Origin of the sequence: Kribbella aluminosa (assembly GCF_017876295.1) — a bacterium.
GTDB lineage: Bacteria > Actinomycetota > Actinomycetes > Propionibacteriales > Kribbellaceae > Kribbella > Kribbella aluminosa.
The window spans coordinates 3,989,000-4,045,969 of sequence record NZ_JAGINT010000002.1; the positions used below are offsets into that span (position 1 = coordinate 3,989,000).

Annotated in this window: 53 protein-coding genes (1 of these 53 running past the window's edge); 38 read left to right on the forward strand and 15 right to left on the reverse strand. The window is 69.9% G+C overall.

Going from position 1 to position 56,970, the window contains the following annotated elements; genetic code table 11:
• Window positions 1-413: the 3' portion of a DUF3352 domain-containing protein gene (locus tag JOF29_RS40075; RefSeq protein WP_209699515.1), read on the forward strand. The gene continues 1,360 nt to the left of window position 1, outside the view; the window shows 413 of its 1,773 coding nt (coding positions 1,361-1,773); its start codon lies beyond the left edge, outside the window; its stop codon occupies window positions 411-413.
• On the opposite strand, the gene JOF29_RS40080 is transcribed toward JOF29_RS40075, so the two are convergent.
• Both JOF29_RS40080 and JOF29_RS40085 read right to left on the reverse strand, forming a co-directional pair.
• Window positions 414-1,202, reverse strand: a complete 789-nt coding sequence (locus JOF29_RS40080) for an alpha/beta fold hydrolase (RefSeq protein WP_209699516.1) — start codon at window positions 1,200-1,202, stop codon at window positions 414-416. It abuts the gene before it with no gap.
• A complete protein-coding gene (locus JOF29_RS40085) occupies window positions 1,199-2,332 on the reverse strand; it encodes an MFS transporter (RefSeq protein ID WP_209699517.1) in 1,134 nt (377 codons plus the stop codon). The genes JOF29_RS40080 and JOF29_RS40085 overlap by 4 nt, the downstream gene beginning before the upstream one ends.
• 66 nt (window positions 2,333-2,398) lie before the next feature.
• Here JOF29_RS40085 and JOF29_RS40090 point away from each other — a divergent pair, with 66 nt between their 5' ends.
• Both JOF29_RS40090 and JOF29_RS40095 read left to right on the forward strand, forming a co-directional pair.
• Window positions 2,399-3,190: a helix-turn-helix transcriptional regulator gene (locus tag JOF29_RS40090; protein WP_209699518.1), complete on the forward strand. Its 792-nt coding sequence runs from the start codon at window positions 2,399-2,401 to the stop codon at window positions 3,188-3,190.
• 38 nt (window positions 3,191-3,228) lie between these two features.
• Entirely contained in the window at window positions 3,229-3,609 is a 381-nt protein-coding gene (locus tag JOF29_RS40095; RefSeq protein ID WP_209699519.1) for a VOC family protein, read from the forward strand.
• Here the strand turns inward: JOF29_RS40095 and JOF29_RS40100 are convergent.
• From JOF29_RS40100 to JOF29_RS40110, 3 genes are read right to left on the reverse strand one after another with little or no spacing between them, the layout of a single operon-like run.
• Window positions 3,591-4,010 carry a dihydrofolate reductase family protein gene (locus JOF29_RS40100; protein ID WP_209699520.1) on the reverse strand — a complete coding sequence of 140 codons (420 nt, stop codon included), beginning with the start codon at window positions 4,008-4,010 and terminating at the stop codon, window positions 3,591-3,593. The two genes, JOF29_RS40095 and JOF29_RS40100, sit on opposite strands and share 19 nt — an antisense overlap.
• 56 nt (window positions 4,011-4,066) lie before the next feature.
• On the reverse strand, window positions 4,067-5,899 hold the full coding sequence (gene recQ / locus JOF29_RS40105) for a DNA helicase RecQ (protein ID WP_209699521.1): 1,833 nt from the start codon (window positions 5,897-5,899) through the stop codon (window positions 4,067-4,069).
• 10 nt (window positions 5,900-5,909) lie between these two features.
• The gene (locus JOF29_RS40110) at window positions 5,910-6,794 is read right to left on the reverse strand and encodes a helix-turn-helix domain-containing protein (protein WP_209699522.1); all 885 of its coding nucleotides are present in this window, start codon (window positions 6,792-6,794) and stop codon (window positions 5,910-5,912) included.
• Window positions 6,795-6,938: 144 nt separating this feature from the next.
• On the opposite strand from JOF29_RS40110, the gene ilvD reads away from it, so the two are divergent.
• Complete coding sequence (ilvD, locus tag JOF29_RS40115; protein WP_209699523.1) at window positions 6,939-8,789, forward strand: dihydroxy-acid dehydratase; 1,851 nt, start codon at window positions 6,939-6,941, stop codon at window positions 8,787-8,789.
• Here ilvD and JOF29_RS40120 read toward each other — a convergent pair.
• Genes JOF29_RS40120 through JOF29_RS40130 form a run of 3 tightly spaced genes read right to left on the reverse strand, consistent with a single transcriptional unit; the run spans window position 8,786 to window position 10,045 of the window.
• Window positions 8,786-9,088 carry a type II toxin-antitoxin system PemK/MazF family toxin gene (locus JOF29_RS40120; RefSeq protein ID WP_209699524.1) on the reverse strand — a complete coding sequence of 101 codons (303 nt, stop codon included), beginning with the start codon at window positions 9,086-9,088 and terminating at the stop codon, window positions 8,786-8,788. The genes ilvD and JOF29_RS40120 overlap by 4 nt on opposite strands.
• The gene (locus JOF29_RS40125) at window positions 9,088-9,321 is read right to left on the reverse strand and encodes a ribbon-helix-helix domain-containing protein (RefSeq protein WP_209699525.1); all 234 of its coding nucleotides are present in this window, start codon (window positions 9,319-9,321) and stop codon (window positions 9,088-9,090) included. The genes JOF29_RS40120 and JOF29_RS40125 overlap by 1 nt, the downstream gene beginning before the upstream one ends.
• 52 nt (window positions 9,322-9,373) lie before the next feature.
• Window positions 9,374-10,045 carry an LON peptidase substrate-binding domain-containing protein gene (locus JOF29_RS40130; RefSeq protein WP_209699526.1) on the reverse strand — a complete coding sequence of 224 codons (672 nt, stop codon included), beginning with the start codon at window positions 10,043-10,045 and terminating at the stop codon, window positions 9,374-9,376.
• Between the two features lie 101 nt (window positions 10,046-10,146).
• Between JOF29_RS40130 and hisD the strand changes: the two genes are divergently transcribed.
• From hisD to hisH, 4 genes are read left to right on the forward strand one after another with little or no spacing between them, the layout of a single operon-like run.
• A complete protein-coding gene (hisD, locus tag JOF29_RS40135) occupies window positions 10,147-11,472 on the forward strand; it encodes a histidinol dehydrogenase (protein WP_209699527.1) in 1,326 nt (441 codons plus the stop codon).
• Window positions 11,472-12,590, forward strand: a complete 1,119-nt coding sequence (locus JOF29_RS40140) for a histidinol-phosphate transaminase (RefSeq protein WP_209699528.1) — start codon at window positions 11,472-11,474, stop codon at window positions 12,588-12,590. The genes hisD and JOF29_RS40140 overlap by 1 nt, the downstream gene beginning before the upstream one ends.
• Entirely contained in the window at window positions 12,587-13,186 is a 600-nt protein-coding gene (hisB, locus tag JOF29_RS40145; RefSeq protein WP_209699529.1) for an imidazoleglycerol-phosphate dehydratase HisB, read from the forward strand. Before JOF29_RS40140 ends, hisB begins: the two co-directional genes overlap by 4 nt.
• Entirely contained in the window at window positions 13,183-13,824 is a 642-nt protein-coding gene (gene hisH / locus JOF29_RS40150; protein WP_209699530.1) for an imidazole glycerol phosphate synthase subunit HisH, read from the forward strand. The genes hisB and hisH overlap by 4 nt, the downstream gene beginning before the upstream one ends.
• Here hisH and JOF29_RS40155 read toward each other — a convergent pair.
• Together JOF29_RS40155 and JOF29_RS40160 are read right to left on the reverse strand one after the other, a co-directional pair.
• The gene (locus JOF29_RS40155; protein WP_209699531.1) at window positions 13,821-14,231 is read right to left on the reverse strand and encodes a ferritin-like domain-containing protein; all 411 of its coding nucleotides are present in this window, start codon (window positions 14,229-14,231) and stop codon (window positions 13,821-13,823) included. The genes hisH and JOF29_RS40155 overlap by 4 nt on opposite strands.
• On the reverse strand, window positions 14,228-14,785 hold the full coding sequence (locus JOF29_RS40160; RefSeq protein WP_307863935.1) for a cell division protein FtsK: 558 nt from the start codon (window positions 14,783-14,785) through the stop codon (window positions 14,228-14,230). Before JOF29_RS40160 ends, JOF29_RS40155 begins: the two co-directional genes overlap by 4 nt.
• A 153-nt stretch (window positions 14,786-14,938) precedes the next feature.
• Here JOF29_RS40160 and rimP point away from each other — a divergent pair, with 153 nt between their 5' ends.
• The 7 genes from rimP (at window position 14,939) to JOF29_RS40195 (ending at window position 22,638) form a co-directional block, all read left to right on the forward strand.
• Window positions 14,939-15,469 carry a ribosome maturation factor RimP gene (gene rimP / locus JOF29_RS40165; protein ID WP_209699532.1) on the forward strand — a complete coding sequence of 177 codons (531 nt, stop codon included), beginning with the start codon at window positions 14,939-14,941 and terminating at the stop codon, window positions 15,467-15,469.
• A 1-nt stretch (window position 15,470) separates the two neighbouring features.
• Window positions 15,471-16,463 carry a transcription termination factor NusA gene (gene nusA / locus JOF29_RS40170; RefSeq protein ID WP_209699533.1) on the forward strand — a complete coding sequence of 331 codons (993 nt, stop codon included), beginning with the start codon at window positions 15,471-15,473 and terminating at the stop codon, window positions 16,461-16,463.
• Window positions 16,464-16,508: 45 nt separating this feature from the next.
• Window positions 16,509-16,793 carry a YlxR family protein gene (locus tag JOF29_RS40175; protein WP_209699534.1) on the forward strand — a complete coding sequence of 95 codons (285 nt, stop codon included), beginning with the start codon at window positions 16,509-16,511 and terminating at the stop codon, window positions 16,791-16,793.
• Window positions 16,794-16,972: 179 nt separating this feature from the next.
• Window positions 16,973-20,245, forward strand: coding sequence for a translation initiation factor IF-2 (gene infB, locus JOF29_RS40180; protein WP_209699535.1), 3,273 nt, complete (start codon window positions 16,973-16,975; stop codon window positions 20,243-20,245).
• 98 nt (window positions 20,246-20,343) lie between these two features.
• Entirely contained in the window at window positions 20,344-20,781 is a 438-nt protein-coding gene (gene rbfA, locus JOF29_RS40185) for a 30S ribosome-binding factor RbfA (RefSeq protein WP_209699536.1), read from the forward strand.
• Between the two features lie 14 nt (window positions 20,782-20,795).
• Window positions 20,796-21,692, forward strand: coding sequence for a tRNA pseudouridine(55) synthase TruB (gene truB, locus JOF29_RS40190; RefSeq protein WP_209699537.1), 897 nt, complete (start codon window positions 20,796-20,798; stop codon window positions 21,690-21,692).
• An 82-nt stretch (window positions 21,693-21,774) separates the two neighbouring features.
• The gene (locus JOF29_RS40195) at window positions 21,775-22,638 is read left to right on the forward strand and encodes an LLM class flavin-dependent oxidoreductase (RefSeq protein ID WP_209699538.1); all 864 of its coding nucleotides are present in this window, start codon (window positions 21,775-21,777) and stop codon (window positions 22,636-22,638) included.
• A gap of 49 nt (window positions 22,639-22,687) precedes the next feature.
• On the opposite strand, the gene JOF29_RS40200 is transcribed toward JOF29_RS40195, so the two are convergent.
• Entirely contained in the window at window positions 22,688-23,359 is a 672-nt protein-coding gene (locus JOF29_RS40200) for a TetR/AcrR family transcriptional regulator (RefSeq protein WP_209699539.1), read from the reverse strand.
• A gap of 62 nt (window positions 23,360-23,421) precedes the next feature.
• Here JOF29_RS40200 and JOF29_RS40205 point away from each other — a divergent pair, with 62 nt between their 5' ends.
• The 4 genes from JOF29_RS40205 (at window position 23,422) to JOF29_RS40220 (ending at window position 27,996) form a co-directional block, all read left to right on the forward strand.
• Window positions 23,422-24,753 (forward strand): MFS transporter, encoded by a 1,332-nt coding sequence (locus tag JOF29_RS40205; RefSeq protein ID WP_209699540.1) that lies wholly within the window; start codon window positions 23,422-23,424, stop codon window positions 24,751-24,753.
• Window positions 24,746-25,975, forward strand: a complete 1,230-nt coding sequence (locus JOF29_RS40210) for an ATP-grasp domain-containing protein (protein ID WP_209699541.1) — start codon at window positions 24,746-24,748, stop codon at window positions 25,973-25,975. Before JOF29_RS40205 ends, JOF29_RS40210 begins: the two co-directional genes overlap by 8 nt.
• 100 nt (window positions 25,976-26,075) lie before the next feature.
• On the forward strand, window positions 26,076-27,086 hold the full coding sequence (locus JOF29_RS40215) for an acyltransferase domain-containing protein (RefSeq protein ID WP_209699542.1): 1,011 nt from the start codon (window positions 26,076-26,078) through the stop codon (window positions 27,084-27,086).
• 13 nt (window positions 27,087-27,099) lie between these two features.
• Window positions 27,100-27,996: an NAD-dependent protein deacetylase gene (locus JOF29_RS40220; protein WP_209699543.1), complete on the forward strand. Its 897-nt coding sequence runs from the start codon at window positions 27,100-27,102 to the stop codon at window positions 27,994-27,996.
• 40 nt (window positions 27,997-28,036) lie between these two features.
• On the opposite strand, the gene JOF29_RS40225 is transcribed toward JOF29_RS40220, so the two are convergent.
• On the reverse strand, window positions 28,037-29,041 hold the full coding sequence (locus tag JOF29_RS40225) for an SGNH/GDSL hydrolase family protein (protein ID WP_209699544.1): 1,005 nt from the start codon (window positions 29,039-29,041) through the stop codon (window positions 28,037-28,039).
• Window positions 29,042-29,159: 118 nt separating this feature from the next.
• Here JOF29_RS40225 and JOF29_RS40230 point away from each other — a divergent pair, with 118 nt between their 5' ends.
• The 15 genes from JOF29_RS40230 (at window position 29,160) to JOF29_RS40300 (ending at window position 48,788) form a co-directional block, all read left to right on the forward strand.
• On the forward strand, window positions 29,160-30,122 hold the full coding sequence (locus JOF29_RS40230) for a bifunctional riboflavin kinase/FAD synthetase (protein ID WP_209699545.1): 963 nt from the start codon (window positions 29,160-29,162) through the stop codon (window positions 30,120-30,122).
• A 117-nt stretch (window positions 30,123-30,239) separates the two neighbouring features.
• A complete protein-coding gene (rpsO, locus tag JOF29_RS40235) occupies window positions 30,240-30,512 on the forward strand; it encodes a 30S ribosomal protein S15 (RefSeq protein WP_171670133.1) in 273 nt (90 codons plus the stop codon).
• A gap of 261 nt (window positions 30,513-30,773) precedes the next feature.
• Entirely contained in the window at window positions 30,774-32,987 is a 2,214-nt protein-coding gene (locus JOF29_RS40240) for a polyribonucleotide nucleotidyltransferase (RefSeq protein ID WP_209699547.1), read from the forward strand.
• A 47-nt stretch (window positions 32,988-33,034) separates the two neighbouring features.
• Entirely contained in the window at window positions 33,035-34,297 is a 1,263-nt protein-coding gene (locus JOF29_RS40245; RefSeq protein ID WP_307863936.1) for a M16 family metallopeptidase, read from the forward strand.
• Window positions 34,298-34,673: 376 nt separating this feature from the next.
• Window positions 34,674-36,434, forward strand: a complete 1,761-nt coding sequence (locus JOF29_RS40250) for an ATP-binding cassette domain-containing protein (protein WP_307863937.1) — start codon at window positions 34,674-34,676, stop codon at window positions 36,432-36,434.
• 92 nt (window positions 36,435-36,526) lie between these two features.
• Window positions 36,527-37,012 carry an ATP-binding cassette domain-containing protein gene (locus JOF29_RS40255; RefSeq protein ID WP_307863938.1) on the forward strand — a complete coding sequence of 162 codons (486 nt, stop codon included), beginning with the start codon at window positions 36,527-36,529 and terminating at the stop codon, window positions 37,010-37,012.
• Between the two features lie 294 nt (window positions 37,013-37,306).
• The gene (locus tag JOF29_RS40260) at window positions 37,307-38,887 is read left to right on the forward strand and encodes a peptide ABC transporter substrate-binding protein (RefSeq protein ID WP_307863939.1); all 1,581 of its coding nucleotides are present in this window, start codon (window positions 37,307-37,309) and stop codon (window positions 38,885-38,887) included.
• A complete protein-coding gene (locus JOF29_RS40265; protein WP_209699550.1) occupies window positions 38,884-39,810 on the forward strand; it encodes an ABC transporter permease in 927 nt (308 codons plus the stop codon). Before JOF29_RS40260 ends, JOF29_RS40265 begins: the two co-directional genes overlap by 4 nt.
• The gene (locus JOF29_RS40270) at window positions 39,803-40,702 is read left to right on the forward strand and encodes an ABC transporter permease (protein WP_209699551.1); all 900 of its coding nucleotides are present in this window, start codon (window positions 39,803-39,805) and stop codon (window positions 40,700-40,702) included. Before JOF29_RS40265 ends, JOF29_RS40270 begins: the two co-directional genes overlap by 8 nt.
• 234 nt (window positions 40,703-40,936) lie before the next feature.
• Window positions 40,937-41,938 (forward strand): ABC transporter ATP-binding protein, encoded by a 1,002-nt coding sequence (locus JOF29_RS40275; RefSeq protein WP_209699552.1) that lies wholly within the window; start codon window positions 40,937-40,939, stop codon window positions 41,936-41,938.
• The gene (locus JOF29_RS40280) at window positions 41,938-42,957 is read left to right on the forward strand and encodes an ABC transporter ATP-binding protein (RefSeq protein WP_209699553.1); all 1,020 of its coding nucleotides are present in this window, start codon (window positions 41,938-41,940) and stop codon (window positions 42,955-42,957) included. Before JOF29_RS40275 ends, JOF29_RS40280 begins: the two co-directional genes overlap by 1 nt.
• 40 nt (window positions 42,958-42,997) lie before the next feature.
• Window positions 42,998-44,812, forward strand: coding sequence for a hypothetical protein (locus JOF29_RS40285; RefSeq protein WP_209699554.1), 1,815 nt, complete (start codon window positions 42,998-43,000; stop codon window positions 44,810-44,812).
• Between the two features lie 222 nt (window positions 44,813-45,034).
• Window positions 45,035-45,781: a 4-hydroxy-tetrahydrodipicolinate reductase gene (gene dapB, locus JOF29_RS40290; protein ID WP_209699555.1), complete on the forward strand. Its 747-nt coding sequence runs from the start codon at window positions 45,035-45,037 to the stop codon at window positions 45,779-45,781.
• 1 nt (window position 45,782) lies between these two features.
• Window positions 45,783-46,226 (forward strand): tetratricopeptide repeat protein, encoded by a 444-nt coding sequence (locus JOF29_RS40295; protein ID WP_209699556.1) that lies wholly within the window; start codon window positions 45,783-45,785, stop codon window positions 46,224-46,226.
• A gap of 132 nt (window positions 46,227-46,358) precedes the next feature.
• Window positions 46,359-48,788, forward strand: coding sequence for an ATP-binding protein (locus JOF29_RS40300; protein ID WP_307863940.1), 2,430 nt, complete (start codon window positions 46,359-46,361; stop codon window positions 48,786-48,788).
• A gap of 374 nt (window positions 48,789-49,162) precedes the next feature.
• Here the strand turns inward: JOF29_RS40300 and JOF29_RS40305 are convergent, their stop codons facing one another.
• The 3 genes from JOF29_RS40305 to JOF29_RS40315 form a co-directional block, all read right to left on the reverse strand.
• Window positions 49,163-50,860, reverse strand: a complete 1,698-nt coding sequence (locus JOF29_RS40305) for an alpha/beta hydrolase (protein ID WP_209699558.1) — start codon at window positions 50,858-50,860, stop codon at window positions 49,163-49,165.
• 61 nt (window positions 50,861-50,921) lie between these two features.
• Window positions 50,922-51,521 carry a GNAT family N-acetyltransferase gene (locus tag JOF29_RS40310; RefSeq protein ID WP_209699559.1) on the reverse strand — a complete coding sequence of 200 codons (600 nt, stop codon included), beginning with the start codon at window positions 51,519-51,521 and terminating at the stop codon, window positions 50,922-50,924.
• A gap of 17 nt (window positions 51,522-51,538) precedes the next feature.
• Complete coding sequence (locus JOF29_RS40315) at window positions 51,539-52,732, reverse strand: DUF418 domain-containing protein (protein ID WP_307863941.1); 1,194 nt, start codon at window positions 52,730-52,732, stop codon at window positions 51,539-51,541.
• Window positions 52,733-52,893: 161 nt separating this feature from the next.
• Here JOF29_RS40315 and paaA point away from each other — a divergent pair, with 161 nt between their 5' ends.
• From paaA to paaE, 4 genes are read left to right on the forward strand one after another with little or no spacing between them, the layout of a single operon-like run.
• On the forward strand, window positions 52,894-53,811 hold the full coding sequence (paaA, locus tag JOF29_RS40320; RefSeq protein ID WP_209699560.1) for a 1,2-phenylacetyl-CoA epoxidase subunit PaaA: 918 nt from the start codon (window positions 52,894-52,896) through the stop codon (window positions 53,809-53,811).
• Window positions 53,808-54,119 (forward strand): 1,2-phenylacetyl-CoA epoxidase subunit PaaB, encoded by a 312-nt coding sequence (gene paaB, locus JOF29_RS40325; RefSeq protein WP_209699561.1) that lies wholly within the window; start codon window positions 53,808-53,810, stop codon window positions 54,117-54,119. Before paaA ends, paaB begins: the two co-directional genes overlap by 4 nt.
• The gene (paaC, locus tag JOF29_RS46245; RefSeq protein ID WP_372446422.1) at window positions 54,116-55,375 is read left to right on the forward strand and encodes a 1,2-phenylacetyl-CoA epoxidase subunit PaaC; all 1,260 of its coding nucleotides are present in this window, start codon (window positions 54,116-54,118) and stop codon (window positions 55,373-55,375) included. The genes paaB and paaC overlap by 4 nt, the downstream gene beginning before the upstream one ends.
• A gap of 1 nt (window position 55,376) precedes the next feature.
• Window positions 55,377-56,462 carry a 1,2-phenylacetyl-CoA epoxidase subunit PaaE gene (gene paaE, locus JOF29_RS40340; protein ID WP_209699563.1) on the forward strand — a complete coding sequence of 362 codons (1,086 nt, stop codon included), beginning with the start codon at window positions 55,377-55,379 and terminating at the stop codon, window positions 56,460-56,462.
• The last annotated feature ends 508 nt before the right edge of the window (window positions 56,463-56,970 follow it).

The following is a 56,970-nucleotide window of genomic DNA, read 5'->3' on the forward strand; positions in this document are numbered from 1 at the left end:
TGGACAAGGACACCTCGAACGGCCCCAAGGTCGCGATCCGGCTGGAGACCGACCCGTCGAAGGCCGAGCCGGTGGTGCAGAAGCTGACCACGCTGCTCCGCGAGCGTTCGTCGGCGAACATCCCGATCGAGACCGCGAAGAACAACGACACGCTGGTGGTGGCGACCAGCAAGGACTACGCGGACGAGGTGCTGAAGGGCGGCAACCTCGGCTCGACGGACGGGTTCAAGCAGGCGCTGCCGGACACCAGGGGCGCGGTGATGATCGGGTACGTCGACTTCGCCGCCGTCGGGTCGCTGAGCCCGCGGGTCTCGGACAACAAGGACCTGGCCGCGCTGAAGTCGGCGGGGATCGTGTCCCGCTCGACCGGTGACGGCGAGGCCGAGTTCACGCTCCGGGTTGTTGCGAAGTAGTCAGCCAAGTAGTCCGTAGTTCCTGAAGAAGCCCCGGACCGCCTCCGCGTAGGCGTCCGGGGCTTCTCTGTGGATCCAGTGCCCGGTGCCGTCGAACGTGACCAGCTCGGTCGCGGGACGGCGGCGGATCATTTCCGCTGCCTGGGCAGCGTCGAGCAGGAAGCTGTTGGTTGCTCGCAGCAACAAGGTCGGCTGGGTGACGGCCAGCCAGTCGTCCCACCAGTCGCCGGCGTTCCCGCGCTGCACCGCCATCATGTCGCCGGGGTTGAACAGCAGCTCGCCGTCGTCGCCGACGCTCTCCAGGAAGTACTCCGGCGCCGGCGTCGCCGCGAAGAACCGCTCCGCCGCCGCCCGGTCGCTGAACCGTCGCGGCCACCCCGTCACGTCCAGCACCGCATCACCGGGCACCGCGCAGACGTCCTCGACCACCAACGCACGCACCAGCTCAGGCCGCCGAGCAGCCAGCTGGTACGCCGTAACCCCACCCAGCGAATGCCCAACCACCAGAGCCGGCGCCAACCCCAACCCCTCGATGAACGCAGCAACATCACCCACAAACGCCTCCCGACCGAAGTCACCATCCCACGCAGCCCGCGGGCTCGTGGTGGGCTGCGGGGTACTGGCGGTGCGTTGTGTGCGGGTGCGCGCGTGCCCGCGGAGGTCTGGGGCGATTACGCGGTAGTCGGGGGACAGCGCGCGGGTGACTGCCGCGAAGGTCTTGCCGCGGCCGAAGGTGCCGTGCAGGGCGACGATGGGGATGCCGGGGCCGCCGGGGTCCTCGTAGTTCATGCGACCAATGCTCTCGGACGGGCGGCGAGTGGGACGGCGATGACGGCCAGCGCGATCAGGACGCTGATCCGGTAGCCGGTGATGAAGTGTGCGCCGCCTAGCAGGGCGCCGAAGATTGCCGGTGCTGCACCGCTGCCGAGTTGGCGGGCGGCGTTGAGCAGGCCGGAGCCGAGGCCGCCGCGTTCAGGTGGTACGCCGTTGAGCATCAGGGTGGTCGCGCTCGGAGCGACCAGCCCGGCGCCGGCGCCGATCGGCAGCAGCCAGCCGGTCAGCTGCCAGATCGCCGTACCGCTGAAGCACAGCCCAAGAAGGCCGACTGCCATCAAGGCCTGTCCAAGGCGCAAGGCGGCGACGATACCGAGCCGCCCGGCGAGGAGGTTCGCGGGGATGATCAGCAACGTCATCGGCACGAAGACGAGCCCGGTCTCCCAGGCCGATCTGCCGAGCTCCTGCTGCAGGAGAAGCGTGACGACGAAGATCGCGCCGTACGACGCGAAGTTCAGCGCGAACCCGGTCACCGAGCTGACCACCACCGGCGCGGAGCGGACGAGCGCCGCAACGCCCGAGAGCGACGTCGGTGCGGGCGTCGAGCTGACCCGGTGACCGATCGCAAGGACGAGCAGACCAACCGGAACGTTCAGCCAGAAGGTCGCGCGCCAGCCGAGCCCGGAGGTGATCGCCCCGCCGAGTGGCGAGCCGACCACCAACGCAACCGCTCCCGCAGCAGCCCACCGACCAACAGCACGAGCGCGAGCAGCCGGATCGGGTACGGCGCTGTTCACCATCGAGAGCCCCGCCGGGAGGACGACCGCGGCCGCGGCACCCTGCAACGCCCGGGCGACCAGCAGCACATCGAGACTCCCGGCGACAGCGCAGACGACCGATGTCACCGCGAACACCCCGACACCGACAACGAAGGCGCGGGTGGCTCCGACCCGATCGGCCCACGCCCCGGCCGGCAGCAGGCAGATCGCGAAGACCAACGAGTACCCGGTCAGCACCCACGGCAGCCCGCCGCCGGGAAGATCCCGGCCGATCGAGGGGAGTGCGGTAGTGGTCATGGAAGCGTTGAGCGTGACGAGAAAGAACGACAGCGCCGCCGGAAGCAGCGCGGAACGAGGTACGGACATGCGACTACCGTGGGCGCCGGCGGACGCAGCCGGGTACACCTGTCAGGTGCAGTCAGGAGGGAATACATGAATCGCCGGCACGAGCTAGGGGCGTTCCTGCGGGAGCGACGGGCGCGCCTGACCGCCGCGGCCGCAGGCCTGATCGAAGGCCCACCGCGCCGTACGCCGGGACTCCGCCGCGAGGAGATCGCCGAGCTGGCCGGTCTGAGTGCCGGGTACTACGCACGCCTCGAGCAGGGCCACGCCGCACACCCGTCGGAGAGCGTCCTCGCAGCTCTCATCCGAATCCTCCAGCTCACGCCCGACGAGGCCCGGCACCTCCGGGCGCTCGCCGGCGAGTCCGCGCCGCTGCCGGCCGAGCAGGTGTCCCGTTCGGCGCTCCGGATGATGGACCTGCTCAAACCACCGACGGCTGCGCTCGTCCTCGGCCGGATCGGCGACGTACTGGCCTGGAACGAGGAAGCGGCGATGCTCTTCCCCGGACGGCTGGACGGCCCGCGGCCGAACAACGCGCGCTACGTGTTCTGCGATCCGCAAGCACGCGAGATCTTCCCGAACTGGCCGGAGGTGGCGGACGACACCGTGGCGCATCTCCGCGCGGCCGCCGGTCACCTCGTCGACGATCCGTGCTTCCGGTCGCTTGTCGACAATCTGCTTGTCGACAGTCCGGAGTTCGCGGCCCGCTGGTCCCGGCGGGACGTACGGCGGCACGTCACCGGGGTGAAGTACCTCGACCACCCGACGCTCGGGCGGCTGACCGTGGACTACGAGGTGGTCGCCGTACTCGACGAGCCGGATCAGTTTCTCGTGGTTTACGGGCGGAGTGATGTCGAAAAGCCCGGGACGGCTTCTACCTAGGGGTGACAGCACCTCTTCACGAGCGTAGGAGAAGCACCATGAACCACATCACCGAGATCCGGACCGTCGGCGTACCCGTGCGCGACCAGGACCGGGCGCTGGAGTTCTACACCGGCACGCTGGGCTTCGAGGTCCAGCTCGACGTACCGCTGCCGCAGTTCGGCGGCCGCTGGATCGTCGTCGCACCCGCCGGCTCCGGACAGGGCCGCGCGAGCATCGCGCTGGTCCCGGAGAGCGAGGACAACCCGGCCGGCGTCGACACCGGCATCCGCATGGCCAGCCCGGACGCGAAGGCCGCCCACCGGCACTTCCTGGACACCGGCATCGACACCGGCGAACTCCTCGAGTGGCCCGGCACCCCGCCGATGTTCAGCCTCCGCGACCCGGACGGCAACCGCCTCTACATCTCGGAGCTCTGACTCAGCCGAGGACGTGTCCGCCGCCGGCCGCGTCGATCGTCTGTGTGGACCTGGCTCAGCTGCAGTTCGTCGAGAACGCCGGCCTCCAACGCGGTACGCGCGGTGATCGCGCCGTGCACCAGGACGTCCTTCTCACCGGCGGCTTCCTTCGCCTGCGCCATCGCGGTCTCGATGTCGCGGGCGAAGTGCACCTGCTCGTACGGCACCGACGGCGGGTCGTGGCTCACCACGAACAGCGGTACGCCGTGGTGCTCACCGCCGTAGTAGTCGACCTGTTCCGCCGTACGACGACCGACGACGACCGCCCCGGTCGCGTCCATCCCGTCCCAGATCGCCCCGGCCTCGCCTTCGGGGCGGCCGACCGACCCGTCGGGCTGCAGGTACCACTCGTGCAGCCGCATGAAGTCGTCGCCTACGCGTCGAAAACCCGGCGCCCGATTCGACAGCACCCGCAACATCACTCCGCGGCGAGTGCCTCCAGGACGCCGTCGCCGTACTTGGCGAGCTTGTTCTCGCCGACGCCGCTGATCGTGCCGAGCTCGGCCAGCGAGGACGGCAGCTCGGTGGCGATCTGGCGGAGCGTCGCGTCGTGGAAGATGACGTACGCCGGGACGCTCTGGTCCTTGGCGACCGCGCCACGCCACGCGCGCAACCGCTCGAACACCGGCGCGGCCTCCGTCGGCAGGTCGACGGCCGCCTTCTTCGAGCCGGAGGACCTGGACTTCGAACGCAGCCGCTCGGGCTCGCGGCGCATCATCACCTCGCGCCGACGGCCGAGCACCTCGCCACTGTCCTCGGTCAGCACGAGCGTGCCGTAGTCGCCCTCGACCGCGAGCAGCCGCAGCGCCAGCAGCTGCCGGACCACCCCGCGCCACTCGGTGTCCTTCAGCTCGGTGCCGATCCCGAACACCGTCAGCTCCTGATGCCGGAACTGCTTGACCTTGTCGGTCTCCTTGCCGAGCAGGATGTCGATCAACTGTCCGGCGCCGAACTTCTGCCCGCGCTCGCGCTGCAACCGGTACACCGTCGACAGCAGCTTCTGCGCCGCGATCGTGCCGTCCCACGACTCGGGCGGCGTCAGGCAGGTGTCGCAGTTCCCGCACGCGTCGCCCTGCTGACCGAAGTAGGCCAGGAGCTGGGAACGGCGGCACTCGACGGTCTCGCACAACGCGAGCATCGCGTCCAGGTGCGCACCCAGCCGGCGCCGGTGCGCGAGGTCGCCCTCGGAGGTGTCGATCATCTTCCGCTGCTGCACGACGTCCTGCAGCCCGTACGCCAGCCAGGCCGTCGACGGCTGTCCGTCACGGCCGGCCCGCCCGGTCTCCTGGTAGTACCCCTCGACCGACTTCGGCAGGTCGAGATGCGCGACGAACCGGACGTCCGGCTTGTCGATCCCCATCCCGAACGCGATCGTCGCGACCACGACCAGCCCGTCCTCACGCAGGAAGCGGGCCTGGTTCTGCGCGCGGGTCCGGCTGTCCAGGCCGGCGTGGTACGGCAGCGCCTCGATCCCGTTCTGGCTCAGGAACGCCGCAGTCTTCTCGACGCTGTTCCGGGACAGGCAGTACACGATGCCGGCGTCGCCCGGGTGCTCGGTGCGCAGCAGGTCGAGCAGTTGCCGCTGCGGGCTGTCCTTCGGGACGATCCGGTACTGGATGTTCGGCCGGTCGAAGCTCGCGACGAAGTGCTTCGCCTGGTCCAGCTTCAGCCGGGTCGCGATCTCCTGATGGGTCGCGTCGGTCGCCGTCGCGGTCAGCGCGATCCGCGGTACGTCGGGCCAGCGCTCGTGCAGCTCGGACAGCATCAGGTAGTCCGGCCGGAAGTCGTGGCCCCACTGGGACACGCAGTGCGCCTCGTCGATCGCGAACAGTGCGATCTTGCCCTGGTCGAGCAACCGCACGGTGCCCTCGACGCGCAGCCGCTCGGGCGCCAGGTACAACAGGTCGAGCTCGCCGGCCAGGAACGCCTGCTCGACCTCGCGGCGCTGCTCGAAGTCCTGCGTGGAGTTCAGGAATCCCGCCCGGACGCCGAGCGCCGTCAGCGCGTCGACCTGGTCCTGCATCAGCGCGATCAGCGGCGAGATCACCACGCCCACCCCGGACCGCACCAGCGACGGGATCTGGTAGCACAGCGACTTGCCGCCGCCGGTCGGCATCAGCACCAACGCGTCACCGCCCGCAACCACGGTGTCGATGATGTCGGCCTGCTCGCCGCGGAAGGCGTCGTACCCGAACACCCGCCGGAGGACCTGAAGGGCTTCGGAGTCGGGCAGCTCGGTTGTCTCACTCACCCCAGCGAGTTTAGTGAGATCCCGCCGACGATGCTGGCGCGATCGCCGCAACCTGTGGATACTCCGCTGGATTGGTCGGCAGGTTGGGCAGTTCCTCGGCCATCCACTGCCGCGGCGAGCACCCGGCGATCGCCTGGAACTCGCGGGTCAGGTGCGACTGGTCGGCGAATCCGGCGGCGGCCGCGACGTCCGCCAAGCGGCTCTGCGGGGAACGCCGCAGGCGGGCCGTGACACGTTCGAAGCGCAGCACCCGCGAGGCGACCTTCGGCGGCAGACCGAACTCGGCGGTGAAGCGCTCGGTCAGGTGCCGTCGACTCCACCCGACCTCGGTGGCCAGCTGCTGTACGCCGATTGCGCCGCCGGACTCGCACAACCGCAGCCACGCCCACCCCAGCTCCGGACGGACTGCCGCAGGCCGGACGTCGCGCAGCTGTTGCAGCAGCAACGCCTCGAGCAGGTCGAAGCGCGATGCCCAGGTCGGAGCCTCGCGCAGCTGCTCGGTCAGCTCACCCGCTCGCCGCCCGAGCAGTTCGTCGAGCCCCAGAACCGCGGACCCGAGCTCGCCGGGCGGCACCGCCAGCAGTGTCCGCGCGGCCGCCGGCGAGAGCGAGAGCTGCACGCCGGCCCGGCTCGGTGTCCGGCCGATCTGTACGGCGGTCGAGTGCAGTCCGCCGATCATCGCGTCGTACTTCTCGACCGGGCCGCCCGGCCACGCGACGCCCAGCGGCTCGTCGAGTGTGACGACGAGGGTCAGGTAGCGCGAGGGCAGACCGCGGTGCAGGTCCGGCGGATCGGCGGCCGACGCGTAGCCGATCACGTCCCCGACGTACGACCGCAGGGCAGCGTGCACCGGGCGGGTCGCGTATCCCGCCGTACCGTGTTCGGTTCCGCCCATGGGAACAGGCTAGACCGGGGCTCCGGCAGAATCAGCGGCTCCAGAATCCGGGACCGGCGTACCGGCATCCGGACTTGCGTGGCAGTATCGAGAGGGTATCGAGAGATATCGAGAGATACGTACTAGCTGCAAGGAGATGTCGTCGTGCCTGCTCTGAGGTCCCGCACTGTCACCCACGGCCGCAACATGGCGGGCGCCCGCGCGCTCATGCAGGCCTCGGGGGTAGCCCGGGAGGACTTCGGGAAGCCGATCATCGCGGTGGCGAACAGCTTCACCGAGTTCGTCCCCGGTCATACGCACCTGGCGCCGGTCGGCCGGATCGTGTCCGCGGCGATCCACGCGGCCGGCGGTATCGCCCGCGAGTTCAACACGATCGCCGTCGACGACGGGATCGCGATGGGCCACGGCGGCATGCTCTACAGCCTGCCGTCCCGGGACCTGATCGCGGACTCGGTCGAGTACATGGTCGAGGCGCACTGCGCGGACGCGCTGGTCTGCATCTCGAACTGCGACAAGATCACGCCCGGCATGCTGAACGCCGCGCTCCGGCTGAACATCCCGACCGTGTTCGTCTCCGGCGGCCCGATGGAGGCCGGACGTGCGACGCTGGTCGACGGTACCGTCCGCAAGCTCGACCTGATCGACGCGATGTCCGAGGCCGTCAACGAGAACGTGTCCGACGCCGACATCCTGCGGATCGAGGAGAACGCCTGCCCGACCTGCGGCTCCTGCTCCGGCATGTTCACCGCGAACTCGATGAACTGCCTGACCGAGGCGATCGGCCTGTCGCTGCCGGGCAACGGCTCCGTCCTGGCCACCCACACCGCTCGCCGCGCGCTGTACGAGAGCGCCGGCGAGACCGTCGTCCGGATCACCAAGCGGTACTACGACAACGACGACGCCACGGTGCTGCCGCGGAACATCGCGTCCAAGGAGGCCTTCGGCAACGCAATGGCCCTGGACATCGCGATGGGCGGATCGACGAACACGATCCTGCACCTGCTGGCCGCCGCGCAGGAGGCCGAGGTCGGGTTCGACCTGGACGACATCAACGCCGTCTCCCGCCGGGTCCCGTGCCTGGCGAAGGTCGCCCCGAACGTGGCGCCACAAGGCACCTACTACATGGAGGACGTGCACCGGGCCGGCGGAATCCCGGCGATCCTCGGCGAGCTGCACCGCGCCGGTCTGCTGAACGAGAACGTGCACACCGTGCACAGCGACTCGATCGACGACTGGCTGAAGACCTGGGACGTGCGCGGCGGATCGCCGTCGCCGGAGGCCGTCGAGCTGTGGCACGCGGCGCCGGGCTGCAAGCGGTCCGCGACCGCGTTCTCCCAGTCCGAGCGCTGGGACACGCTGGACACCGACGCGGCCGGCGGCTGCATCCGCGACCGCGAGCACGCGTACTCCACGGACGGCGGTCTCGGCGTACTGAAGGGCAACCTGGCTGTCGACGGCTGCGTCGTGAAGACGGCCGGTGTGGACGAGTCGATCTGGACCTTCGAGGGCCCTGCCGTGGTGTGCGAGTCGCAGGAGGAGGCCGTCGAGAAGATCCTCGCCAAGCAGGTCACGCCCGGCGACGTCGTCGTGATCCGCTACGAGGGGCCGAAGGGCGGTCCGGGCATGCAGGAGATGCTGTACCCGACGTCGTTCCTCAAGGGCCGCGGTCTCGGCAAGGTGTGCGCACTGGTCACCGACGGCCGCTTCTCCGGCGGTACGTCGGGACTCTCGATCGGCCATGTGTCGCCGGAGGCGGCCTCCGGCGGGACGATCGCGCTGGTCCAGGACGGCGACCGGATCCGGATCGACATCCCGAACCGCTCGATCGAGCTGCTGGTCTCCGACGAGGAGCTGGCGACCCGCGAGGCGGCCCTCGGCGGTGTGTACGCGCCGAAGAACCGCGAGCGCAAGGTGTCGAACGCGCTCAGGACCTACGCCGCGATGGCGACCAGCGCCGACAAGGGCGCGGTCCGCGACATCAGCAAGTTCGGCTAGAGCTCCAGGTCGAACGCAAGGTTGATCGCCTCGGCCAGGGCAGGTTCCTGGTCGGGGTGCAGGTAGCCGATCAGGCGGCCGAGCTGCGATTTCGGGATCGTCTGGATGTTGTCGCAGGAGATCGCGCTGGCGTGATCCAGGCCGTTGTCCAGGCCGACCAGCACCTCGGTGGACAGGCCGCGGATCGTGCTGGTGATCGGGGCGACCGTGACGTTGGTCAGCCGTGGGCGGATGAGTTCGCGGGTCAGCACCACGACCGGCCGCGGTTTGTCCAGCCGGGCGATGTGCAGCGGACGCATCAGTCGAGTTCGAGTACTGTGCCGGCGGCCGCCGGGGCCAGGCCTTCGAGGTCGGGGTAGCCGCCGTGCTTGCTCAGGACGGCCAGGTCGCGGGTCGCCAGCTCCCGGCGGCGCTCGCGCTCCATCGCCCGGGCGACCACGGACGCCCTGCTGGTCGCCTTGTCGGTGGCGACCAGCTCGTCCATGAAGTCGACCAGGTCATCCGGCAGCCGGACGGTGATCTGTTTGCTCATACCACCACCATACCGACGTGGGATTCATTTCGGTAGGGTCTGCTCGGCAAGGTCAGTTGGGGGAGAGGGTGGACCAGGTGATCAGGTCGGTGGCGGGGAGGGACGGGAGCGCCGTGATGGCGGCGAGTTCGCTGTCGAGGAGGCCGACCAGCTGGGCCAGGCGCGTGCTGGCGTCGGGGGCCTCGAGGAGTTTCTGGCGGTCGGGGGTCATCAGCTTCATCGCGGCGGACATCAGGTACGACAGCGTGCTGGGGTTGTCGGGCAGCTCGCCGAGGTGCAGGCCGGGTCGGCTGATCTCGCTGACGGCGTCGGCGTACTTGCGGAACCGCTCGAGCGCGATCGTTGCCGTGCCCAACGGGTCGTCCCCGAGCTCGTCGTCGAGCCACTCGACGTCCGCGACCAGGTAGTCGCCGCTGCCGTCCAGCTCGGACACCTTGAACCGCCGGTTCCCGGTCAGCGTGACCTCGATCGGCCCCTCGTCGTCCGCGTCCACCGCGACCTCGGAGATGGTTGCCGCACACCCGGTCCCGTACAGCGACCGGAACACCCGCTCACCCAGCTCGTACCCGTCCCGGACCGCGAGCGCCCCGCAGACCAGCTCGCCACCGTTCTCGACCAGGTCGCGGACCACCGCACGACCCTGCACGTCGGTGACCGGAATCGCCACCACCAGCCCGGGGAAGATCACCGTGTCGACAGTGAGCAGCGGCAGGCGGGAGTCCATGCCGACGAGCCTAGTGGACAACCACAGTGCTCACGTGCCGTGACCGGCCGGCCTGTGGATAGCCGGTCGGCGGCGGGTACGGCGACCACTAGACTGACGGCATGATTCGCCGCGTCGACCTGCGGGGCCGAGTGGCGGCCGGAGAGCTGCTGAACCTCTCCGCCGATGTGAATGCCCTGGTCCCCCGAGCCGTGTTCGACGTCGAGGCTGCCCTCGACGTCGTCCGACCGATCTGCCTGGACGTCCGCCATCGCGGGCTCGCGGCGATCCGGGAGTACGGCGAGAAGTTCGACCATGTGCGGGTCGAGGACGTCCGGGTCCCCGCGGAGGCGCTGAAGACCGCGCTCGAGGAGCTCGACCCGGTGGTGCGCAGCGCCTTCGAGGAGTCGATCCGCCGGGTCCGCGAGGTCAGTGCGGACGAGCTCACCGCGGACATCGCGTCCGAGCCCGCGCCGGGTGGTCGCGTCACGCAGCGGTTCGTCCCGGTCCAGCGCGTCGGGCTGTATGTGCCGGGCGGTCGCGCGCCGCTGGCGTCGAGCGTCGTGATGAACGTCGTCCCCGCGCAGGTGGCCGGCGTACCGTCGCTGGCTGTTGCTTCCCCGCCACAGAAGGAGTTCGGCGGACTGCCACACCCGACCGTGCTCGCGGTGTGCGCTCTGCTCGGGATCGAGGAGGTGTACGCGATGGGCGGCGCGCAGGCGATCGCCGGGTTCGCGTACGGCTTCGACGGCTGCCCCAAGGTCAACCTGATCACCGGACCCGGCAACATCTACGTCGTCGCCGCCAAACGCGCGCTGCTCGGTGAGGTCGGCATCGACTCCGAGGCCGGCCCGACCGAGATCGCGATCCTCGCCGACGACACCGCGGACCCGAAGCACGTCGCCGCGGACCTGATCAGTCAGGCCGAGCACGACCCGATGGCTGCCAGCGTGCTGGTCACGCCGAGCGCGAGCCTGGCGGACAAGGTGGAGGCCGAGCTGCCCGGGCAGGTCGCACAGACCAAGCACGCCGAGCGTGTCACCGAAGCGCTCGAAGGCCGGCAGTCCGCGATCGTCCTGGTCGACGACCTGGACCAGGGCACGGCCGTCGTGGATGCGTACGCCGCCGAGCACCTGGAGATCCAGACCGCCGACGCCGAGGAGCGCGCGGGGCTGATCACCAACGCCGGCGCGATCTTCGTCGGCAGCTGGTCGCCGGTGTCGCTCGGCGACTACTGCGCGGGCTCCAACCACGTCCTGCCGACGGCCGGGTGCGCGTGTCACTCGTCCGGCCTGTCCGTGCGCAGCTTCCTGAAGGCCGTGCACGTGATCAACTACTCCCGCGACGCGCTGCACGAGGTCTCCGGTCACGTGCTCGCGCTCGCGCACGCCGAGGACCTGCCCGCCCACGGCGCCGCGGTGTCGGCGCGGTTCCCGGGGGAGCGGTGATGGGCCGCTTCCACGGGCTGCCGATCCGCGACGAGCTGAAGAGCTTCGAGCCGTACGGCGCCCCGCAGCTCGACGTCCCGGTGCTGCTGAACGTCAACGAGAACCCGTACCCGCCGAGCGAGGACACCGTGCAGGACGTCGCCGCCTCGGTGGCGGAGGCGGCGCGCGGCATGAACCGGTATCCGGACCGCGAGTTCCTCGGCCTCCGTGCGGACCTCGCGGCGTACCTGGCCCGCGAGTCCGGCGCGCAGCTGGAGCCGGAGCAGCTGTGGGCGGCGAACGGGTCCAACGAGGTGATGCTGCACATCCTGCAGGCCTTCGGCGGCCCCGGCCGTACGGCGCTGTCGTTCGCGCCGACGTACTCGATGTATCCGGAGTACGCCCGGGACACCAACACCGCCTGGGTCACCGGCCGCCGGGCCGAGGACTTCACGCTGGACCGGAGCAAGGCGATCGCCGCGATCTCCCGGCACCGCCCGTCGGTCGTGCTGCTCGCCTCGCCGAACAACCCGACCGGTACGGCGCTGCCGATCGACGTCACCGAGGCGATCGTCGCGCAGGCCGCCGCGATCGGCTCGGTCGTGGTGGTCGACGAGGCGTACGCCGAGTTCCGCCGGGCCGGGACACCCAGCGCAGTCGGCCTGTTGCCGGCGTACCCGAACCTGGCCGTCTCGCGGACGATGTCGAAGGCGTTCGCGATGGCCGGCGGGCGGGTCGGATACCTTGCCGCGAGCAAGCAGTTCGTGGACGCGCTGCGGATCGTCCGGTTGCCGTACCACCTGTCCGCGGTGACGCAGGCGGTCGCCCGCGCAGCCCTGCGGCACTCCGGCGAGCTGCTCGGCCGGGTCGAGCTACTCCGGGTCGAGCGCGACGAGACCGTCGACTGGCTGCGGTCGCTCGGCCTGCGCGCGGTCGACTCGGACGCGAACTTCGTGCTGTTCGGCACGTTCGCCGACCGGCACGCGGTCTGGCAGGCGTTGCTCGACGACGGCGTACTGATCCGCGAGACCGGACCGGACGGCTGGCTCCGGGTCTCGATCGGCACCGGCGAGGAGATGGCCGCGTTCCGCGCTTCACTGGAGCGCATCCTGAAGACAGACACTGGAAGGCTGAAATGACGCGCACTGCCCGGATCGATCGGGAGACGAGCGAGTCCAAGGTCCTGGTCGAGCTCGACCTGGACGGCACCGGTCGCGCCGAGATCTCAACAGGCGTTGGGTTCTACGACCACATGCTCAACGCGCTGGCCAAGCACGCGCTGCTCGACCTGCACGTGAACACGGTCGGCGACCTCGAGATCGACGCGCACCACACGGTCGAGGACACCGCGATCGGCATCGGCCAGGCGCTGAAGGAGGCGCTCGGGGACAAGCGCGGCATCCGCCGGTTCGGCGACGCGACCGTCCCGCTGGACGAGGCGCTCGTGCACTGTACGGTCGACCTCTCCGGCCGTCCGTACTGCGTGCACACCGGCGAGCCGGACGGCCAGGTGTACGCGATCATCGGCGGCGACTACGCGGGTTCGCTGACCCAGCACGTGTTCGAGACGCTGGCGTTCAACGCCGCGATCTGCATCCACATCCGGGTGCTGTCCGGCCGCGACCCGCACCACATCGTCGAGGCGCAGTTCAAGGCGTTCGCGCGGGCGCTCCGGGCCGCCGCCGAGCACGACCCGCGGCAGCCGGGCATCCCGTCCACCAAGGGCGCCCTGTGACGAAGAAGGTCGTCCTGCTCGACTACGGCTCGGGAAACATCCGGTCCGGCGAGCGTGCCCTGCAGCGCGTCGGCGCCGACGTCACGGTGACCGCGGACTTCGACGAAGCGAGCAACGCCGACGGCCTGCTGGTGCCGGGAGTCGGTGCGTTCGAGGCCTGCATGACCGGGCTGAAGGCGGTCCGCGGCGACGTCGTCGTCGATCGCCGGCTGACCGGCGGCCGTCCGGTGCTCGGGATCTGCGTCGGGATGCAGATCCTGTTCGCGCGCGGCATCGAGCACGGCGTCGAGACCGACGGCTGCGAGCAGTGGCCCGGCACGGTCGAGCGCCTGCAGCCCGAGGACGCCCAGCCGGTGCCGCACATGGGCTGGAACACGGTCGACGTACCGTCCGGGACCAAGCTCTTCGAGGGTGTCGAGAAGGAACGCTTCTACTTCGTGCACTCGTACGGCGTCCGCACCTGGGAGCTCGACGACGTGCGCGCGTCGGTCGCCCCGCTGGTCACGTGGACGACGTACGGCGGTGACAAGTTCGTCGCCGCGGTCGAGAACGGGCCGCTGACCGCGACCCAGTTCCACCCGGAGAAGTCCGGCGACGCCGGCGCGGCCCTGCTGGAGAACTGGGTCCGCTCGCTCTAGACCGCGCCTGGGAACGCGACCGGCGCGCCGCCCCAGGCGAGCTGGTTGCCCGCCGCGGTCTGCAGGGCGTCGATCGCGAAGACGCGGACGGGAGCCTGCTCGGCGGCCTCGACGAGGTCGCCGTACACGGCCGCGATCCGGCGTTCGATGACCAGCACCAGCGCGGCCGCCGTCGCGGCGTTCGTGACGGCCTGCGGGAGGTCGTACGCCGGCTGGGCCGCGACCGGGGTCTGGCCGGCCGCGACGATCAGCGCGCTCAGCTGGTCGCGGTTGTCGCGGTGCGCCCCGAACAGGTCGGTCGCCGCACCGAACCGGGCACCGCTGAGCTTCCCGCCGGCCACACCGACGCCGTACATCGCCGCATGCTCACCGGCGAGCGCGGCCTGCAGGGCATCCAACTGGTTCACGATGCCGCTCCCTTGGTCTTGGCCGGGGCGAGGGTCGAGCTCAGCTGGGACTCGGACGCGGCGATCTCGGCGAGCAGCCGGGCCGGGGCCCCTGACAGCGTTGCGGCGGCCGCCACGTGCGCCGTGGCCGCGGCCTTCTCCTGCTTGGCGATCGTGGACAGCGCGACAGCCTGCGTGGTGGGCGGCGCGGCGGCCTTCGCCGGCTGGGCGGTCACCCCCGCGGTCTCCTGGAGCTTCGCCAGGTGGCTCACGTGGTACTTCGCGCCCGCCGCCAGCTGGGCCCGGAGCGCGGGGAACTTCCGGCTCGAGGTTGCGTAGAGCTGGGACAATTGAGTCACCTGGGTCGCCGCGGCACTGAGCGCGGCGACGACAGCCGGATCGGCCGTCGGCGTCGCGGCCGGGCCGGGTGACGTCGTCGTACCGTTCACGGCTCCCTTGGTGCCCTGCGTGCCGGACGCGGCCGGATCGTCCTTGCAGCCGGTCAGTGCGGCCGCGCCCGGAACGAGGGCAGCGGTCACCATGACGGTACGTCGTCTCAGGTGGCTTTCAGGCACGCCGGAACGATACCTGGTGACACGCCCACGACCCGGCCCGGGGACGGGCCGATGAGCGGGATCCGGGCACCGGGCGGATAGGGTGGGCTACTGCTCTCGGCCGGACCGCCGGGAGCACAACGGGTGCACAACTGGAGAGAGGCAGGTCAACCTGTGAGCCGAAAGCCGGACCACAAGGGTCACACGGACACCACGAGCCTCGAGAACTTCCTGCGGCCGATCGTCGAGCAGTTCGGCTGCGACCTGGAGGCCGCGGACATCGCGCCGGCCGGCCGCCGCCGGTTGCTGCGGGTGATGGTCGACCGGGACAGCGGTATCAGCCTGGACGACGTCGCCGAGGTCACCCGGGCGATCTCCAAGGCGCTCGACGCCGACGACATCATGGGCGAGGGCGCGTACACGCTGGAGGTCTCCAGCCCCGGCGTGGACCGGCCCCTCACCCTGCCCCGGCACTGGCGGCGCAACCTCGACCGCCTGGCCAACGTCACCCTGACGGCCGGCGACAAGTTGACCGGCCGGATCAAGTCCGTCTCCGACGAGGCGGCCGAACTGGACGTCGACGGCACGCGGCAGAGCGTCGCGTACGGCGACGTGGCCAAGGCCAAGATCCAGATCGAGTTCAACCGGGCTGCCGGCAACGACGAACCTGAAACACCTGCCGACGGCACGGTGGAGGAGAACTGACATGGACATCGACATGGCCGTGCTGCGGTCACTGGAACGGGAGAAGGACATCGCCATCGAGGTCGTCGCCGAGGCGATCGAGGCGGCCCTCCTGGTTGCGTACCACCGGACCGAGGGTGCTCAGCAGCACGCGCGCGTCGAGCTCGACCGCAAGACCGGGCATGTGACCGTGCTGGCGCGGGAGCTCGCCGAGGACGGCACCGTGGACCGCGAGTACGACGACACCCCGGCGGACTTCGGCCGGATCGCGGCCACCACCGCCAAGCAGATCATCCTGCAGCGGCTCCGCGACGCCGAGGACGAGGTCCGGTACGGCGAGTTCTCCGGCAAGGAGGGCGACATCGTGTCCGGCGTCGTCCAGCAGGGCCGCGACCCGCGGTCGGTGATGGTCGACCTGGGCAAGATCGAGGCCGTGCTGCCGGCGCCCGAGCAGGTGCCGGGGGAGCAGTACGAGCACGGCTCCCGGCTGCGGGTGTACGTCGTCGGTGTCCGGAAGGGCTTCAAGGGCCCGCAGATCACGGTCAGCCGGACGCACCCGAACCTGGTGAAGAAGCTGTTCGCGCTGGAGGTCCCGGAGATCGCCGACGGTACCGTCGAGATCACCGCGATCGCGCGCGAGGCCGGGCACCGGACCAAGATCGCCGTACGGACGCTGAACCCGTCCGTGAACGGCAAGGGCGCCTGCATCGGCCCGATGGGGCAGCGGGTGCGGAACATCATGCACGAGCTGCACGGCGAGAAGATCGACATCATCGACCACAGTGACGACCCGGCGACCTTCGTCGGGAATGCGCTGTCGCCGGCGCAGGTCACGTCGGTCGAGGTGGTGGACGCCGCGGCCCGTGCGGCGCGCGTCGTCGTCCCCGACTACCAGCTCTCGCTCGCGATCGGCAAGGAAGGGCAGAACGCCCGCCTCGCGGCCCGCCTCACCGGCTGGCGGATCGACATCCGGCCGGATACCGATGTGACTCGGGAAGGCGAGAAGGTAGACTAGGTTCTCGGTCGGTCGACTGAGTCGCAACCACACCCTGAGGAACACGTGACAGTTGCTACAGACGCGCGCCCTGGCAAGCCCCGGGAGCGCACCTGTATCGGGTGCCGGAAGCGGAGCAGTCCGGCTGACCTGCTGCGGGTGACGGCTTCCGGAGGACTTGTGCTTCCGGATCCCGATCGCCGGGCACCCGGCCGTGGGGCGCACCTGCACCCCTCGATCGAGTGCTTCGACCTCGCCGTCCGGCGCAAGGCGTTCCCACGGGCCTTCAAGGTCCCGGGGCCGCTGGATGTGACCGGGCTGCGGGACTACGTCGCGCAGCGTGATAAGTAAGAAGCAGCAATTGCGGCCAACCCGGCCGTCCGCGGCGGTCCGACCGGATCGTCCGTGACCGACTTGAAGGCGGGTCATCGACTCATGACCACTCGATGAGTGTCTACCGATGAGTGCAATGCGATGAGCACGTACGTCAACTAACGGTCCGCGCCCAGGCTCGGACCAGAGGGAGAGTAGTGGCAAAGGTCCGGGTCTACGAGCTCGCGAAAGAGCTCGGAGTTACCAGCAAGGTCGTTCTGACCAGACTGAACGACATGGGCGAGTTCGTCCGGTCGGCATCCTCGACGATCGAGGCACCTGTCGTCCGGCGGTTGGCGGAGGAGTTCGAGAAGAACCCGCCGAAGAAGCGCACGGCCAAGAAGGCCGCTGCGAGTACGTCTGCCGCGCCCCAGGCGACCGCGCCGGTCGCCCCCGCGGCCCCGAGGCCGGCCCAGCCGGGCACCCCGAAGGCTCCGGCCGAGCGCCCCGCGCCGGCCGACCGTCCGGTGGCCGAGCGCCCCGCGCCGGCCGACCGTCCGGTGGCCGACCGGCCCGCGCCGGCTGAGGCACGGACCGAGGCTCCGGCCCCGGTCGAGTCCGCGCCGGCCGCCGAGGCACCGGTGAAGTCCGCTCCGGCTCCGGGCGCCCGCCCGGGTCCGCGTCCGGGCCCGAAGCCGGGTCCGCGGCAGGAGACCGCCCCAGCCGAGTCCGCCCCGGCCGAGTCCGCTCCGGCGGCCACGGCTCCGGCGGAGACGCCGGCCGCTCCGGTGACGCCTGCCTTCGAGGCACCCGCCGCGAAGGCGGCCGACGACGCGGCCCCGGCCGCTCCGGCGGCCCGCCGTACCGGCGACAACACGTCGGCTCCGCGTCCGGGTGGTCAGGGCTCCGGCCCCCGTCCGGGTGGTCAGGGCTCGCGTCCGGCCACGCCGGGTGCGACCCCGCGTCCGGGTGGTCAGGGCTCCGGCCCGCGTCCGGGTGCCGGTCCGCGTCCGGGTGCGCCCCGTCCGGGTGCCCCGCGTCCCGGTGCGCCCCGGCAGGGTGGCGGCCAGGGCGGTGGTGGCCCGCGTCCGGGTGCACCGCGTCCGGGCAACAACCCGTTCAGCTCGACCCAGGGCATGCAGCGCGGTGGCGCGCGCCCCGGCCCGGGTGGTGGCGGCAACGACCGGCAGGGCGGCGCTCCGAGCCCGGCCGGAATGGCTCCGCGCCCGCCGCAGGGTCGCGGTGGCGGCAACGAGCGCGGTCGTGACGACCGGCCGCGTCCGTCCGGCGGCGTTCCGGGTGCTCCGCGCCCGAACCCGGCGATGATGCCGAAGTCCTCGGCCGGTACCTTCACCGGTCGCCCCGGTGGCGGCTCCGGCGGTCCGGGTGGTCCGGGTGGTGGCCGTGGCGGTGGCGGCGGTGGCCGTCCGGGCGGTAGCCCGGGTGCCGGTCCGCGCGGTGGCGGCGGTGGCGGCGGCGGTTTCCGTCCCGGTGGCGGTGGCCCGAGCGGCCCGCCCGGTGGCGGCGGTGGCCGTCCGGGTCCGGGCAACCGGGGTCGTGGCGGGACGCAGGGTGCCTTCGGGCGCCCGGGCGGTCCGGCGCGCCGTGGCCGGAAGTCGAAGCGGGCCAAGCGCCAGGAATTCGACAACATGCAGGCCCCGGCGGTCGGTGGCGTCCGCGTCCGGCACGGTGACGGCGAGGTCGTGAAGCTGCCTCGCGGTGCGTCGCTGACGGACTTCGCCGAGAAGGTCGGAGTCGACCCGGCGTCGCTGGTCCAGGTGCTGTTCCACCTCGGTGAGATGGTGACCGCGACCCAGTCGGTGAACGAGGAGACGCTCGAGCTGCTCGGTACCGAGCTGAACTACGACGTCCAGATCGTCTCGCCGGAGGACGAGGACCGCGAGCTGCTGCAGTCGTTCGACATCGACTTCGGCAACGACGAGGGCGACGAGAGCGACCTGGCCCCGCGGCCGCCGGTGGTGACCGTGATGGGTCACGTCGACCACGGTAAGACGAAGCTGCTGGACGCGATCCGGATGGCGAACGTCCAGGCCAAGGAAGCCGGCGGTATCACCCAGCACATCGGTGCGTACCAGGTGACCACCGAGGTGGACGGCCAGGAGCGGGCGATCACCTTCGTCGACACCCCGGGTCACGAGGCGTTCACCGCCATGCGTGCCCGTGGTGCGCAGGCCACCGACATCGTGATCCTGGTGGTCGCGGCCGACGACGGCGTGATGCCGCAGACGATCGAGGCGCTGAACCACGCCCGGGCGGCGGGTGTCCCGATCGTGGTCGCGGTGAACAAGATCGACGTCCCGGCGGCGGACCCGACCAAGGTGCGCGGTCAGCTGACCGAGTACGGCCTGGTCCCCGAGGAGTACGGCGGCGACACGATGTTCGTCGACGTCTCGGCCAAGTCCCGGATCAACATCGACGGCCTGCTCGAGGGCGTCGTACTGACCGCGGACGCGGCGCTGGATCTGCGGGCGAACCCGAAGATGCACGCCGAGGGGATCGCGATCGAGGCGAACCTCGACAAGGGCCGTGGTCCGGTGGCGACCGTGCTGGTGCAGCGCGGAACGCTCCGGGTCGGCGACTCGATGGTGGTCGGTCCGGCGTACGGCCGGGTCCGGGCCATGCTCGACGAGCACGGCGACCCGGTCCAGGAAGCGACGCCGTCGCGTCCGGTCATGGTGCTCGGTCTGACCGCGGTGCCAGGTGCGGGTGACAAGTTCCTGGTGGTCGACGACGACCGCCAGGCGCGGCAGATCGCCGAGAAGCGGGAAGCCCGTGCTCGTGCGGCCGCCAACGCCAAGCGTCGCGTCCGTCGTACCCTCGAGGACTTCATGGCCTCGATGGAGAAGGGCGAGGCCCAGGAGCTGCTGCTGATCCTCAAGGGCGACGTGTCCGGTTCGGTCGAGGCACTGGAAGACGCTCTGGTCCGGATCGAGGTCGGCGACGAGGTCAACCTGCGGATCATCGACCGCGGTGTCGGTGCGATCAACGAGAACGACGTCAACCTGGCCATCGCGTCGAACGCCGTCATCATCGGCTTCAACGTGCGGCCGGCGGGCAAGGCCGGTGACCTGGCCGAGCGCGAGGGCGTGGACGTCCGGTACTACTCGGTCATCTACTCGGCGATCGACGACATCGAGGCGGCCCTGAAGGGCATGCTGAAGCCGATCTACGAGGAGGTCACCCTCGGCCAGGCGGAGATCCGGGAGATCTTCCGGTCCTCGAAGGTGGGCAACATCGCCGGTTGCTGGGTGACCAGCGGCCTGATCAAGCGGAACGCCAAGGTCCGGTTGATCCGGGACGGCGCCGTGGTCGTCGACAACACCGAGCTGTCGTCGCTGAAGAGGTTCAAGGACGACGCGTCCGAGGTCCGCGAGGGCTTCGAGTGCGGTCTGACCATCAACAACTTCAACGACATCAAGATCGGCGACGTCGTCGAGGCGTTCGAGCTGCGCGAGAAGCCGCGGAGCTGACAGACAGGTGGTGACCCGGGCCGGGTCACCAAAGGAGTAGCGTCCGGAGAGACTGCGGTCTCTCCGGACGTTGCTCGTGAATGAGGGAGTGAGCCCTGATGGGTGAAGCAAGGGCGAAGCAGCTGGCCGACCGGATCCAGGTGCTCGTCGCGGAGCTGCTGGAGCGCCGGGTGAAGGATCCGCGGCTCGGGTTCGTCACGGTCACCGATGCCCGGCTGACCGGCGACCTGCGCGAAGCCAGCGTGTTCTACACGGTGTACGGCGACGAGCAGGCCCGGGCGTCCACGGCGGCCGCGCTGGAGTCGGCGAAGGGCCTGATCCGCAGCGAGGTCGGCAAGGCGCTCGGGTTGCGTCATACCCCGAGCGTGGCGTTCTTCCTGGACGCCGTACCGGAGAACGCCGGCCAGATCGAGGAACTGCTGGCCAAGGCCCGGGAGGCCGATGCCGAGGTGGCCAAGGCGGCCGCGGGCGCTAAGCCGGCCGGCGACGCCGACCCGTACAAGCGGCCGCACGACGACGAGGACGAGCAGGACTGAGTACTGCGTTGAGCATGGAGTTGAGCCTGGACTTCACGCCGGCGTCGGACGGGATCGTCGTCGTCGACAAGCCGAGCGGCCTGACCTCGCACACGGTGGTCGCCCGGATCCGCAAGCTGGCCGGTACCCGCAAGGTCGGGCACGCCGGGACGCTGGACCCGATGGCGACCGGCGTGCTCATCGTCGGGATCAACCGGGCGACCCGGCTGCTCGGGCACCTGCAGCTGGCGGACAAGTCGTACGACGCGACGATCCGGCTGGGTGCCGCCACGACGACCGACGACGCCGAGGGCGAGGTGGTGGCCACCGCGCCGGTCGACGGGGTGACCGCGGACGCGATCGCGGCGGCCGTCGACGGGTTCCGCGGGGAGATCTCGCAGGTGCCGTCGAAGGTGTCCGCGATCAAGGTCGACGGCCGCCGGGCGTACGACCTGGTGCGGGCCGGCGAGGAGGTCGAGCTCAAGGCCCGCACGGTGACCGTCTCGCGGTACGACATCCTCGACGTCCGGCCGGACGCCGACGGGATCTCGGTCGACGTCTCGGTGGACTGCTCCAGCGGTACCTACATCCGGGCGCTGGCCCGCGACCTCGGCACCGAGCTCGGCGTCGGCGGTCACCTGACCGCGCTCCGGCGTACCCGGGTCGGCTCGTTCGACCTGTCCATGGCGCATTCGCTGGAGTCGCTGGCCACGACGTTCGACTGGCTGCCGATCGCGGACGTCGCCGCCACCACCTTCCCGCGGTACGACGCGGACGACGCGGAGGCGGCCGCGATCCGCACCGGACGTCCGCTGCCGGGGCTGGACCTGGAGGCTGGGCAGACCGCGATGTTCGGCCCGGACGGTACGTTCCTGGCGCTCTACGAGCCGCGCGGACCGGTCGCGAAACCCACCGCGGTGTTCGTCGGCTGAAACGTCCGCTGAAACGACGGCTGAAACGACGGCTGAAACGTCGGCTGAAAACTGTCGGCGGTGCCGCGTAGCGTGCGCTGGCATGAGATACGGGTTCGTGATGGCGTACGGCGATGCGCGCGACGCGGCCGAGCTGGCCGTGATCGCGGAGGAGCACGGCTGGGACGGGTTCTTCGTCTGGGAGTCGATCTGGGGGATCGACGCCTGGGTGATGCTCGGCGCGGCCGCGATGACGACCGAGCGGATCCGGCTGGGCACCATGCTCACGCCGCTGCCGCGCCGAAAACCCTGGGACGTCGCCGGGCAGGTCTCGACCGTCGACAACCTCAGCAACGGGCGGGTGATCCTCTCCGTCGGGCTCGGGGTGACGGGGGAGGACCGGTTCTGGCTGTTCGAGGAGGACCCGGGGCGGAAGGTGCGCGCCGAGCTGATGGACGAGTCGCTGGAGATGCTGCCGTACCTGTGGCGCGACGAGTCGTTCGAGTTCTCCGGGAAGCACTACAGCGCCCGCAAGGTCCCAGACCTGGTGCCGCCCGCGCCGCCGCCACCGGTGCAGCGGCCGCGGGTGCCGACCTGGGTCGCGGGTGGCTGGCCGCGACCGAAGTCGATGCGCCGCGCCGCGCTCCAGGACGGCTGGCTGCCGAACTACGCGCCGATCGTCCCGCCGGGTACGCAGCCGGGCGAGCTGACCCCGGAGCACCTGGCCGAGGGCGTCGCCTGGATCCGTAAGGAGCGCGCGGCGCACGGGCTGACGATGGACGGGTACGACGTGGTCGCCGAAGGCGTGACCCGGGCCGGCGACGCCCGGGCCGCCGACACGGTCCGCCCGTGGGCGGAGGCAGGCGCCACCTGGTGGATCGACGCCGACTGGTCGTCGCTGGACCGCGCCACCACCCGCCCAGCCGCCGAACGCCGCCTGAAAGCCGGCCCACCTCGCATCAACTGACCCGTCGGCACCCCTGTATGCCTGACGTTTGGCAGCGGCGACCCGCACATCAGGCGGGAGAGCTGCGGATGCTGTCCAGGAGGATGCGGAGATCGGTCAGGTCGGCTTCGAACTCGGCATCGAAGTCGATCTCGTCGTCGAGATGAGCGGCGAGCCGATAGTGCGCCGGCAGTTGGGCCGGGGCCAGTTGGGTACGGCGGGACCGCGGGGTAAGCGTGCCGCGGCTGAAACGGCCGTTGACCTCGGAGGCTGCGAAGCCCATCACGAACGTCGACAGCAGCCGCTCGACCCGAGCGACCTGATCGTCGGGAACACCTGCGTCCAGGATGGTCTGGTAGAGGGCGTCGGTGGCGCGGAGTGCCTCGGGGGTGACCGACGGCCGAGACAGCAGCAGGGTGAATGCGCTCGGATGCCGGCCGGCCAGCTTCCGTGCCGCCTGCGCCAACGCGACCAGTCGTTGCCACCACTCTTCCCCGGCGTCGCCACCCACCGCGGCAGGATCGGATTCCTGCCCAGCCGGATGATCCACCCCGGCGAGCGGGACCAGCTCGGTCAGCAGTACTTCGACCATCCCATCGAGCAGCGCCTCCTTGCTGGACACGTGCGGATACAGCGCCATCGCGCTCAGCCCGACCCGTAGCCCGACTGCCCGCATCGATACGGCATCGAGTCCGCGCTCGTCGGCGATCGCCAGCGCTGCCTCGAGGATGGTCTGTCTCATGTCCTCCACGCTCGGTACTATACGGCATATTTACACTGTAAATACACTGTATAGTACTGCTCATGACAACTTCCTCCCCACCGGCGGGTCTGACCGCCGCCCCGCCGTCCTGGCACTCGACCCGGCGGGCCCGGCTTGGCTGGTACGGCTATGACTGGGCCAACTCCGTCTTCACCACCAGCGTGACGTCCGTCTTCTTCGGCCCGTACCTGACCGACGCGGCCCGCGCTGGCGCCGGTCCGGATGGATCGATCCACCCACTCGGCATCGGTATCTCGGCGGCGTCGTACGTACCGTTCGTGATCGGCCTGTCGGTGTTCCTGCAGATATTCGTGCTGCCCACCGCTGCGGCGCTGACCACTCGGCATCACAAGGGCCGCCTGCTCGGAGTGCTGCTGCTGGTGGGCGGCGGTGCGGCGACCGCGATGTACACGATCGGCGAGACCGACTACCTGCTCGGTGGCGCGCTGTTCGTACTGGCGACGATCGCACTCGGCGGCTCGATCACGGTCTGCAACACGTACCTGCCGGTGATCGCACCACCGGAGCGGCAGGATCGTACGTCGGCCGAGGCCTCGGCGGCCGGGTTCCTCAGCGCCGGGCTGATCCTGATCGTCGACCTGGTCGTCTACAACAGCCATGACCGGCTCGGTCTGACCGAGAGCGAAGCGATCCGGATCATCATGATGACCGCCGGTCTGTGGTGGCTGGTGTTCGGCGGCGTTTCGGTGATGCTGTTGCGCGGGTACGGCGCCCCGGCCGCCACTGCGGTCGAGCGGGTCGGCTCGTATCGACTGCTCGGCCGGGCGCTGCGCGACCTGCGCAGGTATCCGGCCGCCGGCTGGTTCCTGGCCGCGTTCCTGCTGTACTTCAACGGCGTCCAGGCCGTCACGGGTCTGGTCGGAACGTACGCGGTCGAGGCGCTCCGGCTCGAGCTCGACCAGGTGATCATCGCCGTGCTGGTCGTCCAGTTCGCCGCGGTCCTCGGTACGGCCGCGCTGGGGCGGGTGGCCGAGCGGTACGGCGGCCGCACGGTGCTGGTGGGGTCCGTCGTGTTCTGGTGTGCCGTGATCATCACCGGCGGCGTGCTTCCGGCCGGCTGGTTCGGCGGCTTCCTCGCCCTGTGTGTCAGCGCGGGTCTGGTAGTCGGCGGGACATATGCGTTGTCCCGCTCGGTCTTCATTCGGCTGGTGCCGCAGAACCGCGTACCCGAGTACGTCGGCATCTTCGAGACAGTCAATCGATGTCTCGGGTTCCTCGGCCCAGCTGCCTTCGGCCTGGTCCTGCAGTGGAGTGGCAACTACCGGATGGCCTGGTTGTCCATCCTCGTCTTCATGGTGGCTGGTGCTGTCACGTTGGTCGCCGCGCCCCGGCCGGAGGTGTCCCATGGCTGAGCTCCGGGTACTGCTGACCGAGGCGACCAGTGCCTCGGCGCGCGAAGTGCTCACAGTGCTCGGTCGCCGTGGCCACTCCGTCGACGTTCTGCACAGCGGAGGTGTCTCGCTCACGGCCCGATCACGCTGGGTGCGGCGCCGGTACCCGAGCCCGGCTTTCGCAGCTGATCCGCTCGCGTACCTCGAACGGCTCCGGGAGATCCTGACCAGCGCCGAGTACGACGTCGTGCTGCCGACGCATGAGCAGTTGGTGGCGTTGTCCCGCTTTGCGGACGAGTTCGATGCCTTGGCCGGGCTTGCGGTTCCGCCCTTCGCCGCGGTCCGCGTGCTGCAGGACAAGGCGGCTGCGGCCGATGTGCTCGATCGGCTCGGCCTGCCGCAGCCGGCCACCCGGCTGGTGCATGGCACCGGTGAGCTCGGCGCCGTTGCCGACCTGCTGCCGGCCTACGTCAAGTTGCCGGTGGCAACATCCAGTCGGGGAGTCTGGCTCGTCGAGAACCCCGAGCAGCTTGCCGGAATCGCCGAGCTGCCGGCCGTCCAGGAGACGTTCGCTGCCGGTGGTGCGGTCCTGGTGCAGCAACCCGTGTCCGGAACGTTGCTGATGGTGCAGGCGGTGTACGACCACGGCCGGTTGGTCGGCGCGCACACCGCAATCCGCCGGCGCGAGGGTGTGCAGGGCAGTGCGTCCGCGAAGGAGTCGGTCGTACGCCCAGATGTCGTCGAGCACCTGACCCGGCTCGGGGAAGAGCTCCAGTGGCACGGTCCGCTCTCGATCGACGCCATCCTGGACGAGCATGACCAGCCGCGCTACATCGACGTCAATCCGCGACTGGTCGAACCGGTGAACGCCGAGTTGGCCGGCGCCGATCTGGTCGACCGCTGGCTGACTGTGTCCCGTGGCGGGCAGCCCGGTCCGCTCCCGGCCGCGCGTTCGGGCATCCGTACCCACATGCTGTTGATGGCGATCTTGCGGCACGCCGAAGTCGGTCTCGGTCGGCGGGCGATCGCCGGCGAGCTGATGGCCGCCGTACGTCGCCGCGGTTGGTACGCCGGGAGTGCGGAGGAACTGCTGCCGATTCGGGAGGATCCGGTCGGCGCCGTCTTCCTGGTCGCGATCACCGGTCTGCTGCTGGTTTCGCCGGCGCTCTGGAAGCGGCTCGGTGGCAATGGGCCGCCGGCTCACACCCTCAGTCCGGAGGGCTGGCAGCGGCTGATCGGCTGACCGCGGCTTGTCCTGCCGCCCGGGCAGCGACGAGGTCTTGCCGTCCGGGCTGGGCGGCTCTACCTTGCCAGGTGCGAGCTAGTGTTTCGGGGTCGGAGACGTGGCTGTCATCGGAGCAGGTGCAGACGCCGAGGTGGCGAGGATCGCGGCTGAGCTGGGGTTGAGCGGTGACGCGCTGGCGCACCTGCGCGCACTCGCGGAAGCCGGCCCATCGGCCACGCCGGTCGACCTGCTCCAGTTCGCGGCGGGCGATCCGGACGGGGTACTCGTCCGCCTCGGGCTGAGTGATGACGATCGGCTGGACACGCTCGCGAACCGGCCTGATCCGGTGCGCGACGCCGATCTGTGGTGGCTGCTGGAGCGCTGTCACCATCAGCTCGTCCAGCGGTTGGGGACGACCGGCCCGTTGCCGCCCTGGCCGGACCTCCCGACCGGAACCGGCGCGGTCGGCCGCTTCCTCTATGTCTGGGCGTTCCTGACCACGGTTCCCGCCGTACGCCGGTACCACGCGGACCGCGGCATCGCCGACGCCGACTCGTGGCCGATCCTCGCGGTTCTCGGCGCGCAGCTGGCGAACCACCGGGAACTGTACGGCGAGGGCGGCCTGCACACGCAGAACTGGATGACCCACCACTTCCGCGGCGCCATCTACGCCCTCGACCGCCTGCACTTCGAACGCCAGCGCTGCTGGTACGACGCCACCGACCAAGGCGGCCCCGCGCTCGGTGAAGCCGTGCTCGGCCTGCACATCCCGGAGGGCCGGCTCACACCCGACTCGGTCGACGCCGCGCTGGACCGCGCCCGCGCCTTCTTCCGGACGCACTACCCCGAGGAGGACTACCGCTTCGCCACCTGCGTGTCCTGGGTCCTCGACCCCCAGCTGACCGGGTACCTGGCCGCCGACACCAACCTCGTCCGCTTCCAGCAACGCTTCACGCTGCTCCCCGCCGCCGCCAAGGACGACCGCGCCACGGTGGTCGAGTTCCTCTTCAAACAACCGCTCGCCGACCTCGACTCGTTGCCGCGGACAACGACCCTCCAGCGCGCGGTCGTCGATCACATCCGCCGCGACCGCCCGTGGCATTTCCGTACCGGCTGGTTTCCCCTCTAGGTACGCTGGGACGGTGCGTTCTCGTCCGACATTGGAGTGGGCCCCAGGCCCCGACGTGCTGGCGTTGCAGCCGGGGGCGACGGACGTCGGGCCGGTCGCCGAGGTGGTCAGCGGCGGGGGAGTCGTCGTACTCAGTGGTGCCGGGCTGTCGACCGAGTCGGGCATCCCGGACTACCGCGGCGAGACCGGTAGCCTGCGGACGCACACCCCGATGACGTACGGCGACTTCACCGGCAGCGAGGCAGCCCGGCAGCGGTACTGGGCGCGCAGCCACCTCGGCTGGCGGACCATCGCCCGCGCCCACCCGAACGACGGCCACCGCGCCGTCGCCGCGCTGCGGGCCCGCGGCAACCTGAGCGGGATCATCAGCCAGAACGTCGACGGCCTGCACCAGGCGGCCGGGGCCCGCGACGTCATCGAGCTGCACGGCAACCTCGACCGGATCATCTGCCTCGACTGCGGTACGGCGTCAGCCCGCGAGATCCTGGACCGCCGGCTGCGGGCGGCCAACCAGGCGTTCACGGCCGAGTCGACCCGGATCAACCCGGACGGCGACGTCGAGCTGCCCGAGGAGGTCGTCCGGACGTTCACCGTCGTCCCGTGCACGGTCTGCGGCGGCGTCCTCAAACCCGACGTGGTGTTCTTCGGCGAGAACGTCCCGCGGAGCCGCGTGCAGCGCTGCTACGACCTGATCGACGACGCGAACGCCGTCCTGGTCCTCGGCTCGTCCCTGACCGTGATGTCCGGGTTCCGCTTCGTCCGGCACGCCGCCAAGGCCGGTACGCCGGTGCTGATCATCAACCAGGGCCTGACCCGCGGCGACCCGTATGCGACCTATCGGGTGAACCTCCCGCTCGGCCAGGCTCTCACCCAAGTGCTGGCAGAAACCACCGGGCCGAGCCACGCGTGAGGTGGCCCGGCCCGGAGTCCGCAGTACGGATTGGAAAGGGTCAGCGTTGCGCGCTGGTCCGTACGCGGTTCTTGGAGGCCTCGAGGGCCAGGGGTGACGCTGCGGCCTCCTTCGCCAGCGCGCGGGCCTTGGCGGCCCAGGCGGACTGCTCGGCCGGGGTGACGACGGCCGGCTTCCCGGTCAGCGTCTTGTAGGTGAGCGCGGCCATCCCGGCCTCGCCCTCGAAGCGCGGGTGGTAGTTCAGCGCACGGAGCAGGTTGATGTCCTTGCCCTGGATCCACGCCTGGCCGTCCGGCGCACAGGCGTCGTGCCCGGTGGACGGCCCGAAGGTGTCGACGTACGTCGCCCCGCCGGCGGCGGCCGCGTTCGAGACGGCGGTGTTCAGCGCCTGCTCGATCGAGTACAGGTAGCCGTAGTCGCCGTCCGCGAAGGGCAGGATCGACGGGCAGGTGCCGTGCTCCGGCGCGATCTTCGGGTACCCGACCAGCACGATCGTGGCCTTCGGTGACCGCGCCCGGATGCCCTGCACCACGATCGCGATCCGGGTCTGTGTCTGGGCGATCTTCTGCCGCAGTGTGTCCACGCCGTTGACGGTGAAGTGTGCCCGGCAGGGCGCCCCGGTCGGGTCGGAGGCCCGGAGCCCCGGGCAGGTGCCGATGATGTTGCCGAACACGCCGAAGTCGTTCCCACCGATCCCGAGGGTGACGAGGTCGGTGTCCGGCGTCAGCGCATCGAACTGCGGTCCGGCGGTGCCGAGGATCGTGCTCTGCGGCTGCGTCATGTTGGTGGTGTCGGCACCGCCGCAGCTCACGTCGGTGAACCGGTGCACGCCCAGCGCCTCGGCGAGTTGCTTCGGGTAGTTGCTGTACGAGCGCGCACAGCCGAGAGACAGCAGATCGGCGAGCGGGACGAACGGCGCCGACGTGTACGAGTCGCCGAGTGCGACGTACCGCGTGAACCGGGGCGTCGCGGACGCCTGGGCGACCGGCACGCAACCCAGCAGTGCGACTGCCGCGTAGGCAGCGATCAGACGGCGTAGCTTCACGAGACCTCCCCATGCTCACCAGTGCGCGGCCCACCCTAAGTTGAGTCACTCCACGATTACAAGGGGTGATCCCCGACCTGATGCGCGCGATCGGTCCCGGGCATGGAATCCTGCTGCCATGCGTGTCTGGCACGGATTGGACCAGGTGAGCCCGGAGCTCGGGCCGACGGTGGTCACCATCGGCAACTTCGACGGCGTGCACCGCGGCCACCAGGAGGTGCTCGCGCACGCCCGCGCGCGGGCGGCGGAGCTGGGCGGACTGCCGGTGGTCGCGATGACGTTCGACCCGCACCCGATGCGGGTGCTGCGGCCGGACCACGCGCCGCTGATGCTCAGCGACCCCGAGCAACGCGCCGAGCTGCTCGGCGCCGCCGGTGCGGACGCGGTGCTGATCCTCCCGTTCACCAGGGAGGTGTCGAACTGGTCGCCGGAGGAGTTCATCGAGCGCACGCTGGTGAACACCCTGCACGCGAAGGCGATCGTGGTCGGCGAGAACTTCCGCTTCGGGCACAAGGCCGCCGGTCACGTCGACACCCTCGTCCAGGCGGGAACGCAGTACGGCTTCCAGGTCGAGGGGCTGAGCCTGGCGGGGGACCAGCAGCCCTGGTCGTCGACGTACATCCGGCAGAAGCTCGCGGACGGTGACGTCGAGGCGGCCGCGGAGGCGCTCGGCCGGCCGCTGCGGGTGACCGGCGTGGTCGTCGAGGGCGACAAGCGCGGCCGCGAGCTCGGGTACCCGACCGCGAACATCCCGGCGGACCCGGGCGCCGCGGTCCCGCAGGACGGCGTGTACGCCGGGTGGCTCACCGTGCTCACGCCCGCGCCCGGCGCCCCGGCGTACCCGGATCCGCTGCCGGCCGCGATCAGTGTCGGGTCCAACCCGACGTTCGACGGCCTGGACCGGCGGGTGGAGTCGTACGTGCTGGACCGCGACGACCTCGAGCTGTACGGCGCCAAGGTCGCGATCGACTTCGTCGCCCGGCTGCGCGGCACCCAGATCCGGTTTGCCAGCATCGACGAGCTGCTCGTCCAGATGAAGGCGGACGTGGACGGCGCGCGGCGCACCCTTGACACTGATTAGGGCGCCGCGTCCACGGACTGATACGCTGGCTGCTGCCGTCTGAACGGCCGCGGACCGAGAGTGCTCGGGTGAAGAATGCCCCGGTGCGCCGCGCAACCGGAAATCGAGAGGACATCTGTGTCAGCTGTTGACGCTGCTACGAAGAAGAAGATCATGGGCGAGTACGCCCTGACCGAGGGCGACACCGGGTCCCCCGAGGTCCAGGTCGCGCTGCTGACCCACCGGATCAGCCACCTGACCGAGCACCTCAAGGAGCACAAGCACGACCACCACAGCCGTCGTGGCCTGCTGCTGCTCGTCGGTCAGCGCCGCCGGCTGCTGAACTACCTGGCGAAGAAGGACATCAACCGCTACCGGTCCCTGATCGAGCGGCTCGGTCTGCGCCGATGACGTCGCGAGGAGCGGCCTCCCGATTCCGGGTGGCCGCTCTTGGCGTATCCGCGCCCAGGCGCGGATCGACAACTGAATAAAGACGTAAGTACGAGGCGACGCGAAGCGCGTGGCGGGACCACGACCGGTCCTCGGTAGTGGCTTTCGGGTGACAGTTCACCCGCGGGCCTCGATCGAAGACCGGCACCCCGGAAGCTCGCGCCTCGCAGTCGTCACACTGCTAGAGAGGGGTATCCCGTGTCGGGATCCACAAGTGCGCCCATGGAGGGCGCCGAATTCGCTGAAGCCGTCATCGACAACGGCAGCTTCGGTACTCGCACCATCCGCTTCGAGACGGGCCGTCTGGCCCAGCAGGCCGCCGGCTCCGCCGCGGCGTACCTCGACGGCGACACCATGGTGCTCTCGGCCACCACGGCCAGCAAGAAGCCCAAGGACCAGTTCGACTTCTTCCCGTTGACGGTGGACGTCGAGGAGCGGATGTACGCCGCCGGCCGGATCCCGGGTTCGTTCTTCCGCCGCGAGGGCCGCCCGTCCGAAGAGGCGATCCTGACCTGCCGGCTGATCGACCGCCCGCTGCGGCCGTCGTTCGTGTCCGGCCTGCGGAACGAGATCCAGGTCGTCATCACGGTCCTGGCGCTGAACCCGGACAAGCTGTACGACGTCCTCGCGATCAACGCGGCGTCGATGTCCACCCAGATCGCCGGGCTGCCGTTCTCGGGCCCGATCGGCGCCACCCGCGTCGCCCTGATCGGCACGCAGTGGGTCGCCTTCCCGACGCACACCGAGCTCGAGGACGCCGTCTTCGACATGGTGGTCGCCGGTCGTGTCACCGAGTCCGGTGACGTCGCGATCATGATGGTCGAGGCCGAGTCGACCCCGACCACCTTCGACAAGGTCGCCGGTGGCGCGCAGGCGCCGACCGAGGAGATCGTCGCCGAGGGCCTGGAGGCCTCCAAGGCGTTCATCAAGACCCTGGTCGAGGCGCAGGCCGACCTGGCTCGCCGGGCCGCGAAGCCGACCGGTGAGTTCCCGGTCTTCCCGGACTACGCCGACGACGCGTTCGCCGCGGTCGAGGCCTCGGCGTCCGAGGAGCTGGCGCAGGCGCTGACCATCGCCGGCAAGCACGAGCGCGACGACGCCACCGACGCGGTCAAGGCCGCCACGGTGGAGAAGCTGGCCGCCGACTTCGAGGGCCGCGAGAAGGAGCTGTCCGCAGCCTTCCGCTCGCTGACCAAGAAGCTGGTCCGGCAGCGCGTGCTCAAGGACAAGGTCCGCATCGACGGCCGCGGGCTGACCGACATCCGGCCGCTGAAGGCGCAGATCGGCGTGCTCCCGCGGGTGCACGGCTCGGCGCTGTTCGAGCGCGGCGAGACCCAGATCCTGGGTGTCACCACGCTGAACATGCTCCGGATGGAGCAGCAGCTGGACACGCTGTCGCCGGAGACCCGCAAGCGGTACATGCACAACTACAACTTCCCGCCGTACTCGACCGGTGAGACCGGCCGGGTGGGTTCGCCGAAGCGTCGCGAGATCGGTCACGGCGCGCTGGCCGAGCGGGCCCTGGTGCCGGTGCTGCCGTCGCGTGAGGACTTCCCGTACGCGCTGCGTCAGGTGTCCGAGGCGCTCGGCTCGAACGGTTCCACCTCGATGGGTTCGGTCTGCGCCTCGACGCTGTCGCTGCTGAACGCCGGTGTCCCGCTGAAGGCTCCGGTCGCCGGTATCGCGATGGGCCTGATCTCCGGTGAGATCGACGGCAAGACGCAGTACGTCGCGCTGACCGACATCCTGGGCGCGGAGGACGCGTTCGGCGACATGGACTTCAAGGTCGCCGGTACGAAGGACTTCGTCACCGCCCTGCAGCTGGACACCAAGCTGGACGGCATCCCGGCCAGCGTGCTGGGCGGCGCGCTGACCCAGGCCAAGGACGCTCGCCTGACGATCCTGGACGTGATGGCCAAGGCCATCGACGCGCCGGGTGAGATGAGCGAGTTCGCGCCGCGGGTCATCTCGGTGAAGGTCCCGGTCGACAAGATCGGCGAGGTCATCGGCCCGAAGGGCAAGATGATCAACCAGATCACCGAGGACACCGGCGCCGACATCTCGATCGAGGACGACGGCACGGTGTACATCGGCGCCACCGACGGTCCGTCGGCGGAGGCCGCCCGGGCCGCGATCAACGCGATCGCGAACCCGACCATGCCGGAGAAGGGCGAGCGCTACCTGGGCACGGTCGTGAAGACGACCAACTTCGGTGCGTTCATCAGCCTGCTGCCGGGCAAGGACGGCCTGCTGCACATCAGCAAGCTGCGTGGGCTGGCCGGTGGCAAGCGGGTCGAGGCGGTCGAGGACGTGCTCTCGGTCGGCCAGAAGCTGCAGGTCGAGATCGCCGAGATCGACGACCGCGGCAAGCTGTCGCTGATCCCGGTCGTCGAGGGTGACGACAACAAGAAGGCTGAGGCCGAAGCCTCAGAGTGACTCGCGCAATCACGAGCACACTGCTGAGCCCGGAGGCGGGCGGTCCGGTGAAACGGACCGTCCTGCCCTCCGGGCTCCGGGTTCTCTCCCAGTCGGTGCCGGGCTTCCGCTCGGTCACCTTCGGCCTCTGGGTCGGCGTGGGCTCCCGCGACGAGCCGGAGCAGCTGGCCGGTGCGACGCACTTCCTCGAACACCTGCTGTTCAAGGGCACCGAGCGGCGCGACGCGCTGGAGATCTCCGCCGCGATCGACGCGGTCGGCGGCGAGATGAACGCGTTCACCGGCAAGGAGTACACCTGCTACTACGCGCGGGTACTCGACTCCGACCTGCCGCTCGCGGTCGACGTGATCTGCGACATGATCACCTCGGCGACGCTCACCGACGCGGACGTGGAGAGTGAGCGGGACGTCATCGACGAAGAGATCGCGATGCACGCCGACGAGACGTCGGACCACATCCACGACCTGTTCGCCGAGCAGCTCTGGGGCAGGTCGCCGCTCGGCCGGTCGATCACCGGTACGCCGGAATCGGTCGCCGGGCTGACCCGCCAGCAGGTGGTGGGCTGGTACCGCCGCCGCTACAAGCCGTCGAACATCGTCGTCTCGGTGGCCGGCAACGTCGACCACGCGGACGTGGTTCGCCTGGTCCGCAAGGCGTTCGAGCGGCACTGGGTGACGGCGGAGGCCGAGCCGATCGCGGTACGACGCGGCGCGACCCGGCGGGTTCCGACGTACGGCGGGGTGCAGGTGCACCACCGTGACGTCGAGCAGGCACACCTCGTGCTCGGGATGCCGGGGCTGGTGCGCAGCGACGAGCGGCGCTACATCGCCGGCGTGCTGCACGGGATCGTCGGTGGCGGGATGTCGTCGCGGCTGTTCCAGGAGGTGCGGGAGAAGCGCGGCCTGGCGTACTCCGTCTTCACGTTCGGCTCGGCGTACGCGGACTCCGGCATGGTCGGCGTGTACGCGGGCTGCCTGCCGAAGAAGGCCCCCGAGGTCCTGGACGTGATCCGCGGCGAGCTCGAAGCGATTGCCCAGGGCAACATCACGCCGGACGAGCTGCTCCGCGGCAAGGGCCAGATGCGCGGCTCGGTCGTGATGGGCCTGGAGGACACCGGCGCCAAGATGACCCGGATCGCGAAGGCCGAGCTCGTGTACGGCGAACTCCCCACCGTCGACGAGATCCTGCACCGCATCGACGCGGTCACCCTCGACGATGTCACCAACCTGGCCGCCGAGCTCTACGCCGGCGCCCCGGCCCTGACCGTGATGGGCCCGTTCGACGAGAACACCACCGCCTTCACCCTCTGACCCCCGCCGCCCGACACCCTTCCGCCCCGCCGTCGGTCCGTACGCGTCGCGTCGCCAGCTCTCGGCCATTTCAGAGGTTAACCCCGCGAATTGGCCGTTCACACCGTGCATGACAGCGGCGAAGGGGCAACCTCGAACGTTAACCCCTGAAACGGCAGCGGGGCGGGACGGGGCGGGACGGGCGGGCGAGCGGGGGTGGCCGCGGATCACCAGGCGACTGTAGGCTGGTTCCGAGACGTCATACGTGATCTGCCACTGGATCCCTGGATGCACGGGCTGGGCCCGCTTGCTGGGATGACACGCAATTTGCGGCCGACGCGATCCGCGCTGGAACACCGGCGCGGCTCCCGACTGCCTTGCGTGGAAGAGGATCCTTGTGCTCGATGCGTTTCGTGCTGTCCGTGACTCGTTGGTCGACGCCGTCCGCATCACCCCATGGTGGTTGGCGACGTACTCGGTTCTTCAACTGCTGCTGGCGATCCTGCCCGGCGCGCAGGTGGTGCTGATCCGCCATCTGATCGAGAGCAGTGACCTCTGGCGGCCGCTGCTCGGGCTGACCGTGGTGGTCGGGTCGATGTATCCGCTGACCCAGGTGTCGAACGGCGTCGGCCAGCGGATGATGCTGCGGCTCCGGCTGGCGCTGCGGGTCGAGCTTGCCGGCGGCGCGGCCCGGCTGAGCCCGAGCCGGCTCGCCGAACCCGAGGTCGTCAGGGACCTGGAGGCGAGTCAGACTGCGACGCACCCGATGGCTGACGTGGCCGGGAAGTCCGTCCAGTTGCTCAGCGCGGCGGCGACGTCCGTCGTACTGTGTGTGGCGATCTCGGCCATCAACCTGCTCTCCGGGTTGCTCGTGCTCGCCGCGCTGGTGCCGACGGTGCTCGCGTTCACGTTGATCTCGCGGATGGAGGCGACGGGCTGGCCGCGGGTCGCCGAGCATGATCGCAAGGCGGCGTACGCGACCGAGCAATTGATCCAGCAACGGCCCGGGACCGAGCTTGCGGTGCTCGGATCGGGCTGGAAGGTGGCCGGCCTGGTCGCGAACAGCCGGGCGGCGGCGACCCGCGTTCTCGATCGGATGATTCGTACGGCGGTGCTGTACGAGCTGGGGGCTGCGCTCGTGACGGTGCTCCTCTTCGGCGGCGCGCTGGTGGCGCTGGTACGAGGTGGTGCGGCCGGGGGAGCGGCGGCAGCAGCGGTGGCGGGAACGATCACCGGGCTGAACGGGATCCGCCAGTGTGGGTACGCGTTCGGCAGCATTGTCACGACTGCTCCGCAGGCCGCGATCTACCGGCGATTTTGTTCCCGCACGCAGGCAGAACCCGCGATTTCAGCGCCGACACGCCGTACGGCGGCGGGTTCTGCCTGCGTGCAGATCCGCTCGGGCGTGCCGGCGGCGCCGCGCCGTGCCGTGGTGCGAAGGGTTGATTCCGTTGCCTTGGACAACGTTACGTACGCGTATCCGGGTGCTGGTGAGCCGACGCTGCGGGGCGTGTGTATCGAGGCGCGGCGGGGTGAGCTGGTGGCGCTGGTCGGGGTGAACGGGGCGGGGAAGTCGACCGCGATCAACCTGCTGGTCGGGAGTCTGCGGCCGGCCGGCGGGCGGGTGCTGATCGACGGGACGGATGCGGCGGAGGTGAGCGAGGAGGAGCGGCTCGCGCATTTCGGGCTGCTGGTGCAGGAGTTCGGGCGGTTCGAGTTCACCCTGCGGGACGCGGTCGCGCTCGGTGCGCCGGGAGCGGTCGCGGACCGGGAGGTGCGTGCGGCGCTGGGCGGTACGTTCGCCGCGGACCTGCCGCTGGACACGCAGCTCGGGCAGCAGTGGGGTGGCACCGGGATTTCCGGCGGTCAGTGGCAGCGGCTGGCACTCGCCCGGATCCGGCTGCGCGACGCCGGCATCTGGATCCTCGACGAGCCGACCTCCGCGATCGACGCGGAGGCGGAACAGTCCATCTTCTCCGAACTCCGCCGTACCAGCGCCGCCCGCATCACGATCGTCGTCTCCCACCGTGCGTGGACCCTCCGCGAGATGGACCGCATCTACGTCGTCGACGAGGGCCGGGTCGTCCAGCAAGGCACGTACCAGAATCTGATCGCCCAGCCCGAGGGCCGCTTCGCGCGTCTGTTCGCCGCCCAGTAGCAGTGATTCGTTGGTAGGTTGGCGCATCCGTGCCGGACGCAGGCAAAGGCGAGCAGATGCCGGGCAACCCTCCCTCACACCCTCCCCAGGAGTTGACGGTCGGCGAGGCGGTCGCGGTCGGTGGTCTGTCGGAGCCGCCGGCCCGCGTCCGGAGCGCGCTCGGCAAGGCCGGCGCGAGCTTCGTCGACGAGTTGCCGCGCGGCGTCGAGACCCAGCTGGGTACGTCGTGGGCGGACGGCGTCGAGCTCTCCGGCGGGCAGTGGCAGAAGCTCGCGATCGCCCGGGCGCTCGTCCGGCCGGCGCCGCTGCTGATGATCCTCGACGAGCCGAGCGCGTCGCTGGATCCGCAGACCGAGGCTGCGCTCTTCGACCGGCTGGCCGCGGAGGCCCGGGCCGGTCGTGCCGACGGGCGGATCACGCTGCTGATCTCGCACCGGTTCTCGACCGTCCGGTCCGCGGACCTGATCGTGGTCCTCGAGGACGGTCGCGTGACCGAACGCGGCACCCACGCGGAGCTGATGGCGTACGACGGTACGTATGCGGAGCTCTACAGTCTGCAAGCGGCCGGTTACCGGTGATAATGCGCAGCTGTGCGCAGCGGCGAGGGTTGCGTCAAACTGGCGACAAACTGCCCTGTCATCTGATGACTCTGGCGCACTGATCTGATTAAGTGAGGGTTTGCTTCGCTACCAGGGGCTGGTCATCTGAGGTCTTGGCAAAGTAACGCTCACGTTACGCGCCGCCGCTTTGTGCCTGACAACGTTGACATGCGCAGTTTCGACCAGCGAACATGACGCTTGTTCCGCCCGCCTAGCGGCCCTCCCGCCGAGGAAGTTGGTTTGACCGTGCGACGTCTGACTGGGGTTGTGGGGGTGGCACTCGGCCTTGCGCTGGTGCTCGCCTCCTGTGGAGACGGCAAGAGCAGCAGTGGAGGCGGCTCCGGTGCCAAGAGCGAGACCATCGCGATGGTCGCCGACCCGCTGGAGTACATCAACCCGCTGAACGACAACGGCAGCCCGGGGATCGGGATCGCGATGGCGATCTTCGCTCCGCTGGTGCAGACCGATCCCGAAACGGGCAAGCTACAGAACGTGATGGCCGACTCGGTCACGCCGGACAAGACCAGCCAGACCTGGACGATCAAGCTGAAGGCCGGCAACACCTTCCAGAACGGCCAGCCGCTGACCGCGAAGGACTACGTGGACAGCTGGAACATGACGGCCGAGGGCTCGAACGGCTGGAAGAACAACGGCTTCTTCTCCAAGGTCGAGGGGTACGACGCGCTGAACCCGCCGGCGCCGGCCGGCGCCACGCCGAAGCCGACCGCGGTGAAGACGCTCAGCGGCCTGAAGCAGATCGACGACCTGACCTTCTCGGTGAAGCTCAAGGTGCCGTTCTCCCAGTTCGGCCTGACGCTGCAGTACCTCGGCCTCGCGCCGCTGCCCGAGGAGGTCCGGAAGAACCCGGACGCCTACAAGCGCAAGCCGATCGGCAACGGCCCGTTCAAGATGGCGGGCGCCTGGAACGCCGGTGACGACATCAAGCTCACCAAGTGGGACGGCTACAAGGGCCCGCAGCTCCCGCAGGCGGACAACATCACGTACAAGTTCATCCCGAACGGCGACACCGCGTACAACGAGTTCCTGGCCGGCAACCTCGACTTCGTCGACGTACCGCCGACCAAGGTGAAGAGCTTCAAGACCGACGCCCCGGACCAGTCGGTGACCAGCATCAGCTCCGGCGCGAACTACCTGGTGATCCCGGCCTGGGACCCGCGGTTCAAGAACCCGAAGCTGCGGCACGCGTTCTCGGAAGCGATCGACCGGAAGGCGTTCGCGGACCTGGTCGGGCTGTCCGAGCCGGCCAAGGGCCTGGTCGCGCCGGACATGGCCGGCTACCGGGACAACGCCTGCAAGTACTGCGACTTCGACGCGAGCAAGGCCAAGGCCGACCTGGCCGCGGCCGGCGGCTTCTCCGGGGTGCTGAACATCAACTACAACACCTCGTCGGCGACCGGCCAGATCTTCGCCGAGGCGATCGGCAACATGCTCCGGCAGAACCTCGGCCTGCAGGTGAAGTACACCGGCAAGCAGAGCTCCGAGATCGGCGCGCTGGCCGACAGCCGCAAGCTGGACGGCCTGCGGTTCTCCGGCTGGGGCCACGACTACCCGTCGATCGAGGACTACCTGACCCCGATGTTCAAGTCCAACGGTGACGCCAACTTCGCGCACTACTCGAACCCGGCGCTGGACGCGGTGCTGGCCAAGGGCGACGCCCAGCCGGACCCGGAGCAGGCGATCAAGCTGTACCAGCAGGCCGAGGACATCGCGCTCGAGGACATGCCGCTGATCCCGCTGTACACCAAGTCGAACGCGTACCTGCACTCGGCGAAGATCCAGCCGCGGGTCTCGAAGTACGTCGGCGTCTCGGCACTCTGGGCCACGTTCAAGTGATCCGTTTCGTCCTGCGCCGCGTGCTCGCGGCGATTCCGATCGGCCTGATCGTCACGCTGGGGGTCTTCGCGCTCGTGTTCGCGATGCCCGGGGACCCCCTGCGCGAGCTGGCCGGTGACAAACCGATCCCGGCCGCGGTACTGGCCGCCAAGCGGGCGCAGTACCACCTGGACGACCCGTTCATCGTCCAGTACCTGCTGAGCATGAAGGACATCCTGACCGGGCACTTCGGCACCACGTTCGCCGGTGCCGACATCGGCGACCAGCTCCGGCTACGGATCCCGGTGACGCTGAAGCTGGCCACGCTGAGCATGGTGTTCCAGTGGGTGCTCGGGCTGATCTTCGGGATCTACGCGGGCTTCAAGCGGAACGGCTGGGTGGACCGGTCGTTGCTGCTGGCAACACTCGTGCTGCTCGCGATCCCGGGCCTGGTGGCGTACTTCGCCGCGCAGTACCTGTTCGCGGTGGAGCTGAAGTGGTTCCCGGTGTCCGGCGTACTGGAAGGTTATCCGCGGTCGTACCTGCTGCCCGCGCTGGTGATCGGCGTCCTCGGCTTCGCCGGGCTCGGCCGGTTGATGCGGACCTCGATCGTGGAGACCGTGAACGCGGACTTCGTGAAGACCGCACGGGCCAAGGGTCTCGGCGAGCAGCGGGTGCTCTGGCGGCACATCCTGCCGAACGCCTTGTTGCCCGTCGTCACGTTCATCGGCCTGGACCTGGCCGGCCTGTTCGGCGGAGCGATCATCACCGAGAGCATCTTCAACCTGCCCGGGCTCGGCCAGTTCATGTTCCAGGCGGTCAAGCTGAAGGAGGGCGGCGTGGTGGTGCTGCTGTGCACGCTCGCGTTCATCTCGTTCATCCTGATCAACCTGCTGGTCGACGTCCTGTACGGCGTCCTGGACCCGAGGGTGCGCAATGTCTGAACAGATCTCCGCGGCCGTCGGGGCCGAGGCGCAGGAGCTCGGCGACGGCCGGACACTGTCGAACCGCGAACTGCTGCGGGCGCTGCTGCGCAAGCCGCAGTTCATCGTCTGCAGCCTGCTGCTCGTGCTGTTCTTCGCGATGGCGGCGGTGCCGAGGCTGTTCACGTCCGCCGACCCGCGGTTCTGCGACCTCGCCAAGAGCCGGCAGGGCAGCGGGCCCGGGCACCCGTTCGGGTTCGACATCCAGGGCTGCGACTACTTCGCGAACGTCGTGTACGGCGCCCGCCCGTCGGTGCTGGTCAGTATCTGCGCGAGTTTCGGGGCGTTCCTGCTGGCCGGCACCCTCGGGCTGCTGGCCGGGTACTTCCCGGGCGCGGTCGACGCGCTGATCTCGCGGACCGCCGACGTACTGTTCTCGATCCCCGGGATCGTGGTGCTGATCGTGATCCTGAACTCGGTGCAGGACCGCAGCATCTGGATCATCGTCGGCGTCATCCTGGTGATCAGCTGGCCGGGCGGGATGCGGTTGATGCGGGCCACGGTGTTCTCGGTGCGGAACCGGGAGTACGTGCTGGCGGCCCGTTCGATCGGGGCACCGCCGCTGCGGATCCTGCGCAAACACGTGTTCCCGAACTCGATGGCCCCGCTGCTGGCGATGACCACGCTCGGCATCGGCGGCATGGTCGGGCTGGAGGCGGCGCTCACCTTCCTCGGTGTCGGGCTGCAACCGCCGTCGATCTCGTGGGGCTCGCAGTTCGGCGTCGCGGCGTCGTACCGGGACACCCCGCACCTGTTCATCTGGCCGGCGGTCTTCATCTCGACGATGACGATCTCGTTCATGATCATCGGCGACTCGATCCGGGACGCCCTCGACCCGAAGTTGCTGCGATGACTGTGCACATTCCTCGCCTCCGGCTCGGTGAGTCATCGGGCTTTGGCTCCCGGTCTTCCCTCGTCGCTTCGGTCGCTCCGCTCCCTACGCTCCTCAGTCCAGACCGGGAGGCCCGATGACTGTGCACATTCCTCGCCTCCGGCTCGGTGAGTCATCGGGCTTTGGCTCCCGGTCTTCCCTCGTCGCTTCGGTCGCTCCGCTCCCTACGTTCCTCAGTCCAGACCGGGAGGCCCGATGACTGCTACTGGCGAAGTATTGCTGAAAGTCGACAATCTTACGGTCGACTTCGAGACTCCGCGCGGCGCTGTACGGGCCGTGGACGGGGTGTCCTGGCAGGTGCGGGCCGGGGAGACGCTGGCGATCCTGGGGGAGTCCGGGTCCGGGAAGAGCGTGTCGACCCAGGCGCTGACCGGGATCCTGGAGATGCCGCCGGGCCGGATCGTCTCCGGTACGGCGGAGTACCGCGGCGCGGACCTGATCGCGATGACCACCAAGGAACGCCGCAAGGTGGTCGGGAACCGGATCACGATGGTGTTCCAGGACTCGCTGTCCGCGCTGAACCCGGTGCAGTCGGTCGGTACCCAGATCGCCGAGTGCTACCGGGTGCACCGCGGGATGTCCAAGAAGGACGCGATGGCGGAGGCCGCCGAGATGCTCGACCGGGTCCGGATCCCGGCCGCGTCGAAGCGGGTCCGGGACTACCCGCACGAGTTCTCCGGCGGGATGCGGCAGCGCGTGATGCTGGCGATGGCGCTCGCCCTCGACCCCGACGTACTGATCGCCGACGAACCGACGACAGCGCTGGACGTCACCGTGCAGGCGCAGATCCTGGAGCTGATCGCGGAGCTGCAGGCCGAGCGGGACATGGGCGTGGTCCTGATCACCCACGACCTCGGCGTGGTCGCGGACGTCGCCGACAACGTCGTGGTGATGTACGCCGGGCACGTGGTCGAGCGGGCCGCGACCGCGGCGGCACTCGAGCACCCCGTGCACCCGTACACCGAAGGGCTGCTCCTGTCGATGCCGTCGGCCGACCTCAAGGGCCAGGAGCTGCCGACCATTCCCGGTACGCCGCCGTCGCTGCGGGCGATCCCGTCCGGCTGCGCGTTCCGGACCCGGTGCCCGATCGCGATCGACGACTGCGCACTCGACGTACCGCCGTTGCTTACCGTCGCCCCGGGGCGCGATGCCGCGTGCATCCGCCGTACGACGCTCGCCGAGAGGGAGGCTGTCTGATGCCAGGAACGAACTCAGGCGAGTTGCTGGTGGCAACGAATGTCGTGAAGCACTACGACATCAGCCCGGCGCTGAACTTCGGGTCCAAGGTCGTCGTGCGGGCCGTGGACGGCGTCGACCTGACGCTGCGGAAGGGCGAGTCGCTCGGCATCGTCGGCGAGTCCGGCTGCGGGAAGTCGACGCTGGTCCGGCTGCTCGCGGCGCTGGAGAAGCCGACCGAGGGCCAGATCGCGTACGGCGGTGTCGACGTCAGCAAGCTCCGCGGCCGCGACCTACGGCAATGGCGGCGGAACGTCCAGGTCGTGTTCCAGGACCCGTACTCCAGCCTGAACCCGCGGATGCGGGTCGGCGAGATCGTCGCCGAGCCGCTGCTGGTGCACCCGGACGTCTCGAAGGGCGTCGACATCCGGTCCCGGGTCCGGGAGCTGCTCGAGCTGGTCGGTCTGCGGCCCGAGGACGAGACGAAGTTCCCGCACCAGTTCTCCGGCGGTCAGCGGCAGCGGATCGGGATCGCCCGGGCGATCGCGCTGAATCCCGACGTACTGCTGTGCGACGAGCCGGTGTCGGCGCTGGACCTGTCCGTGCAGGCGCAGGTGGTGAACCTGTTGATGCGGCTGCAGCGGGAGCTCGGCCTGAGCATCATCTTCGTCGCGCACGACCTGTCGGTCGTCCGGCACGTCTCGGACCGGGTCGCGGTGATGTACCTCGGCAAGGTGGCGGAGCTGGGCGAGCACCAGCAGGTGTACGACGCACCAGCGCACCCGTACACGCAGGCGCTGCTGTCCGCCGAGCCCGGCCTCGCCCGCCAGGGCCGGCAGCGGATCGTACTGGCCGGCGACCCACCGTCACCGGTGTCTCCGCCGTCCGGCTGCCGCTTCCACACCCGCTGCCTGCGCGCCGCGGACAGGTGCAGCACGGAGGTCCCGGAGCTCCGCGAGCTCAGCTCCGGCCAGACGGTCTCCTGCCACTTCGCCGAGGAGGCCCAAGCGGAGTACTCGGCGGGCGTAGCTGCGAGGTAGCTGGGGGTGTGCTGAAGTGTAATGGCCTAGGGTTACGGCCGTGAAGATGGTTCCCTCGGCAGGTAGGCGGTTCGTGCTGCTCGCCGGGGTGACCGCGGTCGCGACTGGGCTCGCGCTGTGGTGGATCGTGGCGGCGGCACTGGCCGCCGGCAAGGGCTTCGACATCACCGACGAGGGCTACTACCTGCTCTCGTACCGCTGGTGGCACAACAACCCGCTGGCCCTGACCGGCGTCCAGTACCTCTACGGCCCGGTCTTCCAGCTCTTCGGGTACAGCATCCCCGGGCTCCGGGTGTTCCGCCTGTGCACCGTGGTCGTGGTCCACCTCCTGTTCGGCTACAGCTTCATGCGTTGGCTGCGCGGCCGGCGTCCGGCGATGCCGCGGACGCGGTGGTTCGAGGCGGCCGGTACGGCGGTGATCCTCGCGGCGGGCGGGATGTGTTACGCCTGGCTGCCGTTGGCACCCGGGTACAACGACGTCGTTCTGCTCGGCGCCCTGGTGCTGGTCGCGTGCGTGCTGTGGATGGCGACAGCGGTCGATCGCGGTGCGCCGGTGCCGTTCTGGGTTCCGGTCGTGGCCGGTCTGGTGATCGGTGCGATGGTGCTGGCCAAGTGGACCTCGGTCGTCCTGATCGGGCTGATCGTGCTCGCCGCGATCGTGGTACTGGCCGCCCAAGGGTGGCGGGCCGTTGCCCGCGGCATCCTGTTCGCGCTCGCCGGGCTGGCGGTTGCGGTGCTGTTCGTCCAGTTGTTCGTGATCCGGCTGAACGTCGCGGTGCCGGGGATCCTGACCGTCAACCGGTTCATCGCCGGTACGTCGTACTCGCCCGCCGAGCTACTCCACCACTACTGGACGACCGGCCTCACGCTCCTCGGCCAAACGCTCTGGTACCACGGCCTGCTGCTGGTCGCCACCGCCGTCGCGGTCGTCGGCCGCCCGCGGACGCTCCGTCTCGCGGCCGCGGTGCTCGCAGTACTCGGGCTCGCCGTCTCCGCGTGGCGGATCATCGGGTACGGCGGCGTGCTGGGCGGCGCCGCCCATGTGTACATGTATCCCTCGACGCTGCTCGCCGCGGTCCTGGTCACCGTCGTGGCCGCCGCCGGCGCGGTGATCGGGTGGCGGACCGGCGTGACGGAATGCTCGCGGCTGTGCCGGGAGAACACCAGGACCTGGGTACTTCTCGTTCTGCTCCTGCTGCTCCCGCTCGTGCAGGCCTTCGGCACGAACACGCCGCTCTATGTGATCGGCTTCAACGCGTTCGCAGCCTGGGCCGCGCTGATGATCGCCGTGTTCACGGGGATCTGGGCGACGCCGCTCGCGACCCGGGCGATCGTTGGCGTCGTACTCGTAGGATCGCTGCTCGCGACGGCAACGATCGCGTTCACGGGCCTGACGAAGTACCCGTACCGCTCGCCGCCGACGTCGGAGCTGACCGCGGCTGCGACCCAGCCGGCGCTGAAGGGCCTGCACCTGACGCCCAAGAACGAGCAGGCGTACAGCAGGCTCACCGAGGACCTCCGCCCGTACCTCAGACCGGGCCGCCCGATGCTCGCACTCGACAAGATGGCCGGGCTGGTCCTGATGCTCGGCGGCCGCCCGCTCGGCGAGGCCTGGATCGCGCCGACCGAACGCGCACGCACCGTGGCCGGCATCGAGGAGGTCTGCCGCAAGCAGCGCCCGGCCCAGCCACCGCTGATCATCCTGAACCGGTCGATCTCGGACCAGGAGGTGAACGCCCTGCGCACCTGCGGTGTCGACTTTCGTACCGGCTACGAGCAGTTGGCGATGCCCAGGCAAACGATCGGCCTGCAGATCTGGATCCCCAAGACGGAGCGGTTGGCCGGCGGACGCTAGCGTCGTACGCCGCCACTCGCCGTGCAGCTGATCAGATCCCGATCTTGGGCACCCACCAACCATATTCCGTGGCGAAATCTGGTTGACCCGTGCCCAAAGCCCGCAACGTGCTGCCGAAGTAACGTGCTGCCGAAGTATGGACACCGGAGGTGAGGGTACCGAAGGCCGGGCACGCCCGTGGATGAGATCCTAGGTGCCTCGAACGGAAGAGGAAGGACGCGCATGATCAAGGTCGGTGTGCTGGGGGCCAAGGGCAGGATGGGCGCTCTGACGTGCGTCGCGGTCGAGGAGGCGGCCGGCTGCGAGCTGGTCGCACAGCTCGATCAGGGTGACTCGCTGGACGTGCTGACCGAGGCGGGTGCCGAGGTCGTGGTCGACTTCACCCGGCCCGAGGTCGTGATGGACAACCTGGCCTGGTGCATCGAGCACGGCGTCCACGCGGTCGTCGGCACCACCGGTTTCGACGACGCCCGGCTCGCGACGCTTCGCGACCAGCTGGCGAAGTCGCCGTCGACCGGCGTGCTGATCGCGCCGAACTTCTCGATCGGCGCGGTGCTGATGATGCGGTTCGCCGCCCAGGCCGCGCAGTACTACGAATCCGTCGAGATCATCGAGCTGCACCACCCGGACAAGGTGGACGCGCCGTCCGGCACCGCCCGGCGGACCGCGGAGCTGATCGCGGACGCCCGCCGGGAGGCCGGCTCCGGCCCGATCCCGGACGCGACCACGACGGCGCTGGACGGCGCGCGCGGCGCGGACGTGGAGGGGATCCGGGTGCACGGCGTCCGGTTGCGCGGCCTGATCGCGCACCAGGAGGTGCTGTTCGGCGACGAGGGCGAGACGCTGACCATCCGGCACGACTCGATGGCCCGGGTGTCGTTCATGGCCGGCGTGCTGCTCGGCGTCCGGCGGATCGGCGACGCGCCGGGTCTCACCGTGGGCCTCGAGCACTTCATGGACCTCTCCTGAGATGAGGGCCAAGCAGACCGCGTTCCTGCTGGCGGTCGTGTTTGTGGTGTACGCCGTACTGATCGGCTGGCGAGGTGTGCTGCTGATCGGTACCGGCGAGCTGGTCGCGATCGTGCTCGGGATCGCGGTGCTGGTGATCCCGCTGCTCGGTGCGTACGTGGTGTGGCGGGAGATCCAGTTCGGCCGGCGTACCGAAGTACTGGCGCGGGAGCTGGAGGCGGCCGGTGGGCTGCCCGTCGACGACCTGCCGCGGCGGCCGTCCGGGCGGATCGACCGGGCCGCCGCGGACGCTGCGTTCGGGCAGTACCGGGCAGCGGCCGAGGCGGCGCCGGACGACTGGCGGGTGTGGTTCCGGCTGTCCACGGCGTACGACGCGGCGGGCGACCGGCGGCGGGCCCGGGAGGCGATGCGGAAGGCGATCGGGCAGCACGACGCCGAGAGCTGAGCCGAAGTGCCTGACAACCGGGTGTGGTTCGGGCTATTTTCGGGAGGGTACGTGGCAGCCGCCACGTAGAGGTCGGAGACTGGGTGGGGCCGTCCTGTGCCGTCAGACGGGTCTCGCCGTGGTTCGGACGACGTGCAGGGGGCTGGGTTCGGTAGCCTGCTGCGCCGGCACCGGCGAGAGGCCGGGCTGTCGCAGGAAGGGCTGGCGGAGCTTGCCGGTCTGAGCGTCGACGCGATCGCGGCACTGGAGCGAGGACGCCGGCGTGCGCCGCGAGTGCACACGCTGCGGCTGCTTGCGGACGCCTTGCGGCTGGGCGATCCGGAGCGGTTGCTGCTCACCGCCGCGGCCCGCCAGGACATGGACACCGCCCGGATGCCGCTGCGCCCGCCGCCGGTGCCGACCAGCGAGCTGATCGGCCGCAGTACCGAGCTGACCACGACGACCCGCCTGCTGACGAAGCGCATCACCCGCCTGCTGACGCTCACCGGGCCTGGCGGGGTCGGCAAGACCAGGCTGATGCAGGCCGTCACGAGCGAGATCGCGGACACCTTCCAGGACGGCGTGTGCTGGGTTCCGCTCGCACCGCTCGCAGATCCCGAGGCCGTCGTACCGGCGGTCGCCGAGGCCATCGGCCTGCAGAGCCGGCTCGCCGACGACATCGCGGAGCAGATCGGCCGGCGGGCGATCCTCCTGGTGCTGGACAACTGCTCGCATGTGCTCGCGCCGGTCGAGAACCTCTGCGCCTCCCTGCTCGAACACTGCCCGAACCTGTCGATCCTCGTGTCGAGCCGCGAGCTGCTACGACTGGCCGGCGAGAGCGTGTACGTCGTACCCGCTTTGGGGCTGCCGTACGACGAGGACCACCTGGAGTCGTCCGACGCGGTCCGGCTGTTCGTCGAGCGGGCGACCTCCCGCGGGTACGACCCGACCGGGCAGCTCGACCAGGTGGCTCGCGTCGTACGCCGGCTGGAAGGGATGCCGCTCGCGATCGAGCTGGCGGCGGCGCGGACGACTGTGATGACGATCGAGGAGCTGGCGACCGAGCTGGAGACGTCGTTCGGCATCCTGGCCGGCGGGTCGCGGACACTGTCGCCGCGGCAGCAGTCGATGTACGGCGCGATCGAGTGGAGTCACGCGCTGCTCACACCGGCCGAGCGGGAGATGTTCGCGCAGCTGTCGGTGTTCAAGGGCGGCTGGACGCTCGGTGCGGCCGCGGCCGTGCTGTCCGGGGTACGCACGCGTGTCGAGGGGCTCGACCTGATCGGGCGGCTGGCGGACAAGTCGCTCATCAAGGTGACGCGGCGCGGCGGCATCGCGCGGTACTACATGCTGGCGGTGATCCGGGAGTTTGCGGCCGATCGTCTGGAGGCGGCGGGTGCTACGGAGGCGACGGCCGAGCGGCACGCGCAGTACTACCTGAGCCTGGCCGAGGAGGCCGAGGGACGCCTGCGCGGGCCGGAGCAGCGGGAGTGGCTGGATCGGCTGGAGGCCGAGCTGTCCAACCTGCGTGCGGCGATCGCCTGGTCGGTGCGGACCGGCTCGGTCGTCGAGGCGTTGCGCCTCGCCGGCGGGCTGTGGCTGTTCTGCTACCTCCGCGGTCACTACGCCGAAGGGAGCCAGTGGCTCGAGCGGGCGTTGGACCTCGGCGACGCACCTGATCTCGCATCTGCGCGAGCCAAGGCGAACCTCGGCGCCGGGACGCTGGCGTTCCTGCAGTGCGAGTACGACGCGGCGACGGAGCGGTTGCAGACGGCGCTGACGCAGTACAAGGAGCTTGGCGACAAGGCCGGTACGGCGATGGTCCTGCAGCGGCTCGGGGGAGTGGCGCGTGAGCGTGCGGACTACGTTGCCGCCGAGGACCTGCATTGTGAGAGCTACGACCTGTACGAGAGCCTCGGCGATCGGGCCGGGATGGCGTGGGCGCACAACTACCTTGGCTTCGTGGCGTGGCTGCGCGGCGATCTCGAGATCGGGGCTCGGCGGTGCCGGCGGGCGCGGGACAGCTTCCGGGTGGTCGGGGACGGCGAAGGGCTTGCCTGGTCGCTGATCAGCCTCGGGACGATCGCGCAGTACGGCGGTGAACTCGTAGAGGCGGAGGACCTCCTGCAGGAGAGTCTGGCGTTGTCGCAGCGGCTCGGGTATCGCGAGGGGGTGGCGTGGTCGCTGAACCAGCTCGGGATCGTCGAGCGGCGGCGTGGGCTGACCGCGCGGGCGGTTCACCTGCTCGACGAAAGCCTTGCGGAGCATCGGGATCTGGGCGATCGGTGGCGGTCGGCCAGTGTCCTCGAGGAGCTGGCCGCGGTCGCGCAGCATCGCGGGCGGAGCGAGTACGCCGCGTTCCTGCTCGGAGCGGCGGACGAGGTCCGGGAGGTGATCCGGGCGCCGGTGCCGAGGATCGAGCAGGCCGACTACGAGGCCACCCGGACGGCGGTCGAGGCGTCGCTCGAGCGGCGGGTCTTCCGCACCGCCTGGTCCGCCGGCCGCGCCGCACCCCTGGCCGCGGTCGCCGACGGCTACCCACCAGCCCCACGAGGCACCGACCGGACTCGCGACCCACTCTGACCTGCCCGGGCCAGCTTTGGGCGTGTTGGTGCCTCGCGGAGCACCACGACCTGGGGGATCGACGATGCCCCGCGAGGGATCTGAGGTGCGTGACCCGGCCGGCTGTGTTCTGTCGAGCCCAGTAACCGGGCCCTCGGCAGTCCCCCCACCTTGCACAGCCGGCCGAAGCCACGTCCGGCGTAGGCCGTCGTCGAGCCCTCCCAGTCGACGCCCGGACCTGCGCGCAGACACCAGGTTGCCGCGATCACGCTGCGTCGCACAGGGACGCAACCCTGACATCGCCCTGACAACTATGTCCTGACAACGAAATCATCCCGCGGAATTCGCCCACCGTGACCAGCCGCGGTCGAATTCCGGAGAATGTCAAACGCTCGTTACCGAAGATATCCGGAAACGGTTTTCGTGAATCCGGCGATCTTTTGTAGCGGAGCACCCTCGGCGGCATCCGCACCCGGAACCTCCGGACCGGGTGCCGGGATGCCCTCCCCAGCACAGCTCACATCCTTGGCCGGCGCGACACCGGTAGTGAGGAACGTGTTGACGATCCGGTCCGCGCACTTGTTCACGCCGCCGTACACGCCATGGTCGCCCTCACCGGTGACGGTCACCATCCGCGAACCGGCGTACCGGCTGTGCGCCGCGACCGCGAGGCCGTAGTTCGTCGCCGGGTCGTGCACCGACTGCACCATCAGCGTTGTGGGCAAGCCTTTGCCGGTCGGCGTCGGCATCGTCAGGTTCGGGCGCTGCCAGTAGAGGCACGGGTTCTCGGCCATCGTCCAGCCGACCAGCGGGTAGTGCGGGCCGAGCCGAGCGGCCAGTTGCTCGCCGTACTCGCGTCCTTGCGGCCACGGGGTGTCGTTGCAGGTGATCGCGGTGAAGGTGGCGTTCTCGGAGTCGACCTCGCCGAGCATCCGGAGCCCGATCGGTGCCCGCTGCGCGCGCTCCACGAGCTGCTGCTGACGGGCCGCCGGAAGCCCGTCGACCTGCCGTTGTGCGGCCCGCGGACCGCCTTTTGCCTGGGCCGCGGAAAGGTCGGTCAGAAAGCGCAGATCGGTGGCCAGGGAATGGAAGTCCAGTTTCGAGTACAAATCCCCGGTGATCAGCTGGTCGAGGGTGTTCTCGTCGTAGGTGATCTTGACCGCGCCGTCCAGGAACTCCTCGGTCGCGGGCGCCGCCTTCAGCGCTCGCCGTAACCGTTCGTACAGGCGGACGACCGTGCCGGGCGACGACCCGAGGTGCAGATCGGCGTCGTACTTCGCCGCCCAGGTCGCGAAGTCCTCGCGGAACCGGCGCTCGAACGCCTGCGGCTGGCCGCTGAACGTGTCCAGCCAGCTCCCGGTGAAGTCGGTGTTCGAGTCGAGGACGAAGCGGCCGGCGTGCTCGGGGAAGTAGGTCTGGTAGTACGCGCCGAGCCAGGTGCCGCCGGAGTACCCGACGTAGTCCATCTTGTCGTAGCCGAGCAGCTGCCGGATCAGGTCCATGTCCTGCACGGTCTGCGCGGTGGTGATGTACGGCATCAGGCCGCGGGACTGGCTGTCGCAGTACGGCTGCGCGAGCTGGGACGCCTCGGCGATCAGGCCGCGGGTCCGGGGATCGTGGTCGCGGGCGTCCATCGTGTAGCCGGGGGCGCCATCGCAGCTGACGCTCGAGCTGCCGCCGGTGCCGCGCGGGTCGAAGCCGACCGCGAGGTGGTCCTTGGCGAGCGGGGCCTGGCTCGCGAGGTACGGCGCCATGCCGAGCCCGGCGCCGCCCGGCCCGCCCGGGTTGCCGAACACCACGCGGCTCGGCCTGCCCTTGGCCGGCGCGACCTTGCTGACCGCGATCTGCAGGTCGTTGCCGGCGTACTGGTTCGCCCAGTCGCGCGGGACGGTGATCTTCGCGCAGTACGTCCGAAGCTCTCCGTCACCGCACCTGGTCCAGGCCGGTCTCTGCTTCAGGAACTTGGACGCCACCGGATGCGGCCGGTCGGCAACGGTCGCCGCTTGCGTCGACGCCGTCGCCCCCGATCCCGGTACGACGAGCACAGCAACAGCGGAAAGCCCCAGGCCGACGGCCAGGGTGAGGTACTTCATGCAGACTCCAACAGATGGCCACGCGTAATCGGTCCGTGACAATCTGTCATGCCTGCCGGAGCTACTCCGCGCCGGGGTCGGTGTGCAGGCGGATCTGCTTGATTCGCACGGATTCGTCGCCGTACAGGTCGAGCTCGCGGTGTGCGCCGTCGGGCGCCCAGCCTGCCTCGGTGTAGAAGCCGCGGAGTACGTCGTCGGTCGAGTTCACCCAGGCGGTCACCCGGGTGAAGCCGTCGGCGCGGGCGGTGTCGACGACCGCGTTCAGCATGCGCGAACCGTGGCCGGCGCGGGTGGCCTCCGGGCTGACGGCCAGCTCGGCGATCAGGGCGTCGCGCTGCTGGTCGGCGTCCGGGTCGTCGGACGGGGTGACGGCCGCGAAGCCGACCAGGGTCCGGCCGGCCAGTGCGACCAGGACCCGGTTCCGCGCCTCGCCCGGGGCCAGCAGCGCGGCCCGCCACTGGGCCGCGAACTGGGCCGGGTTCAGATCGGCGAGGACGTCGGCCGGCAGCAGCCCGGCGTACGCCGCCCGCCAGGCCGCGACCTGGATCTCGCCGATCTCTCCTGCCTCCGCGGGCAGCGCGAGCCGGACGCTGGTCTCGGCGATCGGCGTAGCGGACAGGTCGGAGAGGCTGGCAGGTTCCGGTACGCCGAATTCACTCATGACGGCAATCCTCCCAGTCAGTAGACGAGCCGGCGCAGCAGGGTCTCGGCCGGGCCGCGGTAGGACCGTCGGCTCATCGCGTACGCGCCGATCACCGAGATCACCCAGACGCCGATCGCGACCAGCGCCGCGGTGTACGCCGTGCTCCCGAACCGCAGGTCCAGCGTGAACGGGGCGAGCAGGATCATCCACGACACCGACTGGAACAGGTACCCCGACAGCGACCGCTGACCGAGCGCGGAGATCGCCCGTACCGGCAGTGACTGCTTGGACTGCTTGCGGATCCGCGCGACGATCAGACCGAACAGGGCGACGTACCCAGGACCGCCGAACATGCCGGACACCTGCGACAACAGGTCTGCCGCGTCCACCGCCGCCTGGTCGACGTGCAGCCAGCCGGCCCCGATCAGCGCGAGCGGCAGACCTCCGACGAACGTGATGCCCAGGCAGCCGACGGCGACCCGGGTCAGCAGGGTCTTGTGGGCGGCGGGGTTCTCCAGGAGCTGCTTGCGGGCGGCCCAGATACCCAGCCAGACGATCACGACGAAGCCGAGGACGCTGGCCATGTGCAGCGGGTACTCGTGCAGTCTGTCGACCAGGCTGCTCAGGTACGAGGTGGCGGCCAGCGAAGGGTTCGGGGAGTTGGTGAGCGCCTGGGTGGGACCGGAGCTGGAGACGATCGCGAGGACGGCCTTGGCGGCGACGAACAGTGTCTCGAGGGTCATGAACGCCCAGACGGCGAGGACGATCCGGTGGAACTTGTCGCCGCGGTTGAGCAGTACCAGCGCGCAGGCGATCCCGACGACGCCGTACGCGCCGAGGAAGTCACCGAAGTACAGCAAGGTCGCGTGGACGACGCCGAAGACGATCAGCCAGGCGTTCCGCTTGACGAGGATCCGCTGTACGGCGGACGTGGTGGCGCCGGCCGACTGCTGCCGGCGGGCCAGCTGGACCAGGCCGTAGCCGAACATCACCGCGAACACCGGGTACGCCCGGGCGTCCACGAAGGTCAGCTTGAGGAGGTTCAGGATGCGCTCGAAGCCGTGCGGGGCGCTCTCCACGCCGGGCTGGCCGGCGAACGCGAAGTTGGCGCTGTTCGCGAGTCCGATCAGCAGCAGCATCGCGCCACGGATCAGGTCGGGGGCGAGCGCACGTTCTCTTCCGGTGACCGGTCCGCGGTGATCGGCGGCCGGGAGGGTTTGCGTGGTCACGGGGATCTCCAAAACTGTTTAGGTCTTGAACTGTTACGTCGATCCTCCCGGGCGTGAACCGACGTACCCAGCGCCCTGAACCCACTTCCGGGGTGGGCCTACGACCACCTTTGTGACACTTGTTGTTGATTCTGAGAAAAAGTGTCACATATGCTGGGGGTATGGACAGCTTCCAGGCGACGATCGACGCCGACGGCCGGATCGAGCCGCGGGACGCGATGCCGGAGGGGTACCGCAAGACCCTGGTCCGGCAGATCGCCCAGCACGCGCACTCCGAGATCATCGGCATGCAGCCGGAGGGCAACTGGATCAGCCGGGCGCCGTCACTGCGCCGCAAGGCGATCCTGATGGCCAAGGTGCAGGACGAGGCTGGTCACGGTCTCTACCTGTACGCCGCCGCGGAGACCCTCGGCGTGGACCGCGCGGACCTGCTCGACCTGCTGCACAGCGGGCAGCAGAAGTACTCCAGCATCTTCAACTACCCGACGCTGACCTGGGCCGACATCGGCGCGATCGGCTGGCTGGTGGACGGCGCCGCGATCGTCAACCAGGTGCCGCTGTGCCGCTGCTCGTACGGTCCGTACGCGCGGGCGATGGTGCGGGTCTGCAAGGAGGAGTCGTTCCACCAGCGGCAGGGGTTCGAGATCCTCTACGCGCTGTGCAACGGGACGCCCGGGCAGAAGGCGATGGCGCAGGACGCGCTGGACCGCTGGTGGTGGCCGTCGCTGATGATGTTCGGCCCGCCGGACTCGGCGTCCACGCATTCGGAGCAGTCGATGGCGTGGGGGATCAAGCGGCACAGCAACGACGAGTTGCGGCAGCGGTTCGTGGACATGACCGTGCCGCAGGCCGACGTACTCGGGATCCGCGTCCCCGACGACGGTCTGGCGTACGAGGACGGGCACTACCGCTTCACCGCGCCGGACTACACGGAGCTGTACGAAGTTGTGAAGGGCAACGGTCCGTGCAACCAGCAGCGGTTGGCGAAGCGCGTCAAGGCGCACGAGGACGGTGCCTGGGTCCGGGAGGCCGCGGCCGCGTACGCCGCGAAACAGGCATTGAAGGCAGGTGCGGCATGAACGAGCGGAGCGAGTTCATCAACAAGCACAGCGTCGAGCCGTTGTGGGAGGTGTTCGTGCGCTCGCGGCGCGGGCTGTCGCACACGCATGTCGGCAGCCTGCACGCCGCCGACGCGACGATGGCGCTGCGGAACGCGCGCGATGTGTACACCCGGCGTCAGGAGGGCGTGTCGATCTGGGTGGTGCGCGCGTCGGACCTCACCGCGTCCAGCCCGGACGAGAAGGACGAGTTCTTCGACCCGGCCGGCGACAAGGTGTACCGGCACCCGACCTTCTACCAGGTCCCGGAAGGTGTCGAGCACCTGTGAACGACCTGTCCGGGTACGCCCTCCGGCTCGGTGACGACGCGCTGATCGCGGCGCAACGCACCGGCGAGTGGATCGCGTCCGCACCGCAGCTCGAGGAGGACGTTGCCCTCGGCAACATCGGGCTGGACCAGCTGGGGCAGGCACGGTCGCTGCTGCAGTACGCCGGATCGCTGACCGGGCGGACCGAGGACGAGCTGGCGTACTTCCGGGACGAGCGCGAGTTCCGGAACCTGCTGCTGTGCGAGCTGCCGAACGGGGACTTCGCGTTCGCGATGGCGCGGTTGCTGTACTTCGCGACGTACCAGCACCTGTTGTACGACGAGCTGCGGTCGAGTGCGGACGAGACGCTGGCGGGCGTGGCGGGGAAGGCGGTCAAGGAGGTCGCGTACCACGTCGACCACGCGACCCAGTGGGTCCTCCGCCTGGGCGACGGCACCGCGGAGAGCCACCGCCGAATGCAGGCAGCCCTGGACGCGTTGTGGCCGTACACCGGCGAGCTGTTCGAGTCGGACGCCCTCGTCCAACGCTTGCCGGTCGCCGTGGACCCTTCGGCGTTGCGGGACTCCTGGACCGATCGGGTACTGGGAATCATCGACGGGTCCACCTGCGAGCGGCCTTCGTCGACCTACCAGCACACCGGCGGCCCGCGAGGGACGCCATACCGAACACATGGGCTTCCTCCTCGCCGAACTCCAGCACGTGGCGCGTTCGCATCCGGGGGCGACATGGTGACCGACAAGCCCCTTACGTCCGAAGAACCGAGGGCTATAGGCCACAGTTCTTCGGACGCAAGGATCTGGGAAGCGGTCGGCGAGGTCACGGACCCCGAGGTGCCGGTGCTGACGATCGCGGACCTCGGTGTACTGCGCGGAGTACGGCACGATGGCGACGAGGTCGTCGTGACGATCACCCCGACGTACTCCGGCTGCCCCGCCATGGACCTGATCCGCCACGAGGTCGAGCTGACCATGGACCATCTGGGGGTGCAGGGCCGGGTAGAGACCGTGTTGTCGCCGGCATGGACGACCGACTGGATGAGTACAGCAGGCAAGGCGAAACTCATCGAGTACGGCATCGCCCCACCGAGCGGACATCGTGCTGTCGGCGGTCCGGTGATGTTGAGTCTGAGCGTGCGCTGCCCGTTGTGTGGATCCCCGAACACGAGCGAGCTCAGCCGCTTCGGCTCCACCTCCTGCAAGTCGCTCTGGCGGTGCAACTCCTGCCGTGAGCCCTTCGATCACTTCAAGGCGATCTGAGATGACGACCATCGCCCCGAGACGCCGCGCCACCTTCCACAGCTTGAAGGTCGCCGCGATCGACCCCATCACCGACGACGCGGTCGCGATCACGTTCGCCGTGCCACCGGAGCTGGCCGCCGACTACGACTTCACCGCCGGCCAGCACCTCACGATCCGCCGTACCGGAGAAGAGGTCCGCCGCAGCTACTCGATCTGCTCGCCGGCCGACTCCGGCGTCCTGAAGATCGGCGTCAAGCGGATCCCCGGCGGCGAGTTCTCGGCGTACGCCGCCCGCGACCTCAAGGTCGGCGACGAGCTCGAGGTGATGACCCCGCTGGGCCGCTTCGGCACCACCCTCGACCCCGCCAACGCCAAGCACTACGCGTTCGTAGCGGCCGGCAGCGGCATCACGCCCGTACTCTCACTGGTCGCGACGATCCTCTCCGTCGAGCCGTCAAGCCGAGTCACGCTGCTCTACGGCAACCGGACCGCCGGCTCGGTGATGTTCGCCGACGACCTGGCCGACCTGAAGGACCGGTACGCCGAGCGTTTCCACCTCGTCCACGTGCTGTCCCGCGAGACGACCGAGGTGGAGCTGTTCAGCGGCCGGATCGACACGGACCGGCTGCGGCGGATGTTCGCGACGATCCTGCCGCTGGACTCGGTCGACGAGTGGTTCCTCTGCGGGCCGTACGCGATGGTCGTCGGTGCCCAGGACCTGCTGCTGTCCGAGGGTGTCGCCCGCGAACACGTCCACGCCGAGCTGTTCCACGTCGGCGACGAAGCACCCCAGGCGCCGGTCGAGGACACGGTCACCGACGAGGACGCGGCCCAGGTGACCGTCATCCTCGACGGCCGCCGCTCGACGTTCCCGCTGGGCCGGCACTCGAAGGCGGTGCTGGACGCGACCCTCGCCGTCCGCTCGGACGCCCCGTTCGCCTGCAAGGGCGGCGTCTGCGGCACCTGCCGCGCGAAGGTCCTCGAGGGCAAGGTCCGCATGGACACCAACTGGGCCCTGGAACCGGACGAGCTCCGCGCCGGCTACGTCCTCACCTGCCAGTCCCACCCCACCACCCCCGCAGTCACCCTCGACTACGACGCCTGACCCCACCCATCCAGCCGCGCGTCACCCACCCGGCGCCGCCGCGCCCCACCCACCTACCCGGCGCCGCCGCGCCTGACCCACCCGGCGCCGCCGCGCCTGACCTACCCGGCGCCGCCCCGCGCCGCGCCCACCTGCGTCCGCGCCGCGCCCCACCCGCGCCGCGCCCCACCCGCGCCGCGCCCCACCCGCGCCGCGCCCACCTGCGCGCACACCCGCGCCGCGCCGGCCCACCTGCGCGCACCGCCGCGCCCGCCCACATCCGCGCCGCGCCCGCCCACATCCGCGCCGCGCCCGCCCACACCCGCGCCGCGCCCGCCCACACCCGCGCCGCTCAGCGAGGTTGCCCGCTCGGTTGGAGGGTTGCCCCCTCATATTTTCAGTAGGCAACCCTCCAGCTGGACGGGCAACCCCAGCCGTCCGGCCCCCACGGCACGGGCGGGAGGGTCGCGGCCGGGGCTCGGCGGGTGCCGGGCCGGGCGAGTGCCGGCGCGGGCGGGGGTCTGGGCGG

Excerpts from the sequence above, each read along its gene's own strand:
- JOF29_RS40080 (WP_209699516.1), bottom strand. The coding sequence starts at position 1,202 with ATGAACTACGAGGACCCCGGCGGCCCCGGCATCCCCATCGTCGCCCTG.
- JOF29_RS40085 (WP_209699517.1), bottom strand. The coding sequence starts at position 2,332 with ATGTCCGTACCTCGTTCCGCGCTGCTTCCGGCGGCGCTGTCGTTCTTT.
- JOF29_RS40090 (WP_209699518.1), top strand. The coding sequence starts at position 2,399 with ATGAATCGCCGGCACGAGCTAGGGGCGTTCCTGCGGGAGCGACGGGCG.
- JOF29_RS40095 (WP_209699519.1), top strand. The coding sequence starts at position 3,229 with ATGAACCACATCACCGAGATCCGGACCGTCGGCGTACCCGTGCGCGAC.
- JOF29_RS40100 (WP_209699520.1), bottom strand. The coding sequence starts at position 4,010 with ATGCGGCTGCACGAGTGGTACCTGCAGCCCGACGGGTCGGTCGGCCGC.
- JOF29_RS40110 (WP_209699522.1), bottom strand. The coding sequence starts at position 6,794 with ATGGGCGGAACCGAACACGGTACGGCGGGATACGCGACCCGCCCGGTG.
- JOF29_RS40120 (WP_209699524.1), bottom strand. The coding sequence starts at position 9,088 with ATGCGTCCGCTGCACATCGCCCGGCTGGACAAACCGCGGCCGGTCGTG.
- JOF29_RS40125 (WP_209699525.1), bottom strand. The coding sequence starts at position 9,321 with ATGAGCAAACAGATCACCGTCCGGCTGCCGGATGACCTGGTCGACTTC.
- JOF29_RS40130 (WP_209699526.1), bottom strand. The coding sequence starts at position 10,045 with ATGGACTCCCGCCTGCCGCTGCTCACTGTCGACACGGTGATCTTCCCC.
- hisD (WP_209699527.1), top strand. The coding sequence starts at position 10,147 with ATGATTCGCCGCGTCGACCTGCGGGGCCGAGTGGCGGCCGGAGAGCTG.
- JOF29_RS40140 (WP_209699528.1), top strand. The coding sequence starts at position 11,472 with ATGGGCCGCTTCCACGGGCTGCCGATCCGCGACGAGCTGAAGAGCTTC.
- hisB (WP_209699529.1), top strand. The coding sequence starts at position 12,587 with ATGACGCGCACTGCCCGGATCGATCGGGAGACGAGCGAGTCCAAGGTC.
- nusA (WP_209699533.1), top strand. The coding sequence starts at position 15,471 with ATGGACATCGACATGGCCGTGCTGCGGTCACTGGAACGGGAGAAGGAC.
- rbfA (WP_209699536.1), top strand. The coding sequence starts at position 20,344 with ATGGGTGAAGCAAGGGCGAAGCAGCTGGCCGACCGGATCCAGGTGCTC.
- truB (WP_209699537.1), top strand. The coding sequence starts at position 20,796 with ATGGAGTTGAGCCTGGACTTCACGCCGGCGTCGGACGGGATCGTCGTC.
- JOF29_RS40195 (WP_209699538.1), top strand. The coding sequence starts at position 21,775 with ATGAGATACGGGTTCGTGATGGCGTACGGCGATGCGCGCGACGCGGCC.
- JOF29_RS40200 (WP_209699539.1), bottom strand. The coding sequence starts at position 23,359 with ATGAGACAGACCATCCTCGAGGCAGCGCTGGCGATCGCCGACGAGCGC.
- JOF29_RS40205 (WP_209699540.1), top strand. The coding sequence starts at position 23,422 with ATGACAACTTCCTCCCCACCGGCGGGTCTGACCGCCGCCCCGCCGTCC.
- JOF29_RS40210 (WP_209699541.1), top strand. The coding sequence starts at position 24,746 with ATGGCTGAGCTCCGGGTACTGCTGACCGAGGCGACCAGTGCCTCGGCG.
- JOF29_RS40230 (WP_209699545.1), top strand. The coding sequence starts at position 29,160 with ATGCGTGTCTGGCACGGATTGGACCAGGTGAGCCCGGAGCTCGGGCCG.
- JOF29_RS40240 (WP_209699547.1), top strand. The coding sequence starts at position 30,774 with ATGGAGGGCGCCGAATTCGCTGAAGCCGTCATCGACAACGGCAGCTTC.
- JOF29_RS40270 (WP_209699551.1), top strand. The coding sequence starts at position 39,803 with ATGTCTGAACAGATCTCCGCGGCCGTCGGGGCCGAGGCGCAGGAGCTC.
- JOF29_RS40275 (WP_209699552.1), top strand. The coding sequence starts at position 40,937 with ATGACTGCTACTGGCGAAGTATTGCTGAAAGTCGACAATCTTACGGTC.
- JOF29_RS40280 (WP_209699553.1), top strand. The coding sequence starts at position 41,938 with ATGCCAGGAACGAACTCAGGCGAGTTGCTGGTGGCAACGAATGTCGTG.
- dapB (WP_209699555.1), top strand. The coding sequence starts at position 45,035 with ATGATCAAGGTCGGTGTGCTGGGGGCCAAGGGCAGGATGGGCGCTCTG.
- JOF29_RS40295 (WP_209699556.1), top strand. The coding sequence starts at position 45,783 with ATGAGGGCCAAGCAGACCGCGTTCCTGCTGGCGGTCGTGTTTGTGGTG.
- JOF29_RS40305 (WP_209699558.1), bottom strand. The coding sequence starts at position 50,860 with ATGAAGTACCTCACCCTGGCCGTCGGCCTGGGGCTTTCCGCTGTTGCT.
- JOF29_RS40310 (WP_209699559.1), bottom strand. The coding sequence starts at position 51,521 with ATGAGTGAATTCGGCGTACCGGAACCTGCCAGCCTCTCCGACCTGTCC.
- paaA (WP_209699560.1), top strand. The coding sequence starts at position 52,894 with ATGGACAGCTTCCAGGCGACGATCGACGCCGACGGCCGGATCGAGCCG.
- paaB (WP_209699561.1), top strand. The coding sequence starts at position 53,808 with ATGAACGAGCGGAGCGAGTTCATCAACAAGCACAGCGTCGAGCCGTTG.
- paaE (WP_209699563.1), top strand. The coding sequence starts at position 55,377 with ATGACGACCATCGCCCCGAGACGCCGCGCCACCTTCCACAGCTTGAAG.